At 48.0% G+C, this 57,671-nt stretch carries 55 protein-coding genes, 2 rRNA genes and 1 riboswitch (2 of these 58 cut by a window edge); of the genes, 54 read left to right on the forward strand and 3 right to left on the reverse strand.

What is annotated here, in order from left to right; genetic code table 11:
• From MNQ98_RS00050 to MNQ98_RS00060, 3 genes are all read left to right on the forward strand, one after another.
• Positions 1–2,036: ribosomal RNA gene (locus MNQ98_RS00050) — 23S ribosomal RNA — on the forward strand (it extends 890 nt beyond the left edge of the window).
• A 126-nt stretch (positions 2,037–2,162) separates the two neighbouring features.
• A 5S ribosomal RNA gene (rrf, locus tag MNQ98_RS00055) occupies positions 2,163–2,279 on the forward strand.
• Positions 2,280–2,562: 283 nt separating this feature from the next.
• Complete coding sequence (locus MNQ98_RS00060; RefSeq protein ID WP_241931372.1) at positions 2,563–2,991, forward strand: hypothetical protein; 429 nt, start codon at positions 2,563–2,565, stop codon at positions 2,989–2,991.
• Between the two features lie 51 nt (positions 2,992–3,042).
• Here MNQ98_RS00060 and MNQ98_RS00065 read toward each other — a convergent pair whose 3' ends face one another.
• On the reverse strand, positions 3,043–3,567 hold the full coding sequence (locus MNQ98_RS00065; RefSeq protein ID WP_208916797.1) for a hypothetical protein: 525 nt from the start codon (positions 3,565–3,567) through the stop codon (positions 3,043–3,045).
• 216 nt (positions 3,568–3,783) lie between these two features.
• On the opposite strand from MNQ98_RS00065, the gene MNQ98_RS00070 reads away from it, so the two are divergent.
• The 10 genes from MNQ98_RS00070 (at position 3,784) to rsmI (ending at position 12,379) form a co-directional block, all read left to right on the forward strand.
• Positions 3,784–3,969 (forward strand): sigma factor G inhibitor Gin, encoded by a 186-nt coding sequence (locus MNQ98_RS00070; RefSeq protein ID WP_208916795.1) that lies wholly within the window; start codon positions 3,784–3,786, stop codon positions 3,967–3,969.
• 138 nt (positions 3,970–4,107) lie between these two features.
• Complete coding sequence (locus tag MNQ98_RS00075; protein WP_241931373.1) at positions 4,108–5,691, forward strand: aminotransferase class I/II-fold pyridoxal phosphate-dependent enzyme; 1,584 nt, start codon at positions 4,108–4,110, stop codon at positions 5,689–5,691.
• On the forward strand, positions 5,688–6,329 hold the full coding sequence (gene tmk, locus MNQ98_RS00080; RefSeq protein WP_208916791.1) for a dTMP kinase: 642 nt from the start codon (positions 5,688–5,690) through the stop codon (positions 6,327–6,329). Before MNQ98_RS00075 ends, tmk begins: the two co-directional genes overlap by 4 nt.
• Positions 6,330–6,395: 66 nt before the next feature.
• Positions 6,396–6,725 carry a cyclic-di-AMP receptor gene (locus MNQ98_RS00085; RefSeq protein ID WP_208916789.1) on the forward strand — a complete coding sequence of 110 codons (330 nt, stop codon included), beginning with the start codon at positions 6,396–6,398 and terminating at the stop codon, positions 6,723–6,725.
• Positions 6,726–7,602: 877 nt separating this feature from the next.
• On the forward strand, positions 7,603–8,046 hold the full coding sequence (locus tag MNQ98_RS00090; RefSeq protein ID WP_241931374.1) for a YaaR family protein: 444 nt from the start codon (positions 7,603–7,605) through the stop codon (positions 8,044–8,046).
• Positions 8,047–8,206: 160 nt separating this feature from the next.
• On the forward strand, positions 8,207–9,190 hold the full coding sequence (gene holB, locus MNQ98_RS00095; protein ID WP_241931375.1) for a DNA polymerase III subunit delta': 984 nt from the start codon (positions 8,207–8,209) through the stop codon (positions 9,188–9,190).
• 58 nt (positions 9,191–9,248) lie between these two features.
• On the forward strand, positions 9,249–10,049 hold the full coding sequence (locus tag MNQ98_RS00100; protein ID WP_208916783.1) for a PSP1 domain-containing protein: 801 nt from the start codon (positions 9,249–9,251) through the stop codon (positions 10,047–10,049).
• Positions 10,050–10,081: 32 nt separating this feature from the next.
• Positions 10,082–10,453, forward strand: a complete 372-nt coding sequence (yabA, locus tag MNQ98_RS00105) for a DNA replication initiation control protein YabA (RefSeq protein WP_208916781.1) — start codon at positions 10,082–10,084, stop codon at positions 10,451–10,453.
• Between the two features lie 280 nt (positions 10,454–10,733).
• Entirely contained in the window at positions 10,734–11,492 is a 759-nt protein-coding gene (locus MNQ98_RS00110; protein ID WP_241931376.1) for a tRNA1(Val) (adenine(37)-N6)-methyltransferase, read from the forward strand.
• Complete coding sequence (gene rsmI, locus MNQ98_RS00115) at positions 11,489–12,379, forward strand: 16S rRNA (cytidine(1402)-2'-O)-methyltransferase (protein WP_241931377.1); 891 nt, start codon at positions 11,489–11,491, stop codon at positions 12,377–12,379. Before MNQ98_RS00110 ends, rsmI begins: the two co-directional genes overlap by 4 nt.
• Before the next feature lie 194 nt (positions 12,380–12,573).
• Here the strand turns inward: rsmI and MNQ98_RS00120 are convergent, their stop codons facing one another.
• Positions 12,574–12,828 carry an AbrB/MazE/SpoVT family DNA-binding domain-containing protein gene (locus MNQ98_RS00120; protein ID WP_208916775.1) on the reverse strand — a complete coding sequence of 85 codons (255 nt, stop codon included), beginning with the start codon at positions 12,826–12,828 and terminating at the stop codon, positions 12,574–12,576.
• A gap of 317 nt (positions 12,829–13,145) precedes the next feature.
• Here MNQ98_RS00120 and MNQ98_RS00125 point away from each other — a divergent pair, with 317 nt between their 5' ends.
• The 13 genes from MNQ98_RS00125 (at position 13,146) to MNQ98_RS00185 (ending at position 25,874) form a co-directional block, all read left to right on the forward strand.
• Positions 13,146–14,432, forward strand: coding sequence for an HD domain-containing protein (locus MNQ98_RS00125; protein WP_241931378.1), 1,287 nt, complete (start codon positions 13,146–13,148; stop codon positions 14,430–14,432).
• An 87-nt stretch (positions 14,433–14,519) separates the two neighbouring features.
• On the forward strand, positions 14,520–15,287 hold the full coding sequence (locus tag MNQ98_RS00130; RefSeq protein ID WP_241931379.1) for a TatD family hydrolase: 768 nt from the start codon (positions 14,520–14,522) through the stop codon (positions 15,285–15,287).
• A gap of 201 nt (positions 15,288–15,488) precedes the next feature.
• Positions 15,489–15,700, forward strand: a riboswitch (cyclic di-AMP (ydaO/yuaA leader).
• Positions 15,701–15,973: 273 nt separating this feature from the next.
• Positions 15,974–17,197 (forward strand): resuscitation-promoting factor, encoded by a 1,224-nt coding sequence (locus MNQ98_RS00135; RefSeq protein WP_241931380.1) that lies wholly within the window; start codon positions 15,974–15,976, stop codon positions 17,195–17,197.
• A 119-nt stretch (positions 17,198–17,316) separates the two neighbouring features.
• Positions 17,317–17,868 (forward strand): ribonuclease M5, encoded by a 552-nt coding sequence (rnmV, locus tag MNQ98_RS00140; protein ID WP_241931381.1) that lies wholly within the window; start codon positions 17,317–17,319, stop codon positions 17,866–17,868.
• Positions 17,865–18,749: a 16S rRNA (adenine(1518)-N(6)/adenine(1519)-N(6))-dimethyltransferase RsmA gene (gene rsmA, locus MNQ98_RS00145; RefSeq protein ID WP_241931382.1), complete on the forward strand. Its 885-nt coding sequence runs from the start codon at positions 17,865–17,867 to the stop codon at positions 18,747–18,749. The genes rnmV and rsmA overlap by 4 nt, the downstream gene beginning before the upstream one ends.
• A 286-nt stretch (positions 18,750–19,035) precedes the next feature.
• A complete protein-coding gene (yabG, locus tag MNQ98_RS00150; protein ID WP_241933800.1) occupies positions 19,036–19,929 on the forward strand; it encodes a sporulation peptidase YabG in 894 nt (297 codons plus the stop codon).
• A gap of 356 nt (positions 19,930–20,285) precedes the next feature.
• On the forward strand, positions 20,286–20,561 hold the full coding sequence (gene veg, locus MNQ98_RS00155; protein WP_208916761.1) for a biofilm formation stimulator Veg: 276 nt from the start codon (positions 20,286–20,288) through the stop codon (positions 20,559–20,561).
• Positions 20,562–20,707: 146 nt separating this feature from the next.
• Complete coding sequence (locus tag MNQ98_RS00160; protein ID WP_208916759.1) at positions 20,708–20,890, forward strand: small, acid-soluble spore protein, alpha/beta type; 183 nt, start codon at positions 20,708–20,710, stop codon at positions 20,888–20,890.
• A gap of 185 nt (positions 20,891–21,075) precedes the next feature.
• Positions 21,076–21,930 (forward strand): 4-(cytidine 5'-diphospho)-2-C-methyl-D-erythritol kinase, encoded by an 855-nt coding sequence (gene ispE, locus MNQ98_RS00165; RefSeq protein ID WP_241931383.1) that lies wholly within the window; start codon positions 21,076–21,078, stop codon positions 21,928–21,930.
• A gap of 105 nt (positions 21,931–22,035) precedes the next feature.
• Positions 22,036–22,863 (forward strand): pur operon repressor, encoded by an 828-nt coding sequence (gene purR / locus MNQ98_RS00170; RefSeq protein ID WP_241931384.1) that lies wholly within the window; start codon positions 22,036–22,038, stop codon positions 22,861–22,863.
• Positions 22,864–23,046: 183 nt separating this feature from the next.
• On the forward strand, positions 23,047–23,331 hold the full coding sequence (spoVG, locus tag MNQ98_RS00175; protein ID WP_006207419.1) for a septation regulator SpoVG: 285 nt from the start codon (positions 23,047–23,049) through the stop codon (positions 23,329–23,331).
• Positions 23,332–23,441: 110 nt separating this feature from the next.
• On the forward strand, positions 23,442–24,842 hold the full coding sequence (gene glmU, locus MNQ98_RS00180) for a bifunctional UDP-N-acetylglucosamine diphosphorylase/glucosamine-1-phosphate N-acetyltransferase GlmU (RefSeq protein WP_277883713.1): 1,401 nt from the start codon (positions 23,442–23,444) through the stop codon (positions 24,840–24,842).
• Positions 24,843–24,920: 78 nt separating this feature from the next.
• A complete protein-coding gene (locus MNQ98_RS00185) occupies positions 24,921–25,874 on the forward strand; it encodes a ribose-phosphate diphosphokinase (protein ID WP_241931385.1) in 954 nt (317 codons plus the stop codon).
• Between the two features lie 130 nt (positions 25,875–26,004).
• Here the strand turns inward: MNQ98_RS00185 and MNQ98_RS00190 are convergent, their stop codons facing one another.
• Positions 26,005–26,205, reverse strand: a complete 201-nt coding sequence (locus tag MNQ98_RS00190) for a hypothetical protein (RefSeq protein WP_208916749.1) — start codon at positions 26,203–26,205, stop codon at positions 26,005–26,007.
• Between the two features lie 144 nt (positions 26,206–26,349).
• On the opposite strand from MNQ98_RS00190, the gene pth reads away from it, so the two are divergent.
• The 28 genes from pth to pabA form a co-directional block, all read left to right on the forward strand.
• Complete coding sequence (pth, locus tag MNQ98_RS00195; protein ID WP_241931386.1) at positions 26,350–26,910, forward strand: aminoacyl-tRNA hydrolase; 561 nt, start codon at positions 26,350–26,352, stop codon at positions 26,908–26,910.
• Between the two features lie 126 nt (positions 26,911–27,036).
• Entirely contained in the window at positions 27,037–27,267 is a 231-nt protein-coding gene (fin, locus tag MNQ98_RS00200) for an anti-sigma-F factor Fin (RefSeq protein ID WP_208920940.1), read from the forward strand.
• A gap of 155 nt (positions 27,268–27,422) precedes the next feature.
• A complete protein-coding gene (gene mfd, locus MNQ98_RS00205; protein ID WP_241931387.1) occupies positions 27,423–30,950 on the forward strand; it encodes a transcription-repair coupling factor in 3,528 nt (1,175 codons plus the stop codon).
• Positions 30,934–32,043 (forward strand): peptidylprolyl isomerase, encoded by a 1,110-nt coding sequence (locus MNQ98_RS00210; protein WP_241931388.1) that lies wholly within the window; start codon positions 30,934–30,936, stop codon positions 32,041–32,043. The genes mfd and MNQ98_RS00210 overlap by 17 nt, the downstream gene beginning before the upstream one ends.
• A gap of 431 nt (positions 32,044–32,474) precedes the next feature.
• Positions 32,475–33,017 (forward strand): stage V sporulation protein T, encoded by a 543-nt coding sequence (gene spoVT, locus MNQ98_RS00215; RefSeq protein WP_208916743.1) that lies wholly within the window; start codon positions 32,475–32,477, stop codon positions 33,015–33,017.
• A gap of 270 nt (positions 33,018–33,287) precedes the next feature.
• The gene (locus MNQ98_RS00220; RefSeq protein ID WP_241931389.1) at positions 33,288–34,973 is read left to right on the forward strand and encodes a putative polysaccharide biosynthesis protein; all 1,686 of its coding nucleotides are present in this window, start codon (positions 33,288–33,290) and stop codon (positions 34,971–34,973) included.
• A gap of 96 nt (positions 34,974–35,069) precedes the next feature.
• Positions 35,070–36,584, forward strand: coding sequence for a bifunctional methyltransferase/pyrophosphohydrolase YabN (gene yabN, locus MNQ98_RS00225; protein WP_241931390.1), 1,515 nt, complete (start codon positions 35,070–35,072; stop codon positions 36,582–36,584).
• A 165-nt stretch (positions 36,585–36,749) separates the two neighbouring features.
• Positions 36,750–37,022 carry an HU family DNA-binding protein gene (locus tag MNQ98_RS00230; RefSeq protein ID WP_208916736.1) on the forward strand — a complete coding sequence of 91 codons (273 nt, stop codon included), beginning with the start codon at positions 36,750–36,752 and terminating at the stop codon, positions 37,020–37,022.
• The gene (locus MNQ98_RS00235; protein WP_208916734.1) at positions 37,022–37,300 is read left to right on the forward strand and encodes an RNA-binding S4 domain-containing protein; all 279 of its coding nucleotides are present in this window, start codon (positions 37,022–37,024) and stop codon (positions 37,298–37,300) included. Before MNQ98_RS00230 ends, MNQ98_RS00235 begins: the two co-directional genes overlap by 1 nt.
• A 183-nt stretch (positions 37,301–37,483) precedes the next feature.
• Entirely contained in the window at positions 37,484–37,765 is a 282-nt protein-coding gene (gene yabP, locus MNQ98_RS00240) for a sporulation protein YabP (protein ID WP_106769539.1), read from the forward strand.
• Positions 37,762–38,331, forward strand: a complete 570-nt coding sequence (yabQ, locus tag MNQ98_RS00245) for a spore cortex biosynthesis protein YabQ (RefSeq protein WP_241931391.1) — start codon at positions 37,762–37,764, stop codon at positions 38,329–38,331. The genes yabP and yabQ overlap by 4 nt, the downstream gene beginning before the upstream one ends.
• 12 nt (positions 38,332–38,343) lie before the next feature.
• Positions 38,344–38,685, forward strand: a complete 342-nt coding sequence (locus MNQ98_RS00250; protein WP_208916730.1) for an FtsB family cell division protein — start codon at positions 38,344–38,346, stop codon at positions 38,683–38,685.
• A gap of 121 nt (positions 38,686–38,806) precedes the next feature.
• Entirely contained in the window at positions 38,807–39,289 is a 483-nt protein-coding gene (locus MNQ98_RS00255; RefSeq protein ID WP_208916728.1) for a S1 domain-containing RNA-binding protein, read from the forward strand.
• 344 nt (positions 39,290–39,633) lie between these two features.
• The gene (gene spoIIE / locus MNQ98_RS00260; RefSeq protein WP_241931392.1) at positions 39,634–42,147 is read left to right on the forward strand and encodes a stage II sporulation protein E; all 2,514 of its coding nucleotides are present in this window, start codon (positions 39,634–39,636) and stop codon (positions 42,145–42,147) included.
• Between the two features lie 162 nt (positions 42,148–42,309).
• Positions 42,310–43,050, forward strand: coding sequence for a vWA domain-containing protein (locus MNQ98_RS00265; protein WP_241931393.1), 741 nt, complete (start codon positions 42,310–42,312; stop codon positions 43,048–43,050).
• Entirely contained in the window at positions 43,034–43,948 is a 915-nt protein-coding gene (locus tag MNQ98_RS00270; RefSeq protein ID WP_241931394.1) for a serine/threonine protein kinase, read from the forward strand. The genes MNQ98_RS00265 and MNQ98_RS00270 overlap by 17 nt, the downstream gene beginning before the upstream one ends.
• A 58-nt stretch (positions 43,949–44,006) precedes the next feature.
• Entirely contained in the window at positions 44,007–45,452 is a 1,446-nt protein-coding gene (gene tilS / locus MNQ98_RS00275; RefSeq protein ID WP_241931395.1) for a tRNA lysidine(34) synthetase TilS, read from the forward strand.
• Positions 45,453–45,509: 57 nt separating this feature from the next.
• Complete coding sequence (gene hpt, locus MNQ98_RS00280; protein ID WP_208916717.1) at positions 45,510–46,049, forward strand: hypoxanthine phosphoribosyltransferase; 540 nt, start codon at positions 45,510–45,512, stop codon at positions 46,047–46,049.
• Between the two features lie 101 nt (positions 46,050–46,150).
• A complete protein-coding gene (gene ftsH, locus MNQ98_RS00285; protein WP_241931396.1) occupies positions 46,151–48,217 on the forward strand; it encodes an ATP-dependent zinc metalloprotease FtsH in 2,067 nt (688 codons plus the stop codon).
• Between the two features lie 229 nt (positions 48,218–48,446).
• The gene (gene nadA / locus MNQ98_RS00290) at positions 48,447–49,385 is read left to right on the forward strand and encodes a quinolinate synthase NadA (protein ID WP_241931397.1); all 939 of its coding nucleotides are present in this window, start codon (positions 48,447–48,449) and stop codon (positions 49,383–49,385) included.
• Between the two features lie 35 nt (positions 49,386–49,420).
• On the forward strand, positions 49,421–51,037 hold the full coding sequence (nadB, locus tag MNQ98_RS00295; protein WP_241931398.1) for an L-aspartate oxidase: 1,617 nt from the start codon (positions 49,421–49,423) through the stop codon (positions 51,035–51,037).
• Entirely contained in the window at positions 51,027–51,902 is an 876-nt protein-coding gene (gene nadC / locus MNQ98_RS00300) for a carboxylating nicotinate-nucleotide diphosphorylase (RefSeq protein WP_241931399.1), read from the forward strand. The genes nadB and nadC overlap by 11 nt, the downstream gene beginning before the upstream one ends.
• Positions 51,899–52,663 carry a type III pantothenate kinase gene (locus MNQ98_RS00305; protein ID WP_241931400.1) on the forward strand — a complete coding sequence of 255 codons (765 nt, stop codon included), beginning with the start codon at positions 51,899–51,901 and terminating at the stop codon, positions 52,661–52,663. Before nadC ends, MNQ98_RS00305 begins: the two co-directional genes overlap by 4 nt.
• 109 nt (positions 52,664–52,772) lie before the next feature.
• Positions 52,773–53,657, forward strand: coding sequence for an Hsp33 family molecular chaperone HslO (gene hslO / locus MNQ98_RS00310; protein WP_241931401.1), 885 nt, complete (start codon positions 52,773–52,775; stop codon positions 53,655–53,657).
• Positions 53,658–53,679: 22 nt separating this feature from the next.
• Entirely contained in the window at positions 53,680–54,627 is a 948-nt protein-coding gene (locus MNQ98_RS00315) for a peptidyl-prolyl cis-trans isomerase (RefSeq protein WP_241931402.1), read from the forward strand.
• Positions 54,628–54,910: 283 nt separating this feature from the next.
• On the forward strand, positions 54,911–55,849 hold the full coding sequence (gene cysK, locus MNQ98_RS00320) for a cysteine synthase A (RefSeq protein ID WP_241931403.1): 939 nt from the start codon (positions 54,911–54,913) through the stop codon (positions 55,847–55,849).
• A 197-nt stretch (positions 55,850–56,046) separates the two neighbouring features.
• Positions 56,047–57,636: an anthranilate synthase component I family protein gene (locus MNQ98_RS00325; protein ID WP_481856751.1), complete on the forward strand. Its 1,590-nt coding sequence runs from the start codon at positions 56,047–56,049 to the stop codon at positions 57,634–57,636.
• 12 nt (positions 57,637–57,648) lie between these two features.
• On the forward strand, positions 57,649–57,671 hold the beginning of the coding sequence (gene pabA, locus MNQ98_RS00330) for an aminodeoxychorismate/anthranilate synthase component II (protein WP_241931405.1). It continues 559 nt past the right edge of the window; only the first 23 of its 582 coding nucleotides appear in the window; its start codon is at positions 57,649–57,651; the stop codon falls past the right edge of the window.

Here is a 57,671-nt window from a genome sequence, read left to right on the forward strand (position 1 = left end):
GAATTAGAGTCGTGGAGGTAGAGCACTGATTGGGTGCGGGGCCCGCAAGGGTTACCAAGCTCAGTCAAACTCCGAATGCCATAGACTTATATCCGGGAGTCAGACAGTGAGTGCTAAGATCCATTGTCAAGAGGGAAACAGCCCAGACCATCAGCTAAGGTCCCCAAGTGTGTGTTAAGTGGGAAAGGATGTGGAGTTGCACAGACAACCAGGATGTTGGCTTAGAAGCAGCCACCATTTAAAGAGTGCGTAATAGCTCACTGGTCGAGTGACTCTGCGCCGAAAATGTAACGGGGCTAAACACACCACCGAAGCTATGGCTTGATGCTTTGCATCAGGGGTAGGGGAGCGTTGTATGTAGGTTGAAGGTGTACCGTAAGGAGCGCTGGACAGCATACAAGTGAGAATGCCGGTATGAGTAACGAAAAGATCAGTGAGAATCTGATCCGCCGAAAGCCCAAGGTTTCCTGAGGAAGGTTCGTCCGCTCAGGGTAAGTCGGGACCTAAGGTGAGGCCGAAAGGCGTAATCGAAGGACAACAGGTTGAAATTCCTGTACCACCGTAAACCGTTATGAACGATGGGGTGACGCAGGAGGGTAGTGACGCGGACTGATGGATGTCCGTCCAAGCAGTGAGGCTGATGTGTAGGCAAATCCGCACATCGTTAAGGCTAGGCTGTGATGGGGAGTGAAAATTATAGTAGCGAAGGTCATGATCTCACACTGCCAAGAAAAGCCTCTAGTCAGGTGAAGGTGCCCGTACCGCAAACCGACACAGGTAGGCGAGAAGAGAATTCTAAGGCGCGCGGAAGAACTCTCGTTAAGGAACTCGGCAAAATGACCCCGTAACTTCGGGAGAAGGGGTGCCCCGGTAGTGTGAATAGCACGAGGGGGCCGCAGTGAAAAGGCCCAAGCGACTGTTTAACAAAAACACAGGTCTGTGCGAAGCCGTAAGGCGAAGTATACGGGCTGACGCCTGCCCGGTGCTGGAAGGTTAAGGGGAGTGGTTAGGAGCAATCCGAAGCTATGAACCGAAGCCCCAGTAAACGGCGGCCGTAACTATAACGGTCCTAAGGTAGCGAAATTCCTTGTCAGGTAAATTCTGACCCGCACGAATGGCGTAACGATTTGGGCGCTGTCTCAACGAGAGATCCGGTGAAATTTTAATACCTGTGAAGATGCAGGTTACCCGCGACAAGACGGAAAGACCCCATGGAGCTTTACTGCAGCTTGATATTGGATTTGGGTACGATCTGTACAGGATAGGTGGGAGCCTAAGAAACAGGAGCGCAAGCTTCTGTGGAGGCGCCGTTGGGATACCACCCTGATCGTATCTAGGTTCTAACCTAGTACCGTGAACCGGTGCGGGGACAGTGTCTGGTGGGCAGTTTGACTGGGGCGGTCGCCTCCTAAAGAGTAACGGAGGCGCCCCAAGGTTCCCTCAGAATGGTTGGAAATCATTCGAAGAGTGCAAAGGCATAAGGGAGCTTGACTGCGAGACCTACAAGTCGAGCAGGGACGAAAGTCGGGCTTAGTGATCCGGTGGTACCGCATGGAAGGGCCATCGCTCAACGGATAAAAGCTACCCTGGGGATAACAGGCTTATCTCCCCCAAGAGTCCACATCGACGGGGAGGTTTGGCACCTCGATGTCGGCTCATCGCATCCTGGGGCTGAAGTAGGTCCCAAGGGTTGGGCTGTTCGCCCATTAAAGCGGTACGCGAGCTGGGTTCAGAACGTCGTGAGACAGTTCGGTCCCTATCTGTCGTGGGCGTAGGAAATTTGAGAGGAGCTGTCCTTAGTACGAGAGGACCGGGATGGACGTACCGCTGGTGCACCAGTTGTTCCGCCAGGAGCATGGCTGGGTAGCTACGTACGGAAGGGATAAGCGCTGAAAGCATCTAAGCGTGAAGCCCCCCTCAAGATGAGATTTCCCAATTAGTAAGACCCCTTGAAGACGACGAGGTAGATAGGTTGGAGGTGGAAGTGCAGTAATGCATGGAGCTGACCAATACTAATCGGTCGAGGGCTTATCCTAAAAGTTTCACGAAGTGAAGCTTGCATCGAAAGCATACGCTTTGAACTACGGTGTGAGGTACTTCGGAAACACTAATCGCAAATAACGTTTCGTATCTAGTTTTCAAGTGATCAAACACTTGATCCGTTTGGTGGCGATAGCGGAAGGGTTCCACGCGTACCCATCCCGAACACGACCGTTAAGCCTTCCAGCGCCGATGGTACTTGGACCGAAGGGTCCCGGGAGAGTAGGACGTCGCCAAGCGAAAAACCACTGTCGATGTAATCGATGGTGGTTTTTATTTGTTTACACGATTATTATCTATGAATAGTGGAGAAAGTGACGCTAACTGATGAAGATTTTGTTACCGATACAAGGAGAAAAATCAGTATAATAGAATTATTCATGAACCAAGGAACTATTACCTATTTATTTCCGGTTTGTGCAGGCTATTAGGATTTAAGGCCTGAATGGAAGTTTCTCCTTGAACCAGTCAGTGAAGCAATGATCTGATGCTTGGTTAATGTGGGGGAAGGAGGTTAAATACATGTTGCATAATAGTCGACTGCGGATTGCCGGAATCATATGTGCATGCACTATATTGATTATGGGATCAGCATGCGGGTCACCATCCCAGCCATCTTGGGAATCTTTTGATGGGGCGGCTAATGTGAAATCCTTTCCGATACCCAAGGAAGCGAATAGGACCGAGCAAACGAAGGGGAACAGCGATCTGGATTATGTTCGCTATTCACTGCCGGGGTTGAAGGAATCCGATAGCCTTCCAGAACCTTATATGGAGGTAATCGAGTCATGGGGCTGGAAAGAAAAGAAGGAAGAACAGAAGGGCTCATCTTTAGTGTTTGAGAAGGGGAAAAGTATCGTTCATCTTACGGTGCATGATGACTTTTTAATCATAACGGTACCTGCACCTCTTAAGAAAGAGGCGATTCAAGGATTAGAAAGTAAGAAATAGAAGACCTCATTCCAAAGACGGAAGAGGTCTTTTATTTTTGTGTATGTATGATTATTGTATGTAGTATGACACATCTAGGTCGCTAAATTTGAGCATACCATCCTTGCGCTGGTCCGAGAAACGAAGCAGAGCATAGTAACGTGGGGTAAGCAGCCAGATATGCCAAAACAGAAGCGATATCATGAACGACAACGGCGACCAGAAAGCCATGACACCGAACAAACAGAAGCTGATCCAAGTGGTATGGGTCTGTACTTTGTTAAAAACTCGGGAACTTATATGCTGGTCGGGCATATAACCGAGCCAAGGCGTTTTAAGGGAAAACCGCCATTTTTTTTGATAGGCAGAGCCAAAGATAAACAATACAGAACGGCCGATGACAAAATGGATCCATAGAACAAGTGCAAATGCTAGTAAGAAATAAAGAAAGCTGTCCCAGGACAGTATTAACATTTCTGCAGCGACTGCAGCACACGGAAGGATAAGGTATAGGGCCAAAATGTGCTTGGAAAGTGGTATTTTTTTGAGCAACCGGTATTGATAAAAGGTAGCTTGGCCATGAGGTTGTTCTGCCATCGAGCTTTTGGCCTCCTTTAATGGACATCGAGATAAGATAAAAGTCTTTTATGTTTTTTATCGGTCTGAATCTTATTTTTGTGAAGCGCTTTAAGTACAGACACCATGGAGAAATAAAGACATATACATATAAAGCAGAAGGAGACACTATGAAAAGGTTTAAAATAATAGAAACTGTGTCATACTAATAGTAAAAGGAACAAGGTGGGATGGCTCATGGAAGAGATGAATGAACACGTCTGTATTATATGCAGCCAGAATAAAAAAGAAGGAATTACCATTGTATCACAATTTGTATGCGAGGATTGTGAGTCTGAGATTGTGCATACGAATGCGGAAGACGCTAAATATCATTTTTTTATTCATCAATTGAAACAAATCGTAGTGCCCAATAAAGTTTAGTAGGACGTAATGTTCGAGGCCTGATATTAGTGAGGCCTTTTTTTGTTGTAGGTTGGACAAAAGGGGAGAGGGCATAGGCGTAAGTTTCATTTTACGATAAAATAGGGTAGAGGATTCTTACCGGAAGGAAATTAGTAAATGTATATGGACAAAGAGAGAACGCCGCTGGTAGAAGCACTGCTAGCGTACAAAAACAATGCCGCTAAATCGTTTCATGTGCCAGGTCACAAAAACGGGAAGGCGTATGATGGAATAAATGGAGCTGAGCAGCTTAGTGAGGTCATGAAAATAGATGTGACGGAGATTAGTGGAACAGATGACCTTCACCATCCGGAAGGTGTCATCCGTGAGGCGCAGGAGATGGCAGCTGATTGTTTCGGGGCGGAGGAAAGTTTTTTCCTGGTTGGAGGAAGCACCGCGGGCAATATAGCGATGATTCTAACCGTATGCATACAGCCCGGTGACCTACTCCTGCTTCAGCGCAATGTCCATAAATCGGTTCTGAACGGCCTGATGCTTGCTGGTGCAAGAGCAGTGTTTTTGGAACCGCAAATGGATGAATGCAGCGGTCTTACAGTTATTCCATCGTCAGAGACTTTGAGATCTGCGTTAGCTGCTAATCCGGAAACTAAGGGCGTCTTTGTGACGTCACCCAATTACTATGGGATGGGAAACAACCTGAGGGAGTTGGCTGATCTATGTCACAAACATGAGGTACCTCTTCTTGTAGATGAGGCGCATGGCGCGCATTACGGCATGCATCCGGATCTGCCGGAAAGTGCGCTGTCTTGTGGGGCTGATGGAGTGGTGCAATCGACACACAAAATGCTGGCAGCCATGACGATGGGTTCCATGCTTCACGTACAGGGATGTCTCTTGGACCGAAGTCTGCTTCGTCAGCGGCTCGCAATGGTTCAGAGCTCGAGCCCATCATACCCTGTGATGGCCTCGCTCGATCTGGCCCGGCGCATGCTGCACGCGCAGGGCCCTAGCGCCTTCACGGCGGGGCTCGCCGCCGTGGGCGCACTAAGGCGCGGCCTCGCGGAGCTGCCGCGCTTCGGGCTGCTGCAGCCGCCGCAGCCCGCAAACCCCGCCGCCAGCAGCGCGGCCGGCGGACAAGCCCTGCCGCTGCAGACGCAGGCGGCGGCATACACGCGCCAGGACCCGTTCAAAGCGGTCATATATGACCGCACCGGGTCCCTGAGCGGCTATGGACTCCAGCACGCGCTTGAAGCGCGCGGCTGTGTCCCGGAGATGAGCGACGAACGGTACGTCGTCTTGCTCTTGACGCTCGGGTCTACTCTGGAGGATGTTAATCACCTCTTATGGGCACTCCGGCATATTGTAGAGGAAGAGGAGGCTTCCGAGCCGCTCGAGGTCCTCAATCCACTGCCTTCCGAGCAGTCCAATGTTTCCACGTGGAACATTCCAGAAACGACTCTGTTATTTTCCGAGCCGGTTACGTTCAGCTTGACGCCTAAAGATCCGGAGCAAATGGAGTCAGTACCCGTTGAGTATAGTGCGGAAAGAATATCAGCTGAGATGATCATTCCTTATCCGCCGGGTATTCCTATTTTGTATCCAGGTGAACTTATCACGAAGAATACGGCTGACCGACTTGTTGCTTTAAGAAACGCCGGAGCGAAATGCCAAGGTGCGGGAGATCAATCACTCAAGACCATTCTCGTATACAAGAACTCTAGAAAGCAGGGGACGATATGAACCGCAAACCATTATTCATTACAATCGAGGGAGGAGATGGTTCTGGCAAAACAACGATGATCGGCAGATTGTCAGCTTATATGCAGAACCGTTCCATCCCTTACCTCATCACCCGCGAACCTGGCGGAATCGAGATTGCGGAGAAGATTCGTTCTGTTATTCTGGATCCGAAACACACGAGCATGGATGCGAGAACGGAAGCTCTGTTATATGCGGCTGCCCGCAGACAGCATCTGGCGGAAAAGGTGGAACCAGCGCTAGCTGAAGGATTGACCGTCATATGTGATCGATTTGTCGATAGCAGTCTCGTATACCAAGGGATGGCACGGGGGATCGGGGTAGAAGAAGTGTGGGCGATTAATCAGTTTGCTATTGAGTCCCGCATGCCTGACCTTACTCTGCTGTTCGATATTGATCCCGAAGTTGGTCTTTCCCGTATTATGGCGAACGAGGACCGGGAATTTAACCGGTTGGACATGGAAAATCTGGCGTTTCATCAAGTCGTGAGAGACGGATATCGTCTCCTAGCAGATCAATACCCAGAGCGAATCAAAGTTATTGATGCTTCCAAATCACCATCACAGGTGGAGCGTGAGATGATCCGGGTGCTTGAGGGCGCGGTTTTAAAGGATTTTTGAGGATGTTTGTCAAATAATAAAGACAAGGCATTTAAATGCCAAACTATGAAAACGGAGGGATTGCACATGAAATTAATTGTTGCGATTGTACAGGATAAGGACAGCAACCGTCTTTCGGCCGGTCTCGTTAAGGCAAATTTCCGGGCAACCAAACTGGCAAGTACCGGAGGATTTTTGAAGGCCGGAAACACCACGTTTATGATCGGGGTAGACGATAGTCAGGTAGAAAGCGTCATGAATGTTATCCGCACAAGTTGTAAAGTACGTGAACAACTCGTTACTCCGGTTACGCCGATGAGTGGTACAACCGACTCCTATTTGCCGCTTCCGGTAGAAGTACAGGTGGGTGGAGCGACTGTATTTGTTCTTCCAGTTGAACGCTTTGAGCATTTTTAACTCAGAAAGAACAAGAAATTGGCAGTCTGAGTAGAGAAAGCTATAGATATGCTAAGAATTCGGATGTTTTTCTTGCGGTATTGAAGCTTGTTACCAAAAGAAGTTCAGGTTCTGATATCATAATAAAGACATCTACCAGATATACGAGGGTAAGCATAAACAGCTTGCTTATCCTACCCTTTTACCTAGATTAACAGTAGAAGTCGTTTCTCATCTTATTTTGGGTATCCAGGCAACCCGGATCATAGATAAGTTTTCTATCGGGGGACAGGGTGCGACAAACCCGTGTTCTATGGGGAGCAGGCTGTCCCCGATATTTTATTAAGAGTACATCCTTATCTCGCAAGAAAAACTACCGCTAAATGCGGTCTGTCTTTTTTGAGGTACGTCGATAAACGTTTTTATTTAGAGATAAGAAAGTATAAACATCGGAGTAGAGTGCATCCTTATCTCGCAAGAAAAACTACCGCTAAATGCGGTCTGTCTTTTTTGAGGTACGTCGATAAACGTTTTTATTTAGAGATAAGAAAGTATAAACATCGGAGTAGAGTGCATCCTTATCTCGCAAGAAAAACTACCGCTAAATGCGGTCTGTCTTTTTTGAGGTACGTCGATAAACGTTTTACTTAGAGATAAGAAAGTATAAACATCGGAGTAGAGTGCATCCTTATCTCGCAAGAAAAACTACCGTTAAGTGCGGTCTGTCTTTTTTGAGGTACGTCGATAAACGTTTTTATTTAGAGATAAGAAAGTATAAACATCGGAGTAGAGTACATCCTTATCTCGCAAGAAAAACTACCGCTAAATGCGGTCTGTCTTCTTTGAGGTACATCGATAAACGTTTTTATTATGATTTATACAAAGGCGGTAGATTTCGGTGAAGATTAATCCGGGCTTCAGGCCCATGAAAAGTGAATTGTCGGTCCCGGATAGCAGTGCTAAACCGATTCCGCAAAAAACGTTCTCCGATATGATGTTCCTACAGGGAGAGAAGGCTTCCAAGGACGAACTAAATCGACAAATGCGCGAAATCGCACTGCAGGGTGATCGACTGGCTCGGGCGATGACAATTAGAGAGCTGAAGGCGTATCGTCTACTGGTTAAGAGGTTCCTTGAAGAGACGGTACGTCGAGGCGTATCGATGAAAGAAACACGAGGATGGGACCGTAGAGGACGCGGCAAGCGGTACAATGTCATAGATGAGATTGATTCTATGCTTTTGTCCATGGCCGACGAATTGCTGGAAAGTGAGCAAGGGAAAATCGAACTGCTAGGCAAAATTGGTGAGATTCGCGGAATGTTAATTAATTTTGTTTTTTAATAAATATAAGCATGTATGTGTTTATTTAGCATACTATCTTATATTTCTCGCAGAAACGGGATACTTCTTAAGAGACAACTCCTTCGCCTAAATAGGCCAATTAAGACCGACTTTATAAGCGAAAAGCCGTTTCTACTTGATACAGAAAGAGAGAGGACTTATGTCTTTTAACAATATATTAGGCCAGGAGGCTGCAAAACAGCTGCTTCAAAATGCCATGCGGCGTGAAGCAGTCAGTCATGCTTACCTATTCAGCGGGCCTGCCGGTGCCGGACAGCTGGAGACGGCCATGACTTTTGCCAAGGCACTGTTCTGCACAGAAAGTCAGGATGACGCATGTGGTCAATGTCTGGAATGCCGAAAGGTTGAACATGGCAACCATCCGGATTTGACCATGATTGCTCCCGATGGTGCCAGTATTAAAATCGATCAGATCCGTGAATTACAGCGGATTTTTTCATATCGGTCCGAAAAGAACAATCCTAAGGTCTATATTATAGATCATGCCGACAAGATGACGGTTCAGGCTGCGAACAGTCTGCTGAAATTTTTAGAGGAACCGCAAGTTCCGGCCGTAGCTATTTTGATTGCGGAGAATGGACAAGCTTTGCTTCCAACGATCCAGTCTCGGTCACAGACTGTGCCGTTTCGGGCATTAAATCCGGAAATGATGGAACAGGCGCTCGTTAATGAAGGTTATCCGTCAGCCCTTGTGCGTTGTGCGGTTCAATTGGCCTCAGGACTTGAAGGTTGCAGGAAAATTTTGAATGAGAATTGGTTTGCAGAAATTAGAAACGTAATGTTACAATTAGGGAAGGAGTCTATGAACCGTACTGGCACAGCAATGATTACCGCTAGTCAGAAAGTGTTCAAATCAGGACTCTCCGAACATCTGGATACACTGTTCAGCTTGTTCCACTTATGGTTCAAGGATATGATACATGTCCAATACGGAAGGCAAGATCGTCTCGTTTTCATAGATCAGGCGGAGTTTATCTCCGGTCACGCGTCAGCCCGCAGCACGGCACAGTGGGTCTCTTGCATGGATTTGGCCGCAGAGTGTCAGAAGAAGTTACGTTATAATGTCAACGGACAGCTCTGTCTCGAGCAGTTATTAATGGGTTTGGGCGGAACTCAGGCGTGAGACAACCCCCAATATCCGAGAATGGCCAATATGTACAGGCTAACAAGGGGGTTAATTTTTGTACAGTGTAGTGGGTGTCCGCTTTAAAAAAGCGGGCAAAATATATTACTTCGATCCGCTGGATCTTCCTGTGGAGAAGGAGCAATCCGTTATCGTGGAAACGGCTCGCGGTATCGAATATGGCCAAGTAGTTATTGGCAAGAAAGAAGTACAGGAATCGGATGTGGTTCTTCCGCTGAAGAAAGTGATCCGCATTGCCGGCGACTCTGACGCCCGTGTGGTCGAGGAGAACAAGCTGGCGGCAAAGGATGCATTTACAACCTGTTTAAATAAAATCCGGGATCATGCACTAAAAATGAAGTTGGTCGATGTTGAATTTACTTTTGACCGTAACAAAATCATTTTTTACTTCACAGCGGAAGGCCGGGTAGATTTCCGAGAACTGGTTAAGGATCTTGCCGGAATATTCCGGACAAGAATCGAATTGCGCCAGATTGGCGTGCGTGATGAAGCCAAGATGCTTGGCGGCTTAGGACCTTGTGGACGCGTACTGTGCTGCTCTTCATGGCTTGGTGATTTTGAGCCGGTATCGATCAAAATGGCAAAGGATCAGAGCTTATCGCTGAATCCTACCAAAATCTCCGGTCTTTGTGGAAGGCTAATGTGCTGTTTGAAATTTGAGCATGACAATTATGAAAGCGTTAAGGAAGAACTGCCGTCCGTCGGAAAATTGGTCGTTACTTCGCTCGGAGACGGTAAAGTGGTTGGCCTGAATGCGGACAAACGGACTGTACATGTACAGCTGTTTGAAGTCGGTAAAGTCAAAGAACTTCCTTTGGATGACGTTGTCATTAAGTAGACCAATATCACGGTTACTTTCGGGGTGTAGTCTTGGAAAAGAAAAACATTTTTGTGCGCATTCAAGAGATGGAATCACAGATGGGACAAATGCACAGTGAACTGGGTGAACTAAAGCTGGTCATCAAGGAATTGCTGGAAGACAACCATCGTCTCAGCCTTGAAAATGAACAGCTCCGGAAAGTTTTTAAGAGGGAAGTTCAGTCGGCAGAATCGGAAACGGCATCACCACGCAAGCAGCCTCAACTCGTCAAGAATGAGGAAAGCGGAGAGGATGTCGTCGGGGAAGGATATGACAATCTGGCCCGACTGTATCATGAAGGCTTCCATATTTGTAATGTCTATTACGGGCATTTGCGAACCGAAGGGGATTGCCTCTTCTGTCTGTCTTTTTTGAACAAATAAGAAACCGTAGGAGAAAACCGCCTACGGTTTTTTTCTGAAGAGATAAGAAGGAATAGACATCAGGCAAAACCTCCTTATCTCGCAACAGAAACTTCCATTTTAAGCGGTCTGTCTGCTTTGAGGTACTTCGATATGTGTTTCTGTTTAGAGATAAGAAAGTATATCTCCTGCTGTTTACATGATCATATGAATCAAATAATCCAGGAGCGGTTGTAGTCATGATCAACAGGGCGCAGCCGTTTCTGTAGTTTATATATTAAACCGATAAAGGATTGGGATTATGAATCAAGATATAGTTCTGCACAGCTCGGAGCGGATCGATGATCTGCTGACACATGAGCTAGGCATCATTCAGAGTGATGAGGTATTCAGCTTTTCCATGGACGCCGTGCTGCTTGCAAGGTTTGCGAATATTCCGCGTCGGGGCCGGATTTTGGATATGTGTACCGGAAATGGTGTGATCCCGTTGCTGCTTACTACGCGAAGTGATGCCGTCATTGAAGGGATCGAAATACAGCCTAGACTGGCCGATATGGCGAGACGAAGTGTGGCGCTGAATCATCTGCAGGAACGGGTGAAGATCCGGGAAGGTGATTTGAGAGAGCTGTATTTGGAAACAGGGCATGGAGTATATGATGCCATTACCGTGAACCCTCCTTATATGCCGCTGAATGGCAGTGATATTAAGCTGAATCGTCATCAGGCGATTGCGAGACATGAGATTCACTGTACGCTGGAGGAGGTTATTCAGTCGGGAGCCCGTTTGGTCCGTCCCGGAGGTAAGTTGTGTATGGTGCACAAGCCGCAGCGTTTGGCGGAGATTATCAGTTTGATGCAGAAGTATCGCCTGGAGCCGAAAATTATCCGTTTTGTCCACCCCCGTCTGCATATGGAAGCCAATATGGTGCTGATTGAATGTATTAAGGATGGCAAGCCAGAGGTACGTTTGCAGCCACCAATCATTGTCTATGATGATCAAGGACAGTACTGCCGCGAAATGATGGAAATATATTATGGATCAAGTGAGGGAAAATCATGAACCTGACCTGTCAAAATAGCTTTGAGGTACGTGTTGAGGGAAGTCCCGGATCATTGTATTTGGTGGCAACGCCGATCGGGAATCTCGAGGATATGACCTACCGAGCTGTGCGCACACTTCATGAGTGTGATATTATCGCCGCGGAGGATACTCGGCAGACCCGTAAATTGCTCACGCACTTTGAAATTCAGCCCAAGCAGCTGTTTAGCTATCATGAGCATAATAAGGGGGCAAGCGGTCCTGAAATTATACGCTATATAATAGAAGGAAAAAATGTGGCGATCGTCAGTGATGCCGGTCTGCCTGCTATTTCCGACCCGGGATCGGACCTGGTGAGACTGGCTGTTGCCGAAGGTATTTCGGTCATTCCTGTACCGGGGGCGAATGCCGCACTTTCCGGTTTAATTGCTTCGGGTCTGCCGACCGAACGCTTTACATTTATCGGATTTTTACCCCGTGAGCGGAAAGATATAATAGCTCAGTTGTCCTCCTTTCAGGCAGCACAGGGCACATTGCTATTTTACGAATCGCCACACCGGGTAAAGAAGACGCTGGAAATTATGTTAGAGGCGCTTGGGGACCGAAATGTAGCTCTCGCGCGTGAGTTGACAAAACGTTATGAAGAATTTGTACGCGGTCCAATATCGGAATGTCTGAGCTGGCTGGAGGAGCATCCACCGCTTGGTGAATACTGTATCGTTGTAGAAGGTGCCAGCGCGGAGGAAGAGCAGCGGGAGAGAGACGCTTGGTGGCAAGAACTAACGCTTGAAGCACATGTAGAGCATTATGAAAGCGAAGGTATGAGCCGTAAGGATGCCATGAAAAAAACCGCCTCCGATCGTGGTGTCTCCAAACGTGATATTTATAACTCACTGCTGAACAACTAAGGGATGAGGCAAAATTGTGTAAGAAAGTATCAGTCAGATGGGTGTGCTATCTTTAAAGGAAATAGAGTCGCGGGAGTTAAAAAAGAAAAAAAATACCTCCCTGCGGCTGGGTTCATAGCCGAGGAAGGCGTCAAGGAGATATGAAAAAGGTTAGAATTAACAATTTCGATTAAAACTATTATATACCATGTTTCTTAATTTGTCACAGGTGTTGGAATTTCTGAGATACATTCATTGCAAACAATTTTGCCTTTGAAGTAAGTTACGTTCTCAGCATTACCGCAGAAGATGCAGGCAGGCTCGTATTTCTTGAGCATAATACGCTCACCGTCCACGTAGATTTCGAGAGCATCCTTCTCACCGATTCCTAATGTGCGGCGGAGTTCAATTGGAATAACGACCCTTCCTAGTTCATCTACTTTTCTTACAATACCTGTTGATTTCATCATAACTGATTGATGCCCCTCTCGCCATAGTTTAAAAAAGTCATAATTCGACAATGTTCTCTTTTTTATGTTATTTATAGTACCAACGATTCCCAAAACAGTCAACCTATAAATTTGAAAATAAGAAACTTATTTACGAATATATAGTGAACAAAAGCCTTATTCTACTAGAGAAATGTCAAAAGTCTTAGGTAAATAAGCTTGTATATGTTCATGTCGATTTGGAAAGCGGGATTTTACGTTATTCGACATTATTCGACAATAGGTGTCAAAAAAAGTGGGGAAGCGATTTCGATGTTCAGGATAAGGAGATGAAAAGCATGCATTTACCGATTACGGAGGAAAAAGTATTTAAAGATCCGGTTCACAACTATATTCATGTACAGGACGACATGATCTGGAGGTTAATTAATACACCGGAATTTCAGCGGCTTCGCCGGGTAAGGCAGCTTGGGACTTCATTCCTAACTTTTCATGGAGCCGAGCATAGTCGTTTTTCGCATTCATTAGGCGTATATGAAATTACGAGAAGAATCATTTCTCAATTCGAACGTAGCGGTTATCCCGATTGGCCGAAAGAGGAGCGGCTGCTCACTTTATGTGCTGCGTTGCTTCACGATCTCGGGCATGGGCCTTTTTCTCATTCTATAGAAGAGGCTTTTCAAATGAATCACGAGGACTGGACTTGTAAAATTCTGCTTGGAGATACATGTGTAAATAGCGTCCTCCGAGAGGTGGCTGCAGATTTTCCGCAGCGGGTAGCCTCAGTCATCAACAAAACATATGAAAAGCCGATTGTCATCAATCTTGTGACCAGTCCGCTAGATGCAGACCGGATGGATTACCTGCTGCGCGACGCATACTACACGGGTGTTAATTATGGCACGATTGATATAGACCGGATATTGCGGATGCTCCGCCCGTATCGGGACCGGGTGGTGGTGAAAGAATCAGGAATGCACGCGGTGGAAGATTATTTGATGTCTAGGTATCAGATGTACTGGCAGGTTTATTTTCATCCGGTGACCCGAAGTTCGGAGATTATACTGAGGCAAATCTTCAGGAGAGCGAAGGAACTATTCCGCGAAGGTTATGAATTTAGTTTTATGGTAGAGCCGTTGCCAGCTTTATTTGAGGGAAATCCGACGGTGAGCCAATATTTGCGTCTGGATGAAGCGTTGATTCAGACGACCTTTTTGCAGTGGACGGCCGAGAAGGATGAGCTTCTGAGTGATTTATGTGGTCGGTTTATGCATCGCAGGCTCTATAAATATGTAGAAATCGACACCATAGATAGAGAGACCGTCGACGGAATCCGCCAGGCGTTTCGTGATGCGGGACTCCACCCGGATTATGATTTCGAGATTGATTATCCGACCGATCTTCCTTATGATGAATTTCATTCCGGATCGCCTGAGAGCGATAAACAGATTTTGCTGCTGGACAGACATGAACATGTGCGTGAAATATCCGAAGTATCTGATATAGTGCGCTCTATTAGCGGGATTCACCGCGGGCGATACCGTCTATACTTTCCTGAGGAAAAGGTGAGGAACGTTTTGAATACCTTGCCGGAGGATGTCAAAAGCGTCTTTGGACAAGGTTGATAAAATAGATACAAGTAAAGTATTGAACAGCTAGAAGCGGCGGTTATTACTGTGCTGGTCTGCGACAAGAAAGGAGATTGTTTATTTATGTTATTCGACACACATACACATCTGGATGCTCCCGAGTTCGACGAAGATCGTGAGGAGGTTATCAACTGTGCCTTGGAAGCCGGTGTAACCCGAATGATCAACATCGGCTTTAACCGGGAAACGATTCCTTCCACCATGAAATTGGCGGAAACTTATGATTTTATTTATGCGGCAGTGGGTTGGCATCCCGTAGATGCGATCACGATGAAGGACGGAGATTTGGAATGGATCGCTACTCTTTGCAGTCATGAGAAAGTAGTGGCTATCGGTGAAATCGGCCTGGATTACCATTGGGACACCTCTCCCAAGGAAGTTCAGCATGAGGTGCTGCGTAGGCAGATTGGTTTAGCACGGGAATTGAACATGCCGATTGTTATTCATAACCGAGATGCACATGAGGATATCGTGAAGATTTTGAAAGAAGAGAAGGCGTCAGAGGTCGGTGGAGTGATGCACTCCTTTTCCGGCAGCTGGGAAACGGCCAAGCAGTGCCTACATATGGGCTTCCATATTTCTTTCGGTGGGCCGATAACGTTCAAAAATGCGAGACAGCCAAAAGAGGTCTTAGCACAGGTCCCGATGGACCGACTGCTCATCGAAACCGACTCCCCTTATTTAACGCCTCATCCGTTTCGGGGGAAGCGTAATGAGTCTGCTCATGTGAAATTAGTGGCCGAGGCAGCGGCTGAGATTAGGGGCCTGTCTCTGGAAGAATTAGGTTCAATTACGACCAAAAATGCTCTGGAACGATTTGGTATTAAATGAAATCGAGAGTAAATGTGATGAAAAACAGAGCATTAACGACCAATTAAAGTTTTTTAACCGAAAAAGGCGACGATATTACAATATTTTAACCTTTTATCTGAAAAAATGTGGTTGATTGTTGCTTTACAACCTGCATAGAAACAGGATATCATCTTTTCAGTGATAAGAAGCTGATCGGAAAACGAACAGCCGAATATTTTATGAACCGTCTCGCTTAATCTCCGATGTTCGGAGAACGGGGGAACCGATACAGGAATAGCTGGCAATCATGCTGCGCTCCACTGTATTTGATTTCTTTTTGGGTCTTTGGGGTGAATTTGAAGGCAGCCGCCATGAGCGGGTGACTTGAGATAGGGCGTCTCTCTTACGCCCGAACCCGACAGCTAACTCCGTAAGCGTAAGTAAGAGAGGCAAACTCGTGCATGCTATTTTCCAGATTCCAGACATCAGGAAGCCACGAAAGAGTCTCTATAACTCTTTCTTTGGCTTTCTTTTATTTTAGAATATTGGAGACAGTATCGTCATACTTTTGGTAAACAGGAGGTGACGATCGTATGGACGGGAAGACGGGGATTAACGCAGGGTGTAGATAGATAGCAGGGCACCCTGTGAGACAATTTGCTATAGTCACGTCAAATGCAATCATGCGTTACCTAGACGGCGGGACTATGAAGGAGGATGACATAGTGGGCGTTATTCAACCAGAAGAGACCCATGAATCACAATCATCCAGCATGTCTTACGCATTACGATGGAAGCATGAGAATTTGCGTCACCTAATGCTGGCCGCCATTGGCGCCATCGCAATTACAGTGCTCGTACTTCTGATTGTTCACAATCAGGCGGGCAAAAAAATTCACCTTGTGGTTGACGGACGTGTCACCACAGTGGAAACCCGAGAGGCTATGCTTCATGAAGTGCTGGATGAGCAGGCCATCTCCCTGAAGCCGCAGGATGAGGTTTCCATGCCGTTAAATGGTGTACTCCAGGATGGAGACCGTATATTTATTAAACTCGCAGTACCTGTGAAAGTGACTGCAGACGGTAAAGTAAACACAATATTTACTACCCAAGATACGGTTGGAAATGTGCTTAAGGAAACAGGCATTTCAATCAAGGGCGAAGATACAGTAAAGCCTTCCCTGGAAACGAAAATTATTGAAAAAGCAGACATTCGCGTCGTTCGCGTCACGAAACAAACGGTTAAGCAAACTGAAAACCGCTCTTTCCGTGTCATCAAAACGGCAGATCCTTCTCTTGTGAAGGGCGATAACCGGGTGATTCAAAGTGGTAAGCCGGGCATCGTGGTTAACCATATCGAGAAAGTCTACGAGGACGGAAAGCTTGTTTCAAAAAATGTGATAGGCAAAGAGATACAGCGTAAGACGAAGGATAAAATTATTGCAGTTGGCACGAAAAAAGTAGTAGTGCCTGAAGAACCTGTCGCTGAAACTGAGTCTGCCGACATAACCACGACTGCAAATGCTACCGTGAGAACGGCAGCCAAGGAATCGAGTCCAGAAAAGCCAGCAGTTAAGGCGGCATCCGCAAAAGTTAAAGTTAACAATGTGGTTTCCAGAGCCGGAGTTGACTTCGAATATAAAAAAGTACTAAACAATGTTTCTATGACAGCTTATTCCGCCGAACAGAAAGGCATCGGTACCCGCACAGCTTCCGGTACACGCGTAACGGAAGGACGTACGATTGCGGTGGACCCGAGTGTGGTTCCAATCGGTTGGTGGGTATATATTGAAGGCGTAGGCTTCCGCCGTGCAGAAGATACCGGTGGTGCCATTAAAGGCAACAAAATTGATGTCTATTTTGATTCTTTAAAAGCGGCATACAATTTTGGGCGTAAAAGCGGGCATACTGTTTATGTGATTGGCCCTGTGAAACCAGAGCTCAATTAACGCATGAATTCTGTTTTACATTGCCATGCTAATGCTATACTATTTAATTAATATTAATGTGATGCTAAGAAGAGGATGAATCATCCTCTTCTTTTGTTTTGGGAAGGAAGAAACAGGGAATGATCAAAGAAGTCATTGTCGTGGAGGGCCGGGACGATACAGTGGCTGTGAAGCGGGCTGTTGAAGCAGACACGATTGAAACCGGAGGATCGGCCATTAACAGCCGCATACTGAAACGAATTGCATTGGCGCAAGAACGGCGCGGAATCATTATTTTAACCGATCCGGACCATGCCGGAGAGCGGATCCGCAAGATTATCGACGCTAAGGTCCCTGGCTGCAAGCATGCCTTCATTCCGGAAGCCGATGCAACGCGAAAAGGAGACATCGGGGTGGAGAATGCCTCGCCGGAGGCGATTCGCCATGCGCTGGAAAGATTGCATACGTCATTTGAAGGATCGGAAAGCCTCATTGGGCTGGATGATCTGATTGAAGCGGGGCTGATTGTGCACCCGCAGGCTGCAGCGAGACGGATGGCGATGGGCAACCTGCTCGGCATTGGATATTGTAACGGCAAACAGTTTCATAAACGGCTGGCCATGTTTCAAATATCACGTGAAGAATTCGCAGCAGCGCTCGCTCAGCAGGAAGAGGGAGGTACAGAGCTATGACACGGATTGATGATATTTCAACCCCGAGAAGAACGAAGGAGATTATACAGCGTCATGGCTTCTCCTTTAAGAAGAGTCTTGGACAAAACTTTCTCATCGATCAAAATATACTGTTCAAAATTGTAGAGGCAGCTGATCTGGACAAGGAAAAAGGCGCACTGGAGATCGGTCCCGGCATTGGAGCTTTAACGGAGAAGCTGGCACAGACAGCTAACAGAGTTACAGCCGTGGAGATTGATCAGCGGCTTATTCCGATACTACAAGAGGTGCTGGAGCCGTATCCCAATGTAAGCGTGCACCACGGGGACGTACTTAAGGTGGACTTACATGAGCTGTTCCGCGATTATTTCAGCGGAGTGTCTAAGGTCAGCGTCGTGGCCAATCTGCCTTACTATGTAACGACACCGATATTGATGAAGCTGCTGGAAGAAAAGCTGCCGCTCGAGAATATTGTGGTTATGATTCAAAAAGAGGTTGCAGTACGCATGGCAGCCTCCCCAGGCAGCAAGGATTACGGCAGCCTGAGTATCGCCGTCCAATATTATAGTGAGCCGAAGCTGGTGTGTACGGTTCCCCATACCGTCTTTATCCCCCAGCCGAATGTAGAGTCGGCCGTCATTCGTCTGAAGGTACGGGATAAGCCTCCCGTTGAGGTCGATGACGAGAAACACTTCTTCGAGGTTGTGCATGCTTCATTCGCTCAACGTCGTAAGACGATAGCGAACAATCTGAAGAGTCGCTTTTTCCCGGGAGAGGGACGAGAGCGGCTGGAGCAGCTGCTCCAGGAGGCTGAAATTGAGCCTTCACGACGTGGTGAGACCCTTAGCATCGAAGAATACGCCCGGCTGAGCAGCGTGCTTCTTAGGGCTGGAGTACGGTAGATACGAAAGCGTATGGACGTGGCAATGGAATCGTGCAGCCTTAATAAAAAGCTTTCACGTTTAAAGCAGAGATCTTTAAAGCAGCCCCTAAAGGGCTGCTTTTTCAATTTGCAGGTTTTTGCAGCGACACGTTTCATCGTCTTAGCGATTCTATTGCGCCCTTGAGAGTCGAAGTCCTTTCCAAGAGAGATTGATTAAGGACGAACTGATTTTTTGGTGTCATCCTTCTCAACCATGAACCAATCCCCGCATTCGCCCATAGGATAGAGGCAGGGGGGATGTTGTGATGAATTATGGAGACTTGGTCGTTCGTAAGTCGTACGGCGGCGATGTAACGTTCCGGGTGGAGGGTGTGCAGCAGAACACAGCCATTATTAAGGGAACGGACTTTCGGCTGCTGGCCGACTCGCCCCTTGGGGACCTGGTACGTGTACCGCATCCCACGATGAGCGAACGGACGAAGCAGGCGCAGATCAAAGCAAACGAGTCGCTATCCCGCTTGCAAAAGGACCGGCAGGAGCAGAGTGAGCGGCATTTGGCAAATCTGCGAACCGAATGGGAAACCGGTGAAAAGGGATATTTCGACGTGCCCGGCAAGGTGCTGCATTTAGATGGAGATCCCCATTATTTGAAAAAGAGCTTAACCTTATACAATCAGCTTCGTGTTCCAGCCGAAGGCTACTATGTTAACGAATCATCCATGGCTGAGACCTTATATCGAATGCTGCCGCGTGTTCGGCCTGATATTGTAGTTATTACTGGACATGACGGTGTGCTGAAAAGACGTCAATCTCGTGATTTGCATAGCTTGGACAGTTATAAAAATTCGCAAAATTTTGTGCAGGCGATTCAGAGCGCAAGGCAGTATGAACGTAATCTGGACACCCTTGTTGTAGTGGCCGGTGCGTGCCAGTCGCATTTTGAAGCACTGCTGCAAGCAGGAGCGAATTTTGCGAGCTCTCCGGGACGGATACTTATTCATGCCTTAGATCCGGTCTATGTGGCTGCTAAAACGGCCTATACGTCAATGCGTGAGACGGTGAACATGAACGACGTGTTTCACAACACCATCAGCGGCAGCCAGGGGGTAGGGGGCATTGAGACCCGAGGATGCTATCGGATCGGACTTCCTCGTCTCAATGACTTATCTACGCTTAAAGTGACTCCATCGGTCAGCTAGAGCCTTCCAAGGTCGCCTTGCCGGGTAAATTGAACAGGTTCTTCCTAAAACCCCTAATTACAGGGGTTTTTTTATTTCTCGCAGAAATGGCTGCCGTCTTTAAAGGATGGCAAAACCGTTTCTACTTGTTTGATATTGTCATTATGTACATGAAGAGGACAAGCTGTGACATTTTAAAAAAAATGTGCATATTTCGTGTCGGTTTTACGCATAATAACGGTTCTACGCTCGATATATAAAGGCTCGAAAAAAATTCGTTGACAAGATAATTTTAATGCTGATATAATTAATGTTTTTGGTTTGACAAATGATTGATAATTAGTTATAATGGACAAGGAAAGAGGTGGTCGTCGACAATGGCTAAAAATGCGCTGTTGGAAATCAAACGCAGTTTGGATGCTCATCTTGGGCAAAAAATTACGCTGCGGGCAAACGGTGGTCGCCGTAAGACCGTAGAGCGTACTGGTGTTTTGGAAGAAACGTACCCTTCTGTTTTCATTGTAAAGCTGGATCAAGACCAGCAAACCTTTAAACGAGTGTCTTACAGTTATGCGGATGTGTTAACCGAAACGGTGGAAATCATGGTTTTGGACGATGACTGCCAACTGCGTATAACCTATATCAAGTCATAACTTTATGTAATGCAGAACAGCTTTCGTATTTACGGAGGCTGTTTTTTGTTGCCATGTGAATGGTGGGAATGAGGAACCTACTCCAAAGCGCATAATAAGGAGGGTCAAAGCCATCATCACCACATTCACAAGGAGGTCGAATACGAATGAGCCGGAGAAGACGGAGTATTATGTCGGAAGAACTGAAGAACGAGCTTGCTAAGGAGCTGGGATTCTACGATACGGTGCAAAAAGAAGGCTGGGGCGGTATTAAAGCCAGTGATGCCGGAAATATGGTTAAAAAGGCAATTGAACTTGCGGAGCGGGCTGCCCGCCAGTCTGACCGTTAATAATTTGAATTATAGGGGGCTTCCGAATGCGGAAGCCCTTTTATCTTATGTCCATTTATTCGCATTTATTTGCGCATGGAAAATGACTTCAACGCGTCGGTTTGTTAATATAAAGTCAATTAGAAGTTTTTCTTGTAATGTGTTAAGTTGTGCTTATGGGAAAAGCTAAGGATAGGTGAACGTTCTTGAAAATATACGAAAAAGCGCCTGCTAAGATCAATTTGATGCTGGACGTACTTCATAAAAGACCCGACGGTTTCCACGAAGTGGAGATGGTCATGACGATGATCGATTTGGCAGACCGGTTGGAGATGTCTGAGCAGCCTCGAGATACGATCATCATCACTAGCCAAGCGGGCTATATACCGCTTGATGAGAAGAACTTGGCCTTTCAGGCGGCTAAACTCATCAAGGAGCGTTATGAAGTCCGCAAAGGCGTACATATTCATCTGGACAAAAAAATACCCGTTGCCGCCGGTCTGGCTGGCGGAAGCAGTGATGCTGCGGCCACGCTTCGTGGCCTGAACCGTCTTTGGGATCTGAACATACCGCAGGAAGAGTTGTTATCTCTAGGAGCTGAGCTGGGCTCTGACGTGCCCTTCTGTGTTACAGGCGGATCTGCCCTAGCGACAGGTAGAGGGGAAGTTCTGACCCCTGTTCCAAACCCTGCCCAATGCTGGGTTGTTGTGGCGAAGCCGCCGATTAATGTGTCTACAGCAGAAGTGTACGGTCGTCTGCGCAGTGACAACATACAACAACATCCGTCCGCCAAGGATATGATCTCAGCTCTGGAATCGGGCAACTTTCAGGAAATGTGCCGGTCACTCGGTAACGTGCTGGAAGAGGTGACACTGAAGATGCACCCGGAAGTGCAGCAGCTGAAAGAAGCTATGTTAAAGCTTGGGGCTGATGGAGCGCTCATGTCTGGAAGCGGGCCAACCGTGTTTGGGCTTGTGTCTAAAGAGTCCAAAGTCGCGCGAATTTATAATGGCTTGAGAGGCTTTTGCAAAGAAGTTTATGCAGTTAGACTTCTAACGTAACAATATCAAGAGCTGATTATCAGGTTAGGAACTTCTGACCTTGTGGAAAGACGTACAAAAGTGGTATATTTACAATATAATATTCGGATTTAGCGAGGAACCCATGTGAAAAAATTAAAACGAAGCGAACGATTGGTCGACATGACCCAATATTTATTATCTGAACCGCATACTTTGATTCCGCTGACTACGTTCGCTGAACGTTACGGAGCAGCCAAATCCTCCATCAGTGAGGACTTGGCGATTATCAAGGAAGTGTTTGAAGACGAAGGAATGGGCGAGCTGCAGACGCTTGCGGGAGCAGCCGGGGGTGTGAAGTACATTCCGAAGCTACGGAAGGACCACGCACTCTCTTTTGCCCAAGAATTGTGTCATAAGCTGCAGCAGTCCGACCGGATACTGCCTGGCGGCTATTTATATATGTCTGACCTTCTGGGAGAGCCCTCCCTGATGAACGAAGCTGGCAAAATATTCGCAACCGTCTTTGCGGACTGTGACATTGATGTCGTCATGACGGTCGAGACGAAAGGAATCCCACTTGCCTATGCGACAGCCGCTCAACTGAATCTGCCGGTTGTTCTTGTACGCCGTGATCATCAGGTGACTGAAGGCTCGGCTGTGAGCATCAACTACGTCTCCGGATCTCATAAGAGCATCCATACGATGTCCCTCTCTCGCAGGGCGCTCAAAGAACGCTCACGCGTTCTTATTGTGGATGACTTTATGAAAGCTGGCGGCACAATCCAGGGAATGGTGGATCTGCTTGCTGAATTCAATGCGGAAGTGGCAGGAGTCGGAGTGCTTTTGGAATCAGGTGCGGTTGAGTCGGAGGAACGACTACTGCAGGACTACATTTCTCTGGCTCGTCTCTCGGATGTGGATTCCAAGAGTAAGATGATCACCGTAAATCCTGGAAATTATTTCGAAAAATAGGACTGGCGGTATTTGTCGATATAATAGCGTTTTCAAGCGAATGGGCACGAAGTCTGTCGAAAATATCACATTCTAAAAAAAATTCCTGAATTTAGGACATTTTATACAATTAAAAAGAAGGAATTCGGTTTGCTATGTGGAATTATACACCAAGTCTCTGATGGAAAAAGGTGGTGAACACATATGCAAATTACGGATGTCAGACTCCGCCGTGTTAACTCTGAGGGGAGAATGAAAGCAATCGCATCCATTACCATCGATAATGAATTTGTCGTTCACGACATTCGCGTTATCGACGGAAACAATGGAATGTTTGTTGCAATGCCGAGCAAACGCACTCCTGACGGAGAGTTCCGCGACATTGCCCATCCGATTTCTTCCGGTACCCGCGAGAAGATTCAGTCCGCTGTATTGGCTGAGTACGAACGTGCTGCTACTGAAGAAGAAGTCATTGAAGAAGGCGCTTAAGATTCATAATTGGGGTTCAAGGAAAAGAGAGCCATACTCATGGCTCTCTTTTCTTTTTTTCTAGAATGAGATATATTCAGTAGTGAGTTCAAGAGGAGGAGGCAGGGCCCTTGAAAAGATTGGCTATTGTCCTCGCCGCTGGGCAGGGCAAACGAATGAAATCGAAACTATATAAAGTGCTTCACCCCGTCTGCGGGAAACCGATGGTGGGTCACGTATTGCGAACGGTTGATCAGGTACGCTGCGAACGCAGTGTTGTGGTTGTTGGCCATGGAGCGGAAACAGTTCGTTCTTATCTGGGAGATGCGGCGGAATATGTGCTGCAAGAAGAACAGCTTGGAACCGGCCATGCCGTGAAACAGGCAAAAGATCTTCTAGGCAGTGAACAAGGTTCGACGATCGTCATTTGCGGAGACACACCGCTAGTCACACCTGAGACACTGGAAGGCTTGCTGGAGCTGCACGAGAACAGCAAAGCTGCCGCAACCGTGCTGACGGCTCATATGGACAACCCTAAAGGCTATGGACGGGTTATCCGGGGCGAAGAAGGTAATGTACTGCGAATAGTGGAGCAGAAGGACTGTAGTCCTGAGGAAGACGCTGTGTGTGAGATTAATACAGGCACGTATTGTTTTGACAATGCTAAGCTGTTTGACGCGCTGGAAAAAGTAACGAACCAAAACGCGCAGCAAGAATATTATTTAACCGATGTCATCGGTATCATGAAACAAGCCGGCGAAACGGTGTTGGCTTATCAAACTGACGATCAAGCCGAATCCATCGGAGTTAACGACCGCCTGGCCTTGTCGCAAGCTGAGGGCTATATGAGGGAGCGTATAACACGTCGTCATATGCTGAACGGGGTAACGATAATTGATCCTGCTTCCACATATATTGGAGCCGATGTGACGATAGGCGCAGACACGGTTCTATATCCGGGTACAATATTAAAAGGGAATACCGTTATCGGCGGGGAGTGTGAGATCGGACCTAACAGTGAAATCGAAGATTCGGTTATTGCGGATGGAGTGTCTGTAAAATACTCAGTTCTCTGTCAAGCCGAAGTTGGCGAGAGCTCAACCGTAGGGCCGTTCGCTTATTTGCGTCCTGGTTCCAAACTGGGTGAGCACGTGAAGGTCGGCGACTTCGTTGAAGTGAAAAACTCAACGATTGATAACGGATCAAAAGTGTCCCACTTGAGTTATATTGGAGATGCAAAAGTCGGCAAGAACGTTAATGTTGGTTGTGGTGCGATAACGGTGAACTATGATGGTTATAATAAATCCGTTACCGAAATTGAGGATGATGCATTTGTTGGCAGCAACGTTAATTTGATTGCGCCGGTTAAGGTTGGTAAAGGCGCGTTTATCGTAGCTGGCTCCACCATCACTCAATCCGTGCCGGAGAACGATTTGGCAATAGCAAGACAGCGGCAGGAAAATAAGCCCGGTTACGCTGAAAAAATCCGGGCACACGCAAAAGCAAAGAAGAACAGTCAGTCACAATCATAATTGCTGTCCTCCCTTAAGCGAAGAAGCGGTGATCGGGCAGCCTAATTTCAATGAACCAGCACGGAGGGTTTCTATTCTATGACTTATCTTGATTCTAAATTGAAAATTTTCACTTGTAATTCCAACCCAAAGCTAGCCCATCAAATTGCCGATTATATCGGAATTCCGATGGGGGAGTCCCATACAACAAGCTTTAGCGATGGTGAGATCCAAGTAAAGCTCTCCGAAAGCGTCCGCGGCTGTCATGTATATATCGTGCAGTCTACCTGTGGACCGGTCAATGATAACCTGATGGAGCTTCTGGTTATGGTTGACGCACTGAAGCGTGCATCCGCGAAGAGCATCAATGTGGTTATTCCATACTATGGATATGCTCGTCAGGACCGTAAAGCGCGTTCCCGGGATCCAATCACCGCGAAACTGGTTGCAAATCTTATTGAAAAGGCCGGCGCCCATCGTGTCATCACCATGGATTTGCACGCGATGCAGATTCAAGGCTTCTTCGATATTCCGGTTGACCATCTTCTCGGTGTTCCGATCATTGCTCAATATTTCCGTTCGAAGCGAATTGAGAACCCGGTGGTCGTATCACCAGACCATGGTGGTGTAGTTCGTGCCAGAAAGCTAGCTGACTTCCTGAATGCTCCACTTGCGATCATTGATAAACGACGTCCAGAACCGAACGTTAGTGAAGTCATGAATATTATCGGAAATATCGAGGGCAAAACGGCGATCCTGATCGATGATATCATCGACACGGCTGGAACGATTTGTCTCGGCGCTAACGCATTGATGGAAGGCGGCGTAAAAGAAGTATACGCATGTTGTACGCACCCGGTACTTTCCGGTCCAGCGATGGAGAGACTGGAAAATTCCCCGCTTAAGGAAGTTATTGTGACGGACACAATTCCGATTACACATGATAATCCGAGCAGCAAGCTGACGGTATTGTCAGTTGCTCCACTCATGGGTGAAGCGATTATTCGTGTCCATGAAGAATTGTCCATCAGCAAGCTGTTCGAGATTGAATAATATTTGCTATAACTTACAGGGTTACGTTTCCTTCCTCAGGAAATGTAACCCTTGTCGGCTATAGCGGCATTTTGATAGAGATGATAGACTAACAGCTAGAGAAACCGTTTACAATTATGCTTGCGGGACATCAGTACCCAGGACGTGAGATGAAGGTAAAAGAGCTTCGGTTATACAAAGTTCCTTCGACTTCCACAAAATGAGCGTCAACAGCCGTGATAAGGCCAACTTCCATATGACATCCCTGCTCGTACACCTGCACCGGGATTGCGTGCTTCATGTGGTATTGAAAGTGGCTATGATGCGTCAATCTCTGTTCATAATTTTTCAATGCTGGTCCACCTTCTTATGTGAGGGTATAGATTAAGGGGTCTGATTAGCGCAAGCTGCGTTGCCCCGAATGATTGTGTTGTTCATATTGTACTCAGAAAGCTGTAAAGAAGAAAGTAAAATTACGGAAAGGAATTATACTGAAATGAAATGGATTGTCGGATTGGGCAACCCTGGTCCAGCTTATGAGAAGACGCGCCACAATGTTGGGTTTATGGCACTTGATGCCTTGGCGGTGCGTCATGGGATGAAATTTAATAATAACAAATGCAAATCGGTGATCGCAGAAGGCTTCATCGGAGGCAAGAAGACCGTTTTGATTAAACCAATGACATTTATGAATCTGTCAGGGGAAGCCGTACGTGCGTTTATGGATTACTATAAAGTCGATTTGGAAGATATGATTGTTGTATATGATGACCTAGACACTGCCGTTGGAAAAATTCGTCTGAGATACCAAGGCAGCGCAGGCGGACATAACGGCATCAAATCGATTATTCAGCATACAGGAACCCAAACATTTAATCGGGTAAGAATGGGGATATCACGCCCCGAACCGGGATTTGCTGTAGTTGATTATGTACTGGGGAATTTCCCTAAAAATGAACGTGACCTGTTAAAAAGTATGATAGAAACAACCTGTGATTCTCTCGAATACAGTCTGGACCATACTTTTGAACAGACGATGCAGAAATTTAACGGTTAGCTATCGTATCTGCCGCCTCATTGGCCTCACCAGTTAAATGGCGAGAAAGCGTCCGCAGGACAGGCTGTCTGAAAGGGTCTTAAGCCGGGCATACTGAAGGTATAAAAGACCTTCAGGAGGCATATGATGGCGATAAATTATACCTGCAGACACTGCCGGACATTTCAGGGCCGGATTGAATCGAGCGAGATTTCAGAGTCTCAGCTTGGATTCGATTCCTTGACCCCCGAGGAACGCAAGGATATAATAGCGTATGATTTTAACGGAGATGTTACCGTACGAGTGACCTGCGACCATTGCAGGGAAGCACTGGAGACTCATCCGGAGCTTAGTCTGTTGGCCAATCCTCTTCAGTAGGATATCATTTTTGAAAATCAGTCACATGATGTAATGTAAGACGGACGTAACGCGGTTAACAGAGGCCGCGCTTTAGCCTTGGCAGTTTGCTGAGGCTTCTTTTCGATTACACATTTCCCATAAATTCATTCGTTTGCATAAGAGAGGTGCCCCTTTTGTTACAAGCACTTATAGACGTCTTTTCGGAAGATTCGGACTTTAAGTCCATTGCGGCTGGCACATCGGCCGGCATGAGAGAACAGCTGATCTCAGGTCTATCTGGTTCGTCCCGGCAAATCTTGATGGCTGCATTGTATCAGAATCAGCAGCGTCCGCTGCTGGTGATTACGCACAATATGTTCTCGGCACAAAAGATTGCGGATGACCTTCAAGAGGTATTATCTGCAGACCAGGTGCTGCTGTATCCGGCCAATGAATTGGTGGCAGCGGAATCAGCAGTTTCAAGCCCGGAGACCCTCGCTCAGCGGATTGATGTACTGCACCGTTGTGCACGTGGCTTCCGGGGTGTTGTTGTTGCGCCGTTTTCCGGTGTGCGCCGTCTGCTGCCGGCCACGGAAGTAATGGCCGATGCCCGGATTATATTAAACGATGGTGGAATGCTTGAGCTAGAATCTTTTTTAAGCCGGATGATCGAGCTTGGGTACGAGCGTGTGGAGCGAGTGGAGAGCCGCGGCGAAATGAGCGTGCGTGGTGGAATTATCGATTTCTATCCAATGACGTCGGCATTTGCTTATAGAGTTGAGCTGTTTGACGAGGACATTGATTCCATCCGTACTTTTGATCCTTCTGACCAGCGCTCGATTGATAAGGTCAAAGAAGTGATCATTACGCCTTGCAAAGAAATAATTGCAGATACGGAGCGTTTGAGCCGTGCGGCGGATATTATCTCAAGAATGCTGGAGACCCAGCTGGAAAGAATGACTGATAGACAGGCAAAGCTTAGATTGCGTGAGGAAATTAACCGTGAGATGGAAATGCTGCGGGAGCGTGTCTATTTCCCAGAAATTTATAAATACATTTCACTGCTTTATCCGGAAAAAACGCATTTATATGATTATATGCCTGAAGACACGCTGCTTATTATGGATGAACCAGCACGTCTTCTTGAAACGGCCAAGCAGCTGGAACGAGATGAGGCCGAATGGAATTTGCATTTGATGCAAAACGGCAAGTCCTTGCCAGATCTGCCGCTGTCGCTCGACAGTGACGAGGTGATGTATCAGCATCGGTTCCAGACATTGCTCATTTCGATATTTTTGCGTCAAGTACCAAGAATCCAGCCACAGAACATCGTCAACTTTATTACCCGTGGCATGCAGGATTTTCACGGGCAGATGAACGTGCTTAAGGCCGAGGTGGAACGCTGGCATAAAACTGGCGTAAAAGTCATGATGTTGGCCGGCGGACAGGACCGTATGGATCGGATGAAACGTGTTCTTAACGATTACGGTATTGACGAGCCTGTAATGCTCGAGGGAAGTCTACAGAACGGCTTTGAGATGCCTTCGGTTCATGCTGCGATTATTACCGAAGCAGAGATGTTCTCGCAGAAGCAGCGGAAAGTACGCAAAACGAACAAAAACTTGGATAACGCCGAACGGATCAAAAGTTACACGGAGCTCAAAGTCGGCGACTATGTCGTGCATCAAAATCACGGTATCGGAAAATATATGGGGATCGGAACGCTTGAAATCAACGGCATTCACAAGGATTACATGCATATCCTTTATGCCGGAAGCGATAAGCTGTCCGTACCGATCGAGCAGATTGACCTCATTCAGAAATATGTGGGCTCTGAGGATAAGGAGCCGAAGGTTTATAAGCTCGGCGGCAATGAATGGACCCGCGTTAAGAACAAGGTCCGCTCGTCCGTTCAGGACATTGCGGATGATCTGATCAAGCTGTATGCTGACCGTCAATCCGCACCCGGCTATGGCTTTGAGAAGGATACAACGGAGCAGCAGGAGTTCGAGGACTTGTTCCCTTATGATGAAACCCATGATCAGCTCAGGGCCATTGGGGAGATCAAGAAGGATATGGAGCAGAACCGTCCGATGGACAGACTGCTCTGTGGCGATGTCGGTTACGGTAAGACCGAGGTTGCGGTCCGTGCAGCTTTTAAAGCTGCTATTGAAGGTAAGCAGGTGGCCGTACTTGTGCCGACGACGATTTTGGCTCAGCAGCATTATGAGACGTTCCGGGAGCGGTTTGCCAATTATCCGATCAACATTCAGGTGTTGAGCCGGTTCCGCAGCCGTAAGGAACAGAATGAGACCATCAAGAAGGTGAAGCAGGGAACGGTCGATATTTTGATCGGAACGCACCGTCTTTTATCGCAGGATCTCGTATTTAAAGATCTGGGTCTGCTGATTGTCGATGAGGAGCAGCGGTTTGGCGTAACCCACAAGGAAAAGCTGAAGCGCCTCAAGACGAATGTAGACGTGCTGACGCTGACGGCGACCCCGATTCCGCGTACGCTCCATATGTCGATGCTCGGTGTGCGTGATTTGTCTGTCATTGAGACTCCGCCGGAAAACCGTTTCCCGGTGCAGACGTATGTTGTTGAGCACAGTCAGACTCTTGTGAGAGAGGCAATTGAGCGGGAGCTGGCGCGCGGAGGACAAGTATATTATCTTTATAACCGGGTACAGGGTATACAGGAAATGGCTGCCCAAATCTCCATGCTCGTTCCAGAGGCTAAGGTGGGGGTAGGACACGGCCAAATGTCTGAAACTGAACTGGAGAAGACCATTCTGGACTTCTTGGACGGTGAATATGACGTACTTGTAAGCACCAGCATTATTGAGACGGGTGTAGACATTCCGAATGTGAACACCTTGATTGTTCATGATGCGGACAAAATGGGACTGTCCCAGTTGTATCAGCTGCGCGGCCGGGTTGGTCGTTCCAATCGGATTGCTTATGCTTACTTCACATACCAACGCGACAAGGTGCTGACTGAAGTAGCTGAAAAGCGCCTCCAATCTATCAAGGAATTCACGGAGCTCGGCTCCGGCTTCAAAATCGCGATGCGCGACTTATCGATTCGCGGAGCGGGAAATCTGCTCGGTGCTGAACAGCACGGATTTATTGCCTCCGTCGGCTTTGATTTGTATTCGCAGATGCTGGCCGAAGAAATTCAGAAGCGTAAAGTAAGTATGTTGGGTGAGCAGGTAGTTCCCTCCCAAGACTGGAATACCTCCATTGATCTTGGAATTGATGCTTATTTGCCGTCGGATTATATCTATGACAGCATTCAGAAGATTGAGATATACAAGAAAGTGGCAGTCGTGGCTTCATTCGATGAAGCGGCTGAGCTTGAAGATGAGCTGCTTGACCGATTCGGAGAGTTGCCACAGGCGGTGCAAAATCTGCTTGCGGTTTCGCGTCTGAAAGTGTTCGGACGGATGTACGGAATAGACTCTATCTCTCAACGCGGAGATGATTTGCTTTTGCAGTTTTATGAAGGACAGGATAAGGTAATTAATACAGCTCAGCTTGCGCAAGTTGGAAATCTGTTCGAAAGACGTGTACAATTTGAACAGGGCCAAAACATGCTGATCCGTCTGAAGGGCAAAGGCCTTTCGGATCAACAGCTGTTGGAACTGCTGGAGCAGTTTCTTGAGGCTGCCAAGGAGCCATTCAACCGGAAGGGAGATTTACAAAATGCCGTCAAGAAATAAAAAGGCATGGAAAACATTTATCGTATCGCTAACTGCGGTAATGTCCATGTCGGTGCTCGCTGCATGCGGGGACGACACTAATAATAAACAACCACAGAAGGACGACAGTAAAGTCGTAGTTAAATACAAGGGTGGGGAAATCACCGAGAAGGAATTCGACCTGGAACAGCGGGTGATGCAGTTCATGTCTCCAGAATACGCCCAGTTTCTGCAGATGGACCAATTTAAAGAGTACTTGGCCAAGCAGGGAGTTACTTACGAATATCTTTATTCCAAAGCCGGTGATGAGGCGAAGAAAGCGGCCGAAAAACAGGCTGATGATATGGTAAAGCAGTACAAAAACGCGATGGGTGAAGAGGAGTTCAAAAAAGCTCTCGATGCTCAAAAGCTGACGGAGCAGGATCTTAAAAATTACATGCTTCGCGTCATGACCGTGATGGAGGATCAGAAGAACAAGGTGACGGAAGAGGATATCAAGAAGGAGTTCGAGAGCAATAAATTGGACTACTCCGTAATTAGTGTCCGCCATGTTCTGATCGGCTTTACAGATCTCGAAGGCAAGGAGCGCAAGGAAGAAGATGCTTTAAAACTTGCTAAAGAGGTTAAATCTAAACTGGACAAGGGTGAGGACTTTGCCAAGGTTGCAAAGGAGTATTCCGAGGATCCGGGCTCTAAGGATGAAGGTGGCCTGTATGAGAACAAGGAAGCACGCACCTGGGTTACCCAGTTCAAGGAACAAGCACTGACACTTCCACTGAACAAAATCAGTGACCCTGTTGAGACAGATTACGGTTACCATATCATGAAGGTTGAAAGCCGTAAGGAAGTCACGTATGACAAGCTGAGTGATACCCAGAAGGAAGGCATTCATAACGAACTGGCTTCGGCCAAAGTCGACACGTTCATGAAGAATGAGCTGAACGATCTGATTGAAAAAATGGATCTTCCAAAGAGTGAGACTCCTGACAAACCAGCTACTGAAGGTGAGGACAAGGGAGCCGAAAGCACAGATAAGGCCCCTGCAACAGACGAGGGAACGAAAGACGGCAAGCAAACAGAAGACAATAAGAAAACGGAAGATACCGGAAAATAAGGAAGGCGGACAAGCTAGCTCAGGACAGCAGGCTTTAGCCCCGTGTTTTTTTCACAGTCTATCCACTAATCCTTAGTCAGTCATCTGATGAAAAAAACAAAATCGCGCAGATGAGGATCGGTTTCCTTCCGGCCCCTCATTTATGCAGTTTATCCTGTATCTCGGGCTGAGCTACGTTTTTGAGGTGTGTTAAAGGAAGTCGATAGATCCATAGCGCGGATACTGCGTTATGGATCTTTTTGCCCGATATCCCTGCTGGTTCAAAAAGAAAATAACTCTTTCGCAACCAATATAGGACTGAGCATGTATAAGGATATGGGAAAGGATGAATACTATGGTCAGACATTACACTTATATACCTGGGGACATCCTCTTCCCGTATCGATCAGTAGTTTGAAAAATCTTCTTAAGAAAGTGGGGCAACATGTGAAATGAAAGCTACTGGAATCGTCCGCCGTATAGATGACCTCGGGCGCGTGGTCATCCCAAAAGAAATTAGACGCACACTGCGTATCCGTGAAGGAGATCCGCTTGAGATTTTTGTTGACCGAGATGGAGAAGTAATTCTAAAGAAATACTCTCCAATCGGGGAACTGGGAGACTTCGCGAAGGAGTATGCCGAATCATTGTATGAAGGCACAGGTCACATTACGATCATCTCCGACCGCGATACATTCATCGCTGTAGCCGGGGGATCCAAGAAAGAATATTTGGACAAGCAGATCGGTAACCTGCTCGAAAACTGTATGGAAAACCGCAAGACTGTGTTGGAAACGAACAAAGGCACATATGAGATCAGTAAAGATACACCAGAGGAATTTTCCTGCTTTGTAGCGGCTCCAATCGTTACAGGTGGAGATCCGATCGGCAGTGTGCTGCTGCTGAATAAAGACGAATCGGTTACGATGGGCCAGATGGAAGTGAAGATGGCTGAAACAGCCGCTGCATTTCTTGGCAAGCAAATGGAGCAATAAGATTAAGACGCTCCTTTCCGCATAGAAGTAACTACTCCCGCTGATCTTCGGGCCGTACCGGTCCGAGGCAGGTGGGAGTTTTTTTTGATGAGATAAGAAAGTATATGTTTGGACCGCGTATGGACTAGTGGTGACAGGTTTAGTGACCTTAGGGAATACGTGCGGAAATGAACGTCAGCTAGTCTAATTTTGAGTCTGTGTTCCGGTTCCGGTTATAATGGGATATCAAAAGACCTGTTAAACAGGAGAGGCAAGGAATGGTTACAGACGATGAAACCTACTGAATCAGGATCAAGGCTTCTTCAAGGGGCATTTATTCTCAGCGCAGCAGCGATTGTCTCCAAGCTGATCGGAACACTGCAAAAAATACCGCTGCAAAACATGGGCGGCGACGCTGTTTTCGGCATTTATAATACGGTTTACCCTTTATACATGATGATCATTACGATAGCTGCGGCTGGATTCCCGGCGGCTCTATCGAAATATGTGGCCGAATATGAGGCAGCGGGACGGCGGGAAGAGAGCCGGAGGATGCTTCGTGTATCGACGGCCGTCCTTGTCTTGTTCGGTCTTATACTGGGAGCAGCTATGTATTTCGGCGCTCCGCAGCTCGGAGTATGGATCGGAGATGATCATGTCGTACCTGCACTTCGCAGTGGGGCACTGGCCTTGGCTTTTGTGCCGTGGATGGCGCTTCTGCGGGGATATTTCCAGGGGCTTCACAACATGGTACCGACAGCGGTGTCGCAGATTGTGGAGCAGAGCGTGCGTGTGGCTGTCATGATCGTTCTTCTGCTATACATGACAGGTGCAGGGGCAGATGTTGATGAGATCGCAGCCGGTGCGTTGTTCGGATCAGCTGCAGGCGGAGCGGCAGGATTGCTTGTGATGGCATTTTATTGGCGTAAACATGCTTATTCGCGGAGAACAATGACTGTGGGGGAAGAGCCGGAAGGCACTGGCTCGCGTGCAGCAGAACAGCATCACCATACAGTTCAGCTGCCTGCAGCGCGGGAAAGGTATGGCCAAATGCTTCGGCGTCTGGCTGTCTATGCGGTACCTATATGCTTAAGCGCACTTGCTGTGCCGCTAATCGGTCTCGTAGACACGTTTACGGTACCCAGACTGCTGAAAGACACCGGTTTGCCGGGTGAGGCTGTGATGGCCGAATTTGGTGTATATAACCGGGGTCTTCCGCTTGTGCAGCTTGTGACCATGATGGCTACTTCACTGTCTGTATTGTTTATTCCTGCCCTAGCGGAAGCTAAGTTTAAAGGAGAGACTGGGCAAGTGGTCAACCAGTGCCGCCTTGCGCTGCGTTGGTTCTGGCTGTTTGGCCTTGCAGCATCCGTTGGCCTGGCAGTGCTGGCCGAACCGATCAACATTATGCTGTATCAGGATGCGGAAGGCAGTGGCGTCATGCGCTGGATCTCTTTCACGGCGGTTGGCGGCACGGTTAGCATTATCTCAGCGGCGTTATTGCAGGGCGTTGGCATCGTCAGGGCTCCGGCGGTCCATCTGCTGGCGGCAGCTCTGCTTAAGCTAGGACTTAACCTACTGCTGGTGCCTGAGTGGGGTATTACCGGCGCAGCCATTGCCGGCGTGGCCGCGCATTTCGTCGCCGCTGCGCTGAACGTGGCAATGCTGGTTCGCTCTATCGGCGTCCGGCTTCGTGCCGTAAACCTGCTTGCGAAGCCCGCGTTTATGCTCGCGGGACTGGCACTGGCCGCCTGGGGTGCTGCTAGCGCGGCCAGCAGTATTCTTGCAGCGTCCGGCTTTGCCCCGGGCCGCATAAGCGCCGCGGCCGCAAGTTTGGCCGGCGTCGTGGCTGGAGGCGGCGCCTTTCTGGCGGGAGCCGCGCTCACGAAGCTCCTCACAGAGGAGGAGCTTCTCATGCTGCCGAAGGTCGGCAGACCGCTGGCAGCAATGCTCAAGGCAATGCGTGTGATGCGCTGATGAGTGGCCCGGCGTGAGATGTTTTTTCGTCTGTGGTATAGTAGTGTACGACAAACACCGCCCTTGCTAAGGCGGACGAAGAGCGGAGGAAGCTTTATGAGTGCAGCCATCACGGTTGTCGGTCTCGGTTCGGGCAATCCGGACAGGCTGACTTTAGGCATTATGAAAACATTGCAGCACGCAGCCAAGGTGTATGTGCGCACCTTATCGCACCCGGTTATTACGGCACTGGAAGAACTGGGTGTAAAGATGGAATCATTCGACCAGGCCTATGAGAGCCACGACACGTTTCCGGAGGTTTATGATTACATTGCTTCTGCGTTAATCCAAACATCCCAGGCGGAAGGCGACGGCAGTGAGATTGTCTACGCAGTGCCGGGACACCCTATGGTAGCGGAGGCGACTGTAAAGCTGCTTCGGGAGCGATGCTCGAAGCAGAACATATCTCTGACGGTGCTGGGTGGCGAAAGCTTCCTCGACGAGGCCTTCGTCCGTCTTGGATTTGATCCAATTGAAGGCTTTCAGCTGCTGGATGCTGCCGAACTTCGCAGCAGTCTCATTCAGCCGCAACTTCATACGCTGATCGGCCAAGTGTATGATATGTTTACTGCATCAGAGGTTAAGCTCGCACTGATGGAAATATATCCGGATGAGTATGAGGTTATTGTAGGACATGCACTCGGTGTGGAAGGGGAAGAGTCCATTGTCCGCATTCCGTTGTACGAACTGGACCGCATAGAGGGGTACGGAAACCTGTCGCTGGTCTACGTGCCCCGGAGCGATGACGATCAGCTTCGTCAACGGACCTTCGCCCGGCTTCACGAAATCGTCGGCATTCTTCGAAGTCCCGAGGGCTGCCCTTGGGACCGGGATCAGACTCATGAGTCCATCCGTAAGAACCTGATTGAAGAAACATACGAGGTTCTGGAAACGATTGATGAGGATGACCCTGAGCATATGCAAGAGGAGCTTGGCGATTTGCTCCTTCAAATTTTGCTGCACGCTCAGATGGAAGAGGAACTCGGTACGTTTACGGTCTATGACGTGATTCAAGGCCTGAACGACAAGCTGATTTTCCGCCATCCTCATGTGTTTGGCGAGAACTTCGCCAAGGACGCTGAGGCTGCTCTACAAAACTGGGAGCAGATGAAAGCAGAAGAGAAGCGGCGCAAGGGACTTGATCCGGAAAAGGCATCTGCACTGGACGGTATTCCCCGTGACCTACCTGCGCTGATGAAAGCCTACAAGCTGCAGAAGAAAGCATCTAAAGTCGGTTTTGACTGGGATGATATCAACGGTGTGTTTCAAAAAATCGAGGAAGAACTTGCTGAGCTCCGCGAAGCGGTAGCCGAAGGGCAGTCGCCGGATGAACAGGCGCTTGAGCTGGGCGATTTACTATTTGCTGTAAGCAATGCGGCCCGGTTTATCCAAGCGGATCCGGAGGAAGCTTTGTCGAGAACAAACCGGAAGTTTGTTACAAGATTCCGATATATCGAAGAACAGCTGGAGGCACAGGGTAAGACGGTACATGACAGCACGCTCGATGAGATGGAAGTTTTGTGGCAATCGGCCAAACAAATTTCGTCACCTGATGGCGGCGACAAGCCGTGAAAAAACATATTTTTTCTCGCAAAAAATAAAAAAATAGGGTGTTGCGGCAGGAATTCAGTAAGAAACCCAGAATATTCATGTAAGGCGAATCGCGGCTTATGCTGCTGATCTACTGCCAGCAATACGGAATCTTTTACTTTTCTGATAATTGGGAGGATTTAATTCATGAACAAAACAGATCTGATCAACAACATTTCCAGCAAAAGCGGATTGACTAAAAGAGACGTAGAGAACGTCCTGAACGGTTTCCTTGGCGAAATCACAGATGCCCTTGCTAGCGGCGACAAAGTACAATTGATCGGCTTCGGTACATTCGAAACCCGCAAACGCGCAGGCCGCACGGGCCGCAACCCGCAAACAGGCAACACTATCGAAATTCCTGAGTCCAACGTTCCTGCATTCAAAGCGGGTAACAAACTTAAAGAAGCTGTAAAGTAATGCGTGTCGATAAATTCCTTAAAGTATCGAGGTTAATCAAACGGCGTACCGTAGCGAAGGATGTATCGGATCAAGGACGGGTGCTGATCAACGGCCGTGAGGCCAAGCCAAGCAGTACAGTCAAGGTGGGCGACGAGATCACGGTCCAATTTGGCCAGAAGCTGGTCACAGTCCGCGTCGAGCGTCTTGCCGAGACGACCCGTAAAGATGAGGCTGCAAGCCTCTATGCCTTGGTTAAGGAAGAACCGATCGCCAAAGATAACGGGTTGAACTGGTAAGATCAATCTGCTTATAAAGCACTCTCTCACGAATGTGAGGGGGTGCTTTTTTGTTCTCGCAGAAACGCTCATCGTCATTGAGAAGGACGACGAAGTTGTTTCTACTTGTTCGAAAAGGTATAGCCGCAGTTCTAAAGACAGGCTCCACCCCATAAGCTATTTTTAAAAGGAGGGGTACATGCCATGATCGACCAAGGGAAGGGTAAACATCATGACCTGCGGATGCAAAACCGTAAGCAGCTTGACATAACCGGCGTCCAAAATGTGGAGAGCTTCGACAGTGAAGAGTTTTTGCTGCAGACCGAACTCGGGCATCTGACCATCCGGGGGCAAAATTTACATATTAAAAATCTCAGCCTGGAAGAGGGGCTGCTGTCTATTGAAGGACTGGTACATTCCCTTATCTACCTGAATCCCGGATCCCAGGCTAAAAATAAAAGCCTCCTCGGCAAGCTGTTTAAATGAATCCGCAAATCCAATGGATAACGCTGCTCTGGATGCTCTTCTCCGGAGCAGCCATGGGACTGGCCTATGACAGCTACCGGGTGCTGGCAGGCCAGCTCCGTTTTCCCAGATGGTCACAACATGCGCTGGACCTTGTCTACTGGATCGCAGCCGCGTTGTTTGTATTCAAGATGCTGTATGTTACCAACTACGGCCAACTGCGTTTTTATGTGTTTGTAGGACTCTTTTTAGGGGTTTGGATCTATTTTTTATTATGGAGTGTTATAACCAGACGTTTTGTGGTAATGTTAATTCAGGTGGCAAAACGCTTGCTGTCGGTTTTAATGACAATGTTTCGTATATTGGTCTGGAATCCGATCAAGGGTATCCTGAACCTGCTGAAAGGTCTGTTCAAACTTCTATGGAGATTGGTCATGTTCCTTTTACGCATGGTACTGCGATGCTTGTTGCCTTTTTGGAGTCTTCTGAAATGGATGCTGAGGCCGATCACATCACGTATAGTGATGCCGGTGTGGTGCAAGCATGTGGCGGACAAGGTTATAAAGGCGTGGAAGCGCTGGTTTTAGGAGGAATGAGTCATGGGAAGATTTGCTGAACAACCGAAGCAGGCTCCCCAAAAGACAATAAAGAACAGAGGCGCACTTCGGCGCAGAAGAATGTATATGGCCATGATGGCGCTGTTTTTGATCTGGGCAGGTTCAACGCTCTGGTCTCAAAATGTTCATATCCAGAATCGGAATGAAACGCTGGCAGAGAAACGCACCGAGCAGAAGGCTGTACAAGAAGCGTGGAACGAGCTGAATCTTGAGGTCGAACGACTGCAGGATCCCGAATATATCGGGCAAATCGCCAGGAAGAAGTTCGGACTTTATCCACCGAACGAAGTTCCGATTATTCAACCGCATAATTCGGGTGAATAATGTCGGTAAAGCCATGACATACGTCTGTTGACCTCTTTTAGGTCATTGGGTATAATCAAATCACCGCAGCGAGATTCAAGAAATCGGACTGTATATTTTTAAGGGAGGATCATTTTATTCTATGGCAATTGAAGTGGGCACCAAGTTAGAGGGCAAGGTGACAGGCATAACGCATTTTGGAGCATTTGTGGATCTGTCAGGAGGTGTCACGGGTCTCGTTCACATCTCGGAGATCGCCGACAATTACGTTAAGGATGTCAACGATCACTTGAAGATCAACGATGTCGTTACCGTGAAGGTGATTAATGTCGACAAGGACGGCAAGATCGGTCTTTCGATCAAGCAAGCTGTCGACAAGCCGGCTTCCGAAAGTCGTCCACCCCGCGCACCAAGACCGGAACGCAGTGGAGGCGGAGAACGATTCGGAGGTGGCGGTGGAGGATATAACCGTGAACGTGGCGGACGCCCGTTTAAGCCTGCGGTCAATAAGCCTTCATTTGAGGATAAAATGTCACGCTTCCTGAAAGATAGTGAAGAACGTATTTCTTCGCTTAAGAAGAATACAGAGGGCAAACGCGGTGGACGCGGAGCCAAACGGGTGTAATTCGATAAAATATAAAGTTACCGCAGAGGGAAATAACCTTCTGCGGTTTTTTTGTCGCGTGATGCAAGGGTACGACAGGTTCCTACGTGATTTACGCCGCCAAAACGCTAATTGGTAAATTTAAGGCGCCCCAATTCGGGAAATTGATTAACCAAAATGTGGATGAATAAATCAAAAAAATGGGAATAGATCAAGGGATTAGCCTATCTCTTCCGAGCTTTCGCGGGGGCAGGCTTTTTTGTCGGAAATTTCTTTGGGGCTTGTCCGGTGTTCTGACAAACTTTCTCGGCACAAGAGTTTTATAATGGGACCAACAAATTCGTGAAGAATGGGGTGCCAGGGTGATGGAAAAAAGAAATGTAGTCATGTTTCCGGGGACAGAGACGGCAAAAGGAGGAGCGGGAGCTATTCGTGCCCGCTTGGCGGAACGTATCGGGCAATTATCCTTCGTGAAGCGACCCATCGAACTGCTGGCCGCGAAGAAATGGATGATATTGCTGACATTTATGGGATTTTTGCTGGGAAGAGCTATGATCCTGGACGAGCTGTCACCGTTTGCAGTTGCTTATTTTGCAGTCATCGCTTTTATTCGCAGAGATTATTTGCTCCCGGTCGGAGCAGCTGTTGTAGCGGGAAGTATATTTGCATCAGGTTCATCTTTTCTCATGATTCCGGCTGAGCTTATCCTTTTCTACTTTATGCTCAGAGGGCTGGAGACGTATGAACGGGCGGAGCTGTCCTATGCACCAATAATGGTGTTTGTGTCCACCTTCGTGGTGAATCTGTTCGCGTTGCTGGTCGGTCCATCCATGACCTGGTACTCCATGATAATGATGACATTAGATGCGGTGCTTGGGTTTGTGCTTACACTGGTATTTATCCAAGCCATTCCGGTATTTACCTTACGCAAAAAAAATTATGTGCTTAAGAACGAGGAAATCCTTTGTCTGATCATCTTGCTCGCATCCGTAATGACAGGAGCTGTGGGCTGGGTAGTCCAAGGGCTATCCGTAGAACATGTATTGTCACGCTATTTGATCCTGTTGTTTGCTCTTGTTGGAGGAGCTCCGCTGGGTGCTTCCGTCGGGGTGGTTACCGGCTTGATTCTTAGCTTGGCGGATATCTCGGCATTTGCTCAGATGAGTCTATTGGCTTTTTCGGGAATGCTGGCTGGTATGCTTCGGGAAGGCAAGAAAGGCGGTGTTTCGCTCGGGATGCTGCTAGGCGCGACGATATTGTCCATTTACTTCAACAAGCCAAACGAAGTGATGCTCTCTACTTGGGAAACCTGTATAGCGATCGGACTGTTCCTGGTTACACCTAGAGGTGTGATGCAGGCGATTGGCAAGTATGTGCCTGGTACGCAGGACCATACGAAGTCACAACATGAGTATGCGAAGCGGGTTCGGGATCTGACAGCAGATCGGGTAACCCAATTCTCTAAGGTATTCCGCCAGCTGTCGCAAAGCTTCGGGCAGACAACTGGAACGATGCAGCCTCCCGGCAAACAGACGACGGAGGAAATGAATCATTTCATGGATGCGGTGGCGGATGGAACATGCTCGTCCTGCTTTAAGCGGAATCACTGCTGGGATGCGAAATTTTATCAGACCTATAAATATATGACCGATATGATGACAACTATAGAAGAAAATCCAGATCTGGAGGCCAAGGATCTGCCGCCGGTGTGGGATAAGATATGTGCCAAAAAAGAAGAAGTGCTGGGTGTTCTCAAGCAGCAGTATCATCTATATCAACATGATATGCAATGGAAACGCCAAATATTCGATAGCCGTCATCTGGTTGCGGAACAGCTATCCGGTGTGTCGCAAGTCATGGAGGACTTGGCACGGGAGATCAAACGGGAAAGTCAGACGATGTATATCCAGGAAGAACAGATTCGTGAAGCGCTGCAGCATCTTGGCCTATCCATTCAAGGTATTGATATTATCAGTTTGGACTCGGGTCACGTAGAGATAGAAATCATTCATGCATATACCCGGGGGTATGATGAGTGCCGGAAGATTATCGCTCCGCTTCTCTCGGATATCATAGGTGAACATATTGCCGTTGTGGAAGAGACGATGACTCATCCGCGTGATGGGCTCGCGACCGTGCGGTTTGGTTCGGCTAAAACGTTTGAGATTACGACAGGTGTGGCCGCTGCGGCCAAAGGTGGAGATTTGCTGTCGGGAGACAGCTTCAGTACGGTTGAACTTGGAAATGGCACCTTTGCAGTGGCGCTGAGTGATGGAATGGGGAATGGAGAAAGAGCTAGAATGGAGAGCAGTTCGGCACTTAATATTTTGGAACAGCTGCTGCAGTCGGGAATGGATGAGAAGCTTGCGATCAAATCGGTCAATTCGATTCTGATGCTGCGTTCGCCAGATGAAATTTATGCAACGGTGGATATGGCACTGATTGATCAATATTCAGCACAGACTATTTTTTTGAAGATAGGTTCAACACCGAGTTTTATTAAACGGGGCAATGAAGTCATTCCTGTTACCGCAAGCAACCTACCGATCGGCATTATTCAGGATATTGAGGTGGATCTCGTGTCCTTACAGCTCCAGGCGGAGGATGTGCTTATTATGATGACGGACGGCATTTATGATGCGCCGGGCTACGCCGTAAACAAGGAACTTTGGATGAAGCGGATCATTCAGGAAGTGAACAGCTCAGACCCTCAAGAAATAGCAGATTGCTTGCTGGAAAAGGTGATACGGTATCAGCAAAATCAGATTCACGATGATATGACAGTTGTAGTTGGTCGTGTGGATCACTTCCACCCCGAGTGGGCCAACGTTCACGTGCCGGGTTTTGCACGGATGGAGCGGCCCCGTACGGTAAGCTGATAAAGTGAACTAAATATTTATAATATCAGTCTATGAGATTATAAGGGAATCCGTGGCGAACCTTTCGTCTATTCTTTCAATTTATCGTTTGAACTCTATAAAAAATGGGAATGATAGAGACAAGACGATAGTTTAATGATGTGACGGGGAGGTAGCAGGGAAATGAAACAAATATTGCTCATTACGGACGGTTGCTCTAATGTCGGCCCGAGCCCGATTATGGCGGCAGCGCATGCGCTGCAAGAAGGGATTACGGTCAATGTTGTCGGTGTGCTTGATTATGGGACGATAGGCGAGCTGGGCGGATTTGAAATTCAAGAGATTGCGAAAGCCGGGGGAGGCATTCACCGGATTGTTGGAACCCCGCAGCTTGCCAGAACGATGCAGATGATGACCCGTAAAACGGTAGTTCAAACCATACAGCAGGCGGTTAATAAAGAAATACAGCAAATTTTAGGAGGGGGTGCCCTTGAGGATCTTCCGCCTGATAAACGATCCCAGGTGGTTGAAGTAGTGGACGAGCTCGCCGAGACCTCGCCCCTGCAGGTTGCGCTTCTGATTGATGCAAGTGCAAGTATGAAACCTAAGCTTGGTGCAGTTGAGGAAGCGATCCGAGATCTGATGCTCAGTTTAAAAGCACGTGCAGGCTCAAGCCGACTGGCGGTATTTCACTTTCCCGGACGCGGGAGCGGAGAAGATGTCGTCAAAGATGTCGATTGGACTTCCGATCTGGACGGAGCAAGAGGATTATTCCATCGGCTTCAGATGAAGGGCGCCACTCCGACGGGGCCGGCACTGCTAAAGGTGATTGATTATTACCGATATGGTACACTAGAAGGTAATCAATCATGGCAGGGTGATTCCGGCCAAGAGGAAGGGATGCTCGGTGACTACGTTGTCTAATCCTGGTTATCCGCCGGGGACCGTAATTACAGGGAAATGGCGGAAGAAAAGGTACATCGTGGAACGGATGTTAGGCAAAGGGGCAAACGGCCGAGTCTATCTGGTGCAGCGGCCCGGACATACGGAGCGCTATGCCTTAAAAGTAGGTTACGATACACTTGATCTTCAGTCGGAGATCAATGTGTTGAACACGTTGAAAGAGCAGATGTCTGATCATTATTTGGTTGAAGCCGATGATCATCAGGACAGCAGCGGAGAAGTTCCTTTTTACGTAATGCGGTACATCGAGGGAAGCCAGCTTCAACATTTTATACGCTCGCGTGGAAGAGAATGGCTTGGTCTTGTTGGGCTCAAGCTGCTGGAGAAGCTCACTGTACTGCATAGGTCCGGCTATATATTCGGCGACCTTAAGCCTGAGAATGTCATGGTTTCGGCTTACGGTCAAGTGGAATTGATCGACTATGGCGGTGTCAGTGCGGTTGGCCGTAGTGTGAAGCAGTTTACGGAATGGTACGACCGCGGATATTGGAATGCCGGTAGCCGAACCGGCGATGAGGCCTATGACCTGTTCTCGTTTGCCGTGATGTGTATCCAGCTGTTGGATGAAGAGGTCCTTAGGACGGCCTCCGCACAGTTGCCCCAGATCCGCAGTGTTGCGGATCTTCAGGTAGCACTGCGAAAGAGCCCGCAGCTCAAGCCATATGCCGGCTGGCTGAGTAAAGCTCTCGCGGGCGGGTTCGCAGATTCACGAGAAGCGGTGAACCTTTGGAAAAATACCGTATATTCTCCATCCCGGTGGGAAAGTGGACAAGGGAAGACGCCGCTGTGGCTCAAAAATTCTTTTGTCATGTCACTCATTATCTTAGCCTGCGCTGTTTATTTGTTCCTTCGAACTTAAATGGAAGTCTCATGGAACCTGTGATATACAGCCTGTTTACCGGCATAAAAAGGGGACAATGAAATTGGAGCAGGATTATTTGAAATCATTAGTTGAACGTGTTGAGGATGTGGCAACCGAGAAGCAGCTGTGGGATGAAGGAGACACAATCATTGTGGCTGTTTCCGGCGGTCCGGATTCGGTGGCTCTATTGCACGTTCTCCATGAGATTTCAAGTCGGCGTACACCGCTTAAGCTGATCTGCGCCCATGTACATCACGGATTCCGTCAGGAATCTGACGACGAGGCAGTCATGGTACAAAGGCTCGCCGAAAGTTTGGGCATCCCTGTGGATACAGCTTATATTGATGTGCCGGCCTATATGAAATCAAGCGGAAAAGGCGGCCAGGAAGCGGCGCGTGACAAACGGTACGAATTCCTGTTTGAAACGGCAAGGAAATATGGAGCGAAATCCATTGCACTGGCCCATCATGCAGATGATCAGGCAGAGACGGTACTCATGCGTCTGCTGCGGGGAACCGGACCATCGGGTCTGGCCGGTATGAAAATCAAAAGATCCCAAAAAAATGTGGAACTGATCCGTCCGTTTCTTCGTATTAACAAAACGGACCTGATTGAGTTATGCGATCAACGTGGTTACTCCTATGCAATTGATTATAGCAACATGCTGACAAAATACCGCCGCAATGCAGTTCGACTGGAGGTATTTCCTTTCTTGGAGCAGTACAACACACAGATTTCTTCTTCTCTTAACCAGTTAGCTGAAGTGACTGGTGAGGAAGATGATTACATGGAGCTTGCTGCTGAGGATGCTTACCGCTCTCTTGTTAGGGAGATCGATGGAAGGACGTCTTTTGACGCACCTTCCTTTTTGGGCTTACATGTTGCTTTACAACGGCGTTTGATTAAACTAATATTAAATTATCTGTCGGCAGACCAGGAAAATACGGATTTCGTTAAGATTGAAACGGTCCGCCAAGGAGTTTTGCAGGATCGCCGGACCAATTGGCGACTGGATTTAGGGGGAGGATTGACCTGTATCCGTGAATACGGAGAGGTAAGCTTTTGCCCTAAGCCGCTTGCAGGACAGGGGAAGTACATATATCAGTTGAATTCCCCCGATGGACCGGATCTGGTTCTGCCGGAAATCGGAAAAATTTTAAAGCTTGCGCTTGTGGATGGAGAGGAAATGAGGGACGGCATAAAGTTGGCTTCAGGAGAAGCTTCCTTTGATGCGGATCAGCTACTTTTCCCTTTAACCGTACGCTGCAGGCAGCCCGGAGACAAGATGAAGGTCATGGGATTAAACGGCAGCAAAAAGGTGAAAGATATTCTCATTGATGAGAAAATTCCTCCTTCCGTACGTTCCATGATCCCCATGGTGTGCGATGGCTCAGGTAGCATCGTATGGATTCCGGGTGTAAGACGCTCTGTTCACGCTGCCGTTGGGCGGCATACAACATGTATTCTCCGCATGGAACTCGTGAATGCGGGGAAAGCGTAAAATGGGAATGGCCCGTTTTACACTTTCATAGTATAAACACGTAGGAGGTTCGCTCAGTTGCAGAATGACATTCAGGAAGTGCTCATCAGCGAAGAAGAAATACAGGCTAAGATTAAGGAATTAGGGGAAAAACTCAGCGCAGAATATGAGGGACGCGATCCTTTGGTGATTTGTGTTCTCAAAGGTGCGTTTATTTTTATGGCAGATTTGGTTAAAAACATTACGGTACCGATGGAACTGGATTTCATGGCGGTGTCGAGTTACGGTGCTTCTACGAAATCATCCGGTGTAGTTAAAATTATTAAAGACCTGGATGAATCCGTTGAAGGCAGAGACGTACTGATTGTCGAAGATATTATCGACAGCGGTCTGACACTCAGCTACCTGATCGACCTGCTTGAGAACCGTAAAGCCAAGTCGATTGCTGTGGTGACTCTGTTTGATAAACCGGCACGCCGGACTGTAGACCTGCAGGCAGACTATGCCGGGTTTGTTCTTCCGGATGCGTTTGTCGTAGGATATGGACTCGATTATGCCGAGCATTACCGGAACCTCCCCTACATCGGGATTTTGAAACCGGAAATTTACAGCAACTAAATACTACGCCGGATCACGGATCACTGCTCCATCCCGCATTGTTGAGATGGTCAGACAGGCTGTGGTAAAATATCTTATGTGTCTTTGAGAGGAGGTAGGGGATGAATCGGTTCATCCGGAATTCTGGTTTTTATTTAATTCTATTTTTAGTCGTGGTGGGCATTGTTCAATTCGTTACCAATGGTAACGAAGTAGCCGATACCCCTAGGTATGATCAACTGCGGCAGGAAATTAAGGCCAACAACATAAAAGAAATAACAGCTCAATTTGACGGTTATGCTTACCTTGTGACCGGTAAATATAATACGCCTAAGGGCGAGAAGAAATTAGAGAACTTCTCGACCTATATCCCGGCTACGGATGCTGCGATGGAAGAACTCGTTGCGGCGAGTGATCATAACCACATCCAATTTACCGTTAAGAAAATGGAAGGTCAGAGCATTTGGCTGACATTGTTATCTTCTTTTATTCCGCTCGTGATTATGTTTGTTCTGTTCTTCTTCCTGTTTAACCAGGCACAGGGCGGCGGCGGCAAAGTAATGAACTTTGGTAAGAGCAAAGCCCGTCTATATAATGAAGAGAAGAAGAAGATTACGTTTGAGGATGTAGCGGGAGCGGATGAGGAGAAGCAGGAGCTTATTGAAGTTGTCGACTTCCTGAAAGATCCGCGGAAGTTTAACACCGTAGGTGCCCGTATTCCTAAAGGTGTACTTCTCGTGGGCCCTCCGGGTACCGGTAAGACCCTCCTTGCTCGTGCAGTCGCAGGCGAAGCAGGAGTGCCATTCTTCAGTATATCGGGTTCTGACTTCGTCGAAATGTTCGTCGGTGTCGGTGCATCCCGTGTTCGTGACTTGTTTGAGAATGCGAAGAAAAATGCGCCTTGTATCATCTTTATTGACGAGATTGATGCGGTTGGTCGTCAGCGTGGTGCCGGACTTGGTGGCGGACATGACGAGCGTGAGCAGACACTCAACCAATTGCTCGTTGAAATGGACGGATTCGGAGCTAACGAAGGAATCATTATCGTAGCTGCGACGAACCGCCCGGATATTCTCGACCCAGCGTTGCTTCGTCCAGGTCGTTTTGACCGTCAGATTACGGTTGATCGTCCGGATGTGAAGGGCCGTGAAGCGGTATTGAAAGTACACGCACGTAACAAGCCGATGACGAATGATGTTAAACTGGACATCATTGCGAAACGGACTACCGGATTTACCGGTGCTGATCTGGAGAACCTCTTGAACGAAGCGGCATTGCTTGCTGCACGCCGTAACCGGAAAGACATCTCCATGCGTGAGGTGGATGAAGCGATTGACCGCGTTATCGTAGGTACGGAGAAACGCAGCCGCGTTATCAGTGACCGTGAGAAACGTATTGTGGCATATCACGAAGCAGGTCATACCATTGTCGGTTACTTCCTTGAGCATGCCGACATGGTGCATAAAGTAACGATCATTCCGCGCGGACGCGCTGGTGGATATGTTATTATGATGCCGAAGGAAGACCGTATGCTTGTAACGAAACAAGAGCTTCTGGACCGCGTTACCGGTTTGCTTGGCGGCCGTGTAGCGGAAGAACTGTTCATCGGAGAAATTGGAACCGGTGCTTACAGTGACTTCCAGCAGGCAACAGGCATTATCCGAAGCATGATTGTGGAATACGGTATGAGTGAGAAACTCGGACCGATGCAGTTCGGAACGTCGCAAGGTCAAGTGTTCCTGGGCCGTGACATCGGGCATGAGCAGAACTACAGTGACCAGATCGCTTACGAAATTGATCAGGAAATGCAGCGCTTCATTAATGATTGTTATGAGAAATGTAAGCAGGTGCTCACTGAGCATTCCAAGGAAGTTCACTTAATTGCCAATACACTCCTTGAAGAAGAGACTCTGGAGCTTGAGCAGATCAAGCAATTGATCGAAACAGGTGCACTGAGTGGAAAAGATTCAGGAGAAGGCGGTCAAGGACCATCCGAGAACGGAGAGCCTGTTATCGACAACGTTGGTGATATTCGCGTCCGGATCCAAGGCAAAGAAGAAGGTGAGCGTCCGACTTCTGGCGAAGAGATCCAGAACAGTCCGATGGACCATCAGGATTCTGAACGTAAAGATCCAGATGGCAAAACACCTCCGGGTGATTCGGACAACGGTAGCGGTAGATTATCATAATAAAAGCGGTAAAAACACCGCATGACGAATAAAAACAAAGAACCGGAGAACGATCATTCGTTTTCCGGTTCTTTTTGTGCTTCTTGTCACATTGACAGTCTTTCGAACCTTGTGTACATTAGGTGATAAACAAAAGGTGCTTCCTTTCACAAGGGGATAAGAGCATCTTGAAGCACTGGTTCACCAGCGGTCATGAAGGCCGTAAATACACAAGGGGAGAGGGTCGCTCGTGGAAGCTTTGGCGCTGGAGCGTAAAGCGGAACAAAACCGTGAATTGCGCGAACGATTAATGCAGTTGAAGAAAGAACGCAATGCCATTATTTTGGCGCATTATTATCAGCGGGATGAGATACAGGAGGTTGCGGATTTTCGGGGAGACTCTTTCTTGCTTGCCCAAAAGGCAGCACAGACGGATGCGGATGTCATCGTATTTTGCGGTGTTCATTTCATGGGAGAGAGTGCGAAAATTCTTGCACCGAACAAAACAGTTATTATACCCGATGAGCGTGCGGGATGCCCCATGGCGGATATGGTCAACGTCGATGGACTGCGTAAGCTGAAGGCACAGCACCCAAACGCCAAGGTCGTTACATACATTAACTCATCCGCGGAAATCAAGGCCGAGACAGACATTTGCTGCACGTCTTCTAATGCCGTAAAGGTCATCCAATCCGTTGATTCTGATGAAATTATTTGGGTTCCTGACAAAAACCTAGGACACTATGTTCAGCAGCATACCGACAAGAAACTCATTATTTGGGAAGGCTACTGCAACACACACGACATGTTGACCGTTAAAGATGTTGTGGAGATGAAAGCCAAATACCCGAATGCTGAATTTGTCGTCCATCCGGAATGCCGTCCAGAAGTCGTTGCAATGGGCGATTTTGTGGGCAGCACCACTGCTATACTGGAATACTGCAAGCAATCCTCCTGTAAGGAGTTTATTATAGGCACCGAAGATGGAACCGGATATCAGCTCCGTCTGGATGGTCCGGACAAATCGTTCCATTTTGCGACCAAGTTTCTCGTGTGTCCTAACATGAAAGTAAATAATCTTAAAAAGTTGGTCAAATGTCTGGAGACGATGAAACCTCAAATCTATGTGCCGCCGGTTGTCGCGGAAAAAGCCAGAACTTCATTAGAGCGCATGTTACAAGTTAAGTAGCATGCGCTACTCTTCGCTAAAGACAGGTGAGTCACGTGATACCGCAATATTTGATCGATTTTGATCTGCAGGATTTGCCGGTAGTAGAGACGGACGTAATTGTGGTCGGTTCCGGTATTGCCGGATTATACACAGCGATTGAAGGAAGCACTGACCGCAAAGTTCTGCTGATCACCAAGAAAACACTGATGGAGAGCAATACTCGCTATGCCCAGGGTGGCATTGCTGCTGTGACCGCAGAGGATGATTCTCCGGCGTATCATCGGCAGGATACCTTGTTGGCTGGGGCCGGGCTTTGTTCTTCTACTGCTGTAGATGTACTGGTCAATGAAGGTCCGGCCGGTGTTCAGGAGCTGATCCGGTTAGGTACTACGTTTGATGTGGAGGACGGGGTAATTGCTCTAACCAAGGAGGGGGCACATAGTCACCGGCGCATTCTACATGCGAACGGGGATGCGACAGGTTATGAAATTGTTCGTGCACTTTCCAAGCAGGTGGAACATCTTCCTAATGTGACCGTGTGGGATGATCATTTTGTTATTGACCTCGTTACTCAGGAGAATGAGTGCCTGGGTGCTCTGGTGCAAATGCCGGATGGCAGCCGTGTATTTGTGCGGGGCCAGGCGACGGTGTTATGCTCCGGTGGTGCAGGGCAGCTGTATCGTTACACAACGAATCCGGAGGTAGCCACAGCAGATGGAGTTGCTATGGCTTATCGTGCCGGGGCCGAGATCAGGGATATGGAATTCATTCAATTTCATCCGACGGCGCTCAGCTATCCAGGCGCACCAAGATTTTTAATCTCGGAGGCAGTTCGGGGTGAGGGTGCGTATCTACGTAATATCAAAGGCGAACGTTTTATGGACCGATATCATGAACTGCTCGAACTTGCTCCGCGGGATATCGTTGCCCGGGCCATTGTTAGTGAAATGGAAGAGACAGGGTCGACGTTTGTCTATCTCGATATAACGCATGAATCGCCGGAGATGGTGAAGCATCGCTTTCCGACGATATATGAAATGTGTATGCGTTACGGACTTGATTTGACCACGGATTGGATTCCTGTGTCCCCTGCAGCGCATTATATGATGGGGGGCGTCAAGACTGGCTTGCACGGCGAGAGCAGTATTTATCGGTTATTTGCTTGCGGGGAAGTATCGTCCACCGGCGTACATGGTGCCAACCGGCTGGCGAGTAACTCTCTGTCTGAGGCGCTAGTATATGGGCGGAGGATTGTGGACCAGATAAGACAGCTCCCGGAAACTCCTGCGGAGCCAGTACTGCTGTCTTTCAGCTGGCAGCGTAAGGAAGCGCCGTCCCAGGCGATTGTTGAACGCCGGCTGAAACTGCAGAAAGTTATGGTTCGATATGCCGGCCTGCGCCGCAGTAAGGATACCCTGCTGCGGGCAATTGACGATCTCAATCGTCAGCTGCCGCTGTTTCAGTCCGTACTGACGAAACGGGAGGAATATGAGTTCGCGAACATGCTCACGAGCTCTCTGCTGGTCATTCAGAGTGCGCTGCGTCGTGAGGAAAGCCGGGGAGCTCATTACCGGGAGGATTTCCCACAGCGGGATAATAAAGGGTGGCGCAAGCACATTGTTCATGTTTGGGATCAAGGAATGACGGAGGAATTCAGTGATGATGTTTAATGGATATAATGAGAGCTTGGTGGACAATATCCGGGCTTGGCTTCAAGAAGATGTCGGATCAGGCGACATCACCACAATGACAACGATCCCTGACGGGCATGAATCGAAAGCAATTATCCATGCTAAAGAGGCGGGGATCGTGGCAGGCATACCAGTCGCGGAACTCGTTTTTGACATTGTGGATCAGAGCCTTTCCTTTAAGGCCCATGTCCGGGATGGTCAGTGGGTGGATAAGGGGGATGTGCTGGCTGAGATTGAGGGCAGTACACACCGGATTCTGACTGGAGAGCGGCTTGCGCTTAACCTGCTGCAGCGACTATCGGGCATTGCTACGAAGACACGGGCATTCGTGGATGCTCTTGAGGGGCTGCCGACAAGGCTGGTAGATACCCGAAAAACAACCCCGGGCCATCGTATGCTGGAGAAATACGCAGTGCGTGTGGGGGGAGGAGCCAATCACCGGTTCGGTTTGTATGATGCGGTAATGATCAAGGATAATCATATTAAGGGAGCCGGGGGAATCACTCAAGCGGTCAGCCGTGCGCGTAGCAATATTCCGCATACCATGAAGATCGAGGTTGAAACGGAAAGCTTGGAGCAAGTGCAGGAAGCTTTAACAGCCGGAGCGGATATTATTATGCTTGATAATATGGATCCGGGTATGATGGCGGAAGCCGTACACCGGATTAAAACCGATGCACCTCATGTTACAATTGAAGCTTCCGGCAATGTAACGCTTGAGACCGTACGCACGATAGCAGCATCGGGTGTAGATGTCATTTCCGTAGGACGGTTGACGTATTCTTTTAACAGTTTGGACATCAGCTTAGATTTAAACGCCAAGAAAGGAGGCGTAACATCATGATTTTGGTTGTGGACGTTGGAAATACAAATATTGTATTAGGTATTTATCAAGGAAAGGAACTTCTTCATCATTTCCGGATTAGTACCTCGCGTCAATCGACAGTAGATGAGTACGGAGTACTGATTCATAATTTGTTTCAAATGTCTAAAATATTGATAAGCGAAATAGAAGGGGTTATCGTTTCTTCGGTGGTTCCACCGCTGGTGCGAGTGGTGGAAGAAATGTGCCTTAAATATATTAAGAAGGCTCCGCTTATTGTAGGCCCGGGAATCAAAACAGGTCTGAATCTCCGTTACGAAAATCCGAGAGAAGTCGGAGCCGACCGTATCGTTAATGCGGTAGCAGCTGTCGAGCAGTACGGGGGCCCACTGATCGTTGTGGACTTTGGAACGGCAACGACGTTTGATTGTATCGATAGTAAGGGGAACTATCTCGGGGGCGCGATTGTGCCGGGAATCGGCATAGCGACTGAAGCACTTGTTCAGCGCGCATCCAAGCTGCCCCGTGTTGAGCTGGAGAAGCCGAAGAAGGTGATTGGCCGCAATACCGTTCACGCAATGCAGGCAGGCATTATTTATGGTTACGCCGGCCAGGTGGATGGGCTTGTGAAACGAATAAAAGCGGAGATGGAAGCGGACAATGTGAAGGTTATCGCAACCGGGGGATTGGCTGAGCTGATCGCCAGTGAATCGGATTCCATCGATAAGATTGACGAAATGCTTACGCTGGAAGGACTGCGGATCATCCACGAACGTAACTAATTCGTAAGTCTCAAATTTTATATAAGGTCAAACAAATAGTAAAATACAAGAGTTATATACAACGAGGGTTTTGTGAAATTTAACAACAAGAGAACAAGGAGGCTGTAAGATGGACAACCACAAAGACCGTATACTCCGGGGAACGGCGATGGGGGGCAAAATAAGAGCCTTCGCCGTACGAACAACGAACCTAGTAGAGGAACTGCGGCGCAGACATGATACTTTTCCCGTCGTAACAGCCGCTTTGGGCCGTACTGTCTCGGCTGCTGCCATGATGGGTAACATGCTGAAAGGGGAGGAGCGTCTCAGTATTCAAGTTCGCGGTGATGGCCCGATCGGTCTGATTGCGGCTGAGGCGAATGCATACGGAGAAGTTCGAGGCTATGTGAACAACCCTCATGTAGAGCTGACGAACATCCGTCCAGGCAAAATGAATGTGGCAGCAGCCGTCGGAACAACAGGCTATATCCATGTCACTAAGGATTTTGGGTTGAAGGAACCCTACCGCGGCAGTGTACCGATCATATCTGGTGAGTTGGCAGAAGATTTTACGTATTATTTTGCCGTATCTGAGCAGACGAACTCCGCTGTCAGCCTTGGTGTCCTCGTTTCACCTGACTATACCGTAGCTAACGCAGGCGGGTTTATTATTCAGCTGCTGCCTGGTGTGACGGATGATGAAATTACAGAGCTGGAGAGAGCGTTAAGCCAGATTCCACCAGTTACAACACTTCTTGAAGAAGGACTTGAACTCGAGGAAATCTTACGCCGTATTTTGCCTGATGTAACCATTTTGGAAGAAACAGAAGTGCATTTTCACTGCGATTGCTCCCATGAACGTGTAGAGCGGGCTCTGATCAGTATGGGACGGGAAGAACTTGAACAGATGATCCGCGAAGATCGCAAGGCGGAAGTTACCTGCCACTTTTGCAATGAAGCATACACGTATGATGAAGATCAGCTAAAATCCGTTTTAGAGCGGGCCAAATCTTAAGGTATTGGGATGAGCAACCGTCATGACGAGACAAGAGAAGGGATTATGGGTAACCGTCATTGTCTTGACTGCAGGTGTGTTATTTATGGGGAGCTGGATATTTTTCTCCGGGGTTCTATTTCAGGAAGGGAATAAAAAACCTGAACAAGATCCGCCTGTCGTCGCATCTGTGCAAGACAGGGCGATTACAGAAGTAGAGTGGACTGAAGAGCTAAAGAAGAGGTACGGTAGCGAAGTGTTGATGACGATGATGAACCGTCAGGTGGTTGCTTTGGAGGCTGATGCCACCCATATTACGGTCACTCCTGAGGAGGTTGATCGGGAGCTTGAGCGGATCGGTCAGGGCTACGGCTCGAAAGAACGGTTCCTGCAGGAAATGGAGCAGCAGCTCGGTCTGTCAGAAGAAATGCTGAAGGTCGAGACGGAATATAGGCTTACTTTGGAAAAAATAGCGACAGCTGACGTTAAAGTTGACGATGTGGAGATTGATCAATACCTGAATCAGCATCCGGACCAATTTCATCCCAAAAAGCAGTTCAACCTATCCATCATTAAGGTGGATACGGAATCAGAAGCGGATGAAGTACTGAACCAGCTGGAGAACGGTGAGGATTTTGCCTCTCTTGCCGCTGAGGTATCTATTGATGAATATACCCGGGATAATGGAGGCGAGCTGGGATTGGTTGAAGAAGACGATCCCTTTCAGCCGAAGGCGTTGATGGAGACCGTATTATCTTTAAGTAAAGGGGATATCGCTGGTCCAATTAATCTGAAGGACAGCTATGCAATCGTTTATGTTGAGGATATCTTAGTTCCTGAAACGCCAGATGAGAATTTAATCCGGGAGACGGTACGTAAACAACTTGCTTTGGAGCAGTCCGTTTCTCTTTCTGAGCTTGAGCGCCAGCTTCGGGACAAATATGCAGCTCGTATTGTGGCAGGTGTTCCTTTAGCACTACACAATAATTAATTAAAATAGGCCTTTGCAGCGGAGTGATTCCCTTGCTGCAAAGGCTTGTTTTATTTGGTAAGAAATATTAAATGTTTTCTAAGGCAGACTATGCTGTTTCTTCTTATTGACAAGGATAAATAAGGTTGATAATATGAATATATAAAAACCTAGCGAATTACTCGGATATTAAGAAAACGGAAGTCGGACTTGATTTACAGACCAGCTTCTTCGTTTTCTCAATCATACAACTAGATAACCGGATATATACGAATTCTAGAGCGAATCAAGGGAGGGCTTCATTATGGCTAAAGTAGTGAACAGTGTAACAGAGTTAATCGGTGGAACACCACTTGTCCGTTTGAATCGGATCGTTCCGGAGGACAGTGCGGAGATATACCTGAAGCTGGAATACCAGAATCCGGGCTCGAGTGTTAAGGACCGGATTGCCATCAGTATTGTGGAAGAAGCCGAGAAAGAAGGCCGCTTGAAGCCGGGCGATACGATTATCGAAGCGACCAGCGGCAACACAGGCATTGGCCTGGCTATGGTTGCTGCGGCTAAGGGATATAAGGCTGTTATCGTTATGCCGGAGACCATGAGCTTGGAGCGTCGCAATCTGCTTCGTGCTTACGGAGCCGAGCTGGTTCTTACGCCGGGAGCTGAAGGCATGAACGGTGCGGTTAAGAAAGCGGAAGAAATTTTGCAGGAGAATTCAGGGTTTTTCATGGCTGAGCAGTTCAAGAACCAGGCTAACGTAAAAATCCACCGCGAAACTACAGGGCCTGAAATCGTAGAGGCTGTCCAATCCATTGGCGGTACATTGGATGCATTTGTAGCAGGTATCGGTACGGGAGGAACGATTACGGGTGCTGGTGAAGTGCTGAAGGAAGCTTTTTCAGACATTAAAATTTACGCTGTGGAACCTGCAGCTTCCCCGATCTTGGCAGGCGGTAAGCCGGGTCCTCATAAAATCCAGGGTATTGGCGCCAACTTTGTGCCCGAAATTCTGAATCAGGAAATTTATGATGAAATCATTCATGTTGAGAATGATGATGCTTTTGACACGGCTCGCCGAGTGGCGAAAGAGGAAGGTATTCTTGCTGGTATTTCTTCAGGGGCTGCAGTCCATGCTGCTCTGAAGGTCGCCAAGGAGCTGGGTAAGGGTAAACGTGTGGTTGCCATCATTCCGAGCAACGGAGAGCGTTACTTAAGTACACCGTTATACAATTTCGAGTCCTAATCCATTCTGATTTGAATGAATAGTTTACGGCCTTCAATGTATTTAAGCATTGGAGGCTTTTTCTTATGCTCATGTTTTTGCCCGTGAAAGCCATTCCATTAAAATATTCGAGAAGGCAGATGGTTTCGGGGTTTTCAAGTGGGGCAGGATACAGTATACTGACAGGCAACAGAACAGGCTTGCGGTCATTAGGGAGGATAAGCGTGGATAGAAAAATAAAGCTGGCTCAATGGCTTGATTGGGCAGATGAAGGTTGGTCCATGCTGCCTTATATGGTTCAGTTCCAGGGCCGGAAGGAAGGACTTCCTACAACTTGGGAACAAGCATGGAAGGCGGCTTCACCTTATGCCTTCGTGCTCGAAAGCGGCAAAAGCGGCAGATATACTTATTTGGGATTGAACCCGGTGTCGGTGCTAACGGGTAAAGGGCTACACGGTGAGATGACAGACCTACGTACAGGCAAAACCCGGTATAGCGAGGGTAAACCGCTTCAGCTGTTAGAGAACTGGATGGGGGACCTCAAATCGCCCCGGGTACCAGGCTGGCCTGATTTTCGCGGCGGTTGTGCGGGATTTATCGGATATGATGTGATCCGTTCCCTTGAGGACTTACCTTCGTTAGCGAAGGATAATGCAGGCTTTCCGGATTACATGTGGATGCGAATGGAAGAGGTCTGGATTTATGATCATCAACAGCAATCCATATATTGTACAGTGCATGTGCCATGGTTACCGGCAGAAAGCGGCGGCGTTTATACGGAAGAACTTACGAGAATGTATGCGGACGCTGAGACTAAAGCCATAAGTATGATCGAGCAATGGAACACTTTCCTTGGCAATACAGCCGGTGAGGAAGAAAGTTCGGAAGAGCATAGTCGAATGTTGGCTAGAAGGAGTAAGGTTGCAGATCTTGCAGGTCCACATGTGGAAGGTTGGGACCGGTTGGAAAGCGATTTTTCACAGGAGGCGTTTCAACAGGCGGTGTTGTCCATACAGGAATATATCCGCCAGGGAGATGTGTTTCAGGTTAATTTGTCGCTGCGGAGGCATTTGAAGCTTAACTCCGATCCTGCGGATGTTTATGAGTGGTTGCGTCTTCTGAACCCTTCTCCGTACATGGGATATATCACTTCGCCGCGATTTTCGCTGGCCAGCGGTTCCCCAGAACTGCTCATCAAGCTGGATGGAGATCGTGTATCGGCAAGACCGATAGCAGGTACACGCCGCCGGGGAGCGGGACCGGAAGAGGATGCAGTCATGGAGGCAGAACTGACTGGCAGCGAGAAAGAGCGGGCCGAGCATATCATGCTCGTTGACCTGGAGCGTAATGATATTGGGCGTATTGCCGCCTACGGTACGGTGCATGTGCCTGAACTGATGACGGTGGAACGTTATTCTCATGTGATGCATCTCGTTTCCCAGGTGGAAGGACAGCTTGCCGACAATAAGGACGCATATGATGTCATCGCGGCAGCTTTCCCAGGTGGAACGATCACGGGTGCGCCGAAGATACGGACGATGGAAATTATTGAAGAGTTAGAGCCGGTTACCCGGGGGCCTTATACGGGATCAATGGGGTGGATTGATTACAATGGCGATATGGAATTGAATATTATTATACGGACTCTGGCCGTTCAGGACGGGGTTGGATATATCCAGGCCGGAGCAGGTATTGTTATTGATTCCGATCCCTACAGGGAATACCGGGAATGCCATAATAAAGCCAAAGCGCTGATTGCAGCGGTCATGTGTAGTGAAGAAGAAGCCGCAGTAACGGCAGTAAAATAGGGGGAGTATATCATGATTCTCGTGATAGATAATTA

The organism is Paenibacillus sp. N3/727 (assembly GCF_022637315.1).
Classification (GTDB): domain Bacteria; phylum Bacillota; class Bacilli; order Paenibacillales; family Paenibacillaceae; genus Paenibacillus_AQ; species Paenibacillus_AQ uliginis.

Bases quoted from the DNA above. Each gene is read 5' to 3' on its own strand.
- MNQ98_RS00060 (WP_241931372.1), top strand. From the start codon at position 2,563: ATGTTGCATAATAGTCGACTGCGGATTGCCGGAATCATATGTGCATGC.
- MNQ98_RS00065 (WP_208916797.1), bottom strand. From the start codon at position 3,567: ATGGCAGAACAACCTCATGGCCAAGCTACCTTTTATCAATACCGGTTG.
- MNQ98_RS00070 (WP_208916795.1), top strand. From the start codon at position 3,784: ATGGAAGAGATGAATGAACACGTCTGTATTATATGCAGCCAGAATAAA.
- MNQ98_RS00075 (WP_241931373.1), top strand. From the start codon at position 4,108: ATGTATATGGACAAAGAGAGAACGCCGCTGGTAGAAGCACTGCTAGCG.
- tmk (WP_208916791.1), top strand. From the start codon at position 5,688: ATGAACCGCAAACCATTATTCATTACAATCGAGGGAGGAGATGGTTCT.
- MNQ98_RS00085 (WP_208916789.1), top strand. From the start codon at position 6,396: ATGAAATTAATTGTTGCGATTGTACAGGATAAGGACAGCAACCGTCTT.
- holB (WP_241931375.1), top strand. From the start codon at position 8,207: ATGTCTTTTAACAATATATTAGGCCAGGAGGCTGCAAAACAGCTGCTT.
- MNQ98_RS00110 (WP_241931376.1), top strand. From the start codon at position 10,734: ATGAATCAAGATATAGTTCTGCACAGCTCGGAGCGGATCGATGATCTG.
- rsmI (WP_241931377.1), top strand. From the start codon at position 11,489: ATGAACCTGACCTGTCAAAATAGCTTTGAGGTACGTGTTGAGGGAAGT.
- MNQ98_RS00120 (WP_208916775.1), bottom strand. From the start codon at position 12,828: ATGATGAAATCAACAGGTATTGTAAGAAAAGTAGATGAACTAGGAAGG.
- MNQ98_RS00125 (WP_241931378.1), top strand. From the start codon at position 13,146: ATGCATTTACCGATTACGGAGGAAAAAGTATTTAAAGATCCGGTTCAC.
- MNQ98_RS00130 (WP_241931379.1), top strand. From the start codon at position 14,520: ATGTTATTCGACACACATACACATCTGGATGCTCCCGAGTTCGACGAA.
- rnmV (WP_241931381.1), top strand. From the start codon at position 17,317: ATGATCAAAGAAGTCATTGTCGTGGAGGGCCGGGACGATACAGTGGCT.
- rsmA (WP_241931382.1), top strand. From the start codon at position 17,865: ATGACACGGATTGATGATATTTCAACCCCGAGAAGAACGAAGGAGATT.
- yabG (WP_241933800.1), top strand. From the start codon at position 19,036: ATGAATTATGGAGACTTGGTCGTTCGTAAGTCGTACGGCGGCGATGTA.
- veg (WP_208916761.1), top strand. From the start codon at position 20,286: ATGGCTAAAAATGCGCTGTTGGAAATCAAACGCAGTTTGGATGCTCAT.
- MNQ98_RS00160 (WP_208916759.1), top strand. From the start codon at position 20,708: ATGAGCCGGAGAAGACGGAGTATTATGTCGGAAGAACTGAAGAACGAG.
- spoVG (WP_006207419.1), top strand. From the start codon at position 23,047: ATGCAAATTACGGATGTCAGACTCCGCCGTGTTAACTCTGAGGGGAGA.
- MNQ98_RS00185 (WP_241931385.1), top strand. From the start codon at position 24,921: ATGACTTATCTTGATTCTAAATTGAAAATTTTCACTTGTAATTCCAAC.
- pth (WP_241931386.1), top strand. From the start codon at position 26,350: ATGAAATGGATTGTCGGATTGGGCAACCCTGGTCCAGCTTATGAGAAG.
- fin (WP_208920940.1), top strand. From the start codon at position 27,037: ATGGCGATAAATTATACCTGCAGACACTGCCGGACATTTCAGGGCCGG.
- MNQ98_RS00210 (WP_241931388.1), top strand. From the start codon at position 30,934: ATGCCGTCAAGAAATAAAAAGGCATGGAAAACATTTATCGTATCGCTA.
- spoVT (WP_208916743.1), top strand. From the start codon at position 32,475: ATGAAAGCTACTGGAATCGTCCGCCGTATAGATGACCTCGGGCGCGTG.
- MNQ98_RS00220 (WP_241931389.1), top strand. From the start codon at position 33,288: ATGAAACCTACTGAATCAGGATCAAGGCTTCTTCAAGGGGCATTTATT.
- yabN (WP_241931390.1), top strand. From the start codon at position 35,070: ATGAGTGCAGCCATCACGGTTGTCGGTCTCGGTTCGGGCAATCCGGAC.
- MNQ98_RS00230 (WP_208916736.1), top strand. From the start codon at position 36,750: ATGAACAAAACAGATCTGATCAACAACATTTCCAGCAAAAGCGGATTG.
- MNQ98_RS00235 (WP_208916734.1), top strand. From the start codon at position 37,022: ATGCGTGTCGATAAATTCCTTAAAGTATCGAGGTTAATCAAACGGCGT.
- yabP (WP_106769539.1), top strand. From the start codon at position 37,484: ATGATCGACCAAGGGAAGGGTAAACATCATGACCTGCGGATGCAAAAC.
- yabQ (WP_241931391.1), top strand. From the start codon at position 37,762: ATGAATCCGCAAATCCAATGGATAACGCTGCTCTGGATGCTCTTCTCC.
- MNQ98_RS00250 (WP_208916730.1), top strand. From the start codon at position 38,344: ATGGGAAGATTTGCTGAACAACCGAAGCAGGCTCCCCAAAAGACAATA.
- MNQ98_RS00255 (WP_208916728.1), top strand. From the start codon at position 38,807: ATGGCAATTGAAGTGGGCACCAAGTTAGAGGGCAAGGTGACAGGCATA.
- spoIIE (WP_241931392.1), top strand. From the start codon at position 39,634: ATGGAAAAAAGAAATGTAGTCATGTTTCCGGGGACAGAGACGGCAAAA.
- MNQ98_RS00265 (WP_241931393.1), top strand. From the start codon at position 42,310: ATGAAACAAATATTGCTCATTACGGACGGTTGCTCTAATGTCGGCCCG.
- tilS (WP_241931395.1), top strand. From the start codon at position 44,007: ATGAAATTGGAGCAGGATTATTTGAAATCATTAGTTGAACGTGTTGAG.
- ftsH (WP_241931396.1), top strand. From the start codon at position 46,151: ATGAATCGGTTCATCCGGAATTCTGGTTTTTATTTAATTCTATTTTTA.
- nadC (WP_241931399.1), top strand. From the start codon at position 51,027: ATGATGTTTAATGGATATAATGAGAGCTTGGTGGACAATATCCGGGCT.
- MNQ98_RS00305 (WP_241931400.1), top strand. From the start codon at position 51,899: ATGATTTTGGTTGTGGACGTTGGAAATACAAATATTGTATTAGGTATT.
- hslO (WP_241931401.1), top strand. From the start codon at position 52,773: ATGGACAACCACAAAGACCGTATACTCCGGGGAACGGCGATGGGGGGC.
- MNQ98_RS00315 (WP_241931402.1), top strand. From the start codon at position 53,680: ATGACGAGACAAGAGAAGGGATTATGGGTAACCGTCATTGTCTTGACT.
- cysK (WP_241931403.1), top strand. From the start codon at position 54,911: ATGGCTAAAGTAGTGAACAGTGTAACAGAGTTAATCGGTGGAACACCA.